Origin of the sequence: Streptomyces antioxidans, assembly GCF_000968685.2 — a bacterium.
Taxonomy (GTDB): Bacteria; Actinomycetota; Actinomycetes; order Streptomycetales; family Streptomycetaceae; genus Streptomyces; species Streptomyces antioxidans.
The window spans coordinates 57,148-114,818 of record NZ_LAKD02000032.1; the positions used below are offsets into that span (position 1 = coordinate 57,148).

A 57,671-nucleotide genomic window follows, 5' to 3' on the forward strand; every position below is an offset into this window, starting at 1 on the left:
CTGGCGGCCAAACCGCTGATCGAGGGCCCGCTCGCCTCCCTGTGGGTGGTGGCCGCCTCGCTGATCGTGGGCAGCGGGCTGATGTGGCTGGCCGACCGGATGGGCCGCCACAAGCGCGGGGAGGACGACACCAGCGCCAAGGACGCGATGCTGGTCGGCTCCTCCCAGATCCTCGCCCTGCTCTTCCCCGGCTTCTCCCGCTCGGGCGCCACGATGGCCACCGGCCTCATGCTGGGCCTGGACCGGGTGGCCGCCACCCGGCTCTCGTTCTTCCTGGGCATTCCCTCGCTGACCGGCGCGGGGCTCTACGAGCTCAAGGACGCCATGGGCGGTGGCGTGGGCACGATGCCGCTGGCGGTGGGCACGGTGGTGTCCTTCGCGGTGGCCTACGCCTCGATCGCCTGGCTGCTGAAGTTCGTCGCCAAGCACTCGTTCAACGCCTTCGTGATCTACCGGATCGTGATCGGCCTGGCGCTGTTCGGGCTGCTCGGCACGGACGTCCTCAACGCCTGACACCGTCACCCGGCGGCACGGGCCGTTTCCCCTCCCCGCCCCTTCCCGACACCGGGGCTCCGCCCCAGACCCCAAGCCCGGCAGCGAAGCCCTTGCCACCACGCGGTAAGCCGGTGCCAGGTGGCGGCGCCGCGTCGCGGCCCGGCTCGCCATCGGCCGAAGACCGCCTGCGGCTATGCCGTCCGCGAGCGGTTGAGCAGGGCCAGGGAGCAGATGAGGGACACGGCCACCAGCACCATCTGGTAGATCACGACCGGCACGATCGATCCGCCGGTCGAGTGCAGCAGCCACTCGCCGACCAGGGGCGCCGTACCGCCGATGAGCGCCGAGCACAGCTGGTAGGAGAGGGAGATGCCGGTGTAGCGCACGGAGATCGGGAAGGCGGCGGCGAGCAGCCCGGCCAGGATCGCGTAGTTCATCGCCCCGGTGATGCCCAGCAGACAGATGCCGAGCCCGACGACGACCGGCTGGGTCGTCGAGACGCAGGCGTACATCACCGGCACCAGCGCGAAGTTGAGGCTCAGCAGGGCCGCCACGGTGCGGCGCGGGCCGAAGCGGGCGGCCAGCACCACCCCGAAGGGCTGGGTGATGAACTGCAGAACGCTGTAGACGAGCAGCACGTTCAGCATGGTGGAGCGCTCCATGCCGAGGCTGTCGGTGGACCAGGACAGCACGAAGGTGGTGATGAAGTACGTGGCGGCGATGCCGATGGAGCTGGCGAGCACACCGAGCGCGAGGGATCCGGGGTGGCCGGTGACCAGCTCCCGCAGGGGCACCCTCGCGACCCGCTTCTCAGCGCGCAGCCGGACGAACTCCGGGGACTCCTCCACCTTGAGCCGCACCACCAGGCCGATGACCACCATCACGGCGGAGAAGAGGAACGGCACCCGCCAGCCCCAGGCGTCGAAGTCGTCGTCCGGCAACTGGGTGAGCAGTGCGAACATCCCGGTGGCCAGGATCGATCCGGCCGGGGACCCCTGCTGGGCGAAGGCGCCGAACGACAGCGCCTTCTCCTTGGGCGCGTGTTCGCTGGCGATGAGGACGGCGCCACCCCATTCGCCGCCCACCGCGATGCCCTGCACCATCCGCAGCAGCACCAGCGCGATCGGCGCGGCGAGGCCGACCTGGTCATAGCCGGGGAGCAGCCCGATCAGAGTGGTGGCGATGCCCATCATCAGCAACGTGGTGACCAGGGTCTTCTTCCGGCCGATCCGGTCGCCGAGGTGGCCGAAGACGATGCCGCCGATCGGCCGGGCGAGGAAGCCGAGCCACAGACTGCCGAACGCCTGCAGCGCGCCGGTGGTGTCGCCGCCTCCGCCGAAGAAGATCTTGCCGAGGACGAGCGCGGAGGCGGTGGAGTAGATGTAGAAGTCGTACCACTCGACGGTGGTGCCGATGAACGAGGCGAAACCGGCCTTGCGGGCCGTCCGCTCGCGGTCGGTGGCCGTGGCGCGGTCCGTCGCCGCGGCGGTGGCGGTGGGCTTGCTCATGGTCAGCGTCCAGATATGCGGTCGGCGAGACGGGCGATGGGGGATGTGGTGGTGCGGCCGGAGGACTCCGAGCGGTCGGCGGCGCGGTACGCGGCATACATGCCGTGCACCCCGGCCCACCGGAACGGCTCGGGCTCCCAGCGCCGGGTGCGGTGGCCGACCCAGGGCAGCGCGGTCAGCTCGGTGGAGTGGCCGAGCAGCAGATCGCGCAGGGTGCGCCCGGCGAGGTTGGTGGCGGCCACGCCGTGGCCGACGTATCCACCAGCGAAGCCGACGCCGGTGGCGGGGTCATAGCCGATCGAGGCGCACCAGTCGCGGGGCACGGCCAGCACCCCCGACCAGGCGTGGTCGACGGCGGCCTCGGCGGTGTCCGGGAAGAGGCCGGTGAGGATCCGCCGCAGGGCGCGCACGGTGTCCGCGCTGGTCTGCCCCGCCCGGTCGGTGCGGGAGCCGAACTTGTAGGGCACTCCGCGGCCACCGATGGCGATGCGGCCGTCCGCGGTGCGCTGTCCGTAGGTGTACGCGTGGGTGGCGTCGCTGAGGAGTTCCTGCCCCTGCCAGCCGAGCCGCTTCCACAGCTCGTCGGGTAGCGGCTCGGTGACGATCATCGAGGAGTTCATCGGCAGCCAGGTGCGCCGCTCGCCCTCGATACCGCTGGTGAAGCCCTCGGTGGCGCGGACGATCCGGCCCGCGCGGATGGTGCCGAACGGGGTGCTGACCCGGCCGGGGGCGATGGCGGTGACCGGGGTGGACTCCAGGATCCGCACCCCGCGCGCCGCCACCGCGTCGGCCAGCCCGCGCACCAGCTTGGCGGGGTGGACCCGGGCGCAGTGCGGATTGTGGTACGCGGCCAGCGCCCCGTCCAGGCGCAGCCGCTCCGCGAGCCGGGGCGCGCTCAGCCACTCCAGGTCCTGCCCGCCCCAGTGGCGCAGCTGGTCGTACGCGGCGCGCAGCCGGGGCAGTTGGGCGGCGCCGTGGGCGACGGTGAGATAGCCGCTCTTGACGATGTCGGCCTCGATGCCCTCGGTACGGGCCACCGAGATCACCTCGTCCACGGTGTGGACCATCTCCCGCTGGAGGGCGATCACGGCGTCGCGTCCGCGCTTCCTCGCATAGGTCCCGGCCGATCCGGCGATCTTGCAGCTGAGCCAGCCGGCGTTGCGCCCCGAGGCGCCGAATCCGGCGAACTCCCGCTCCACGACGGTGATGTCGAGATCGGGGGCGGCCTGTTTGAGGTAGTACGCGGTCCACAGCCCGGTGAAGCCCCCGCCCACGACGCACACATCGGTGGCGAGGTCCCCGTCGAGCGGTGGACGCCGTTCGGGGAAGCCGGTCTGGCGGTACCAGAAGGACACATTTCCGTTCAGCACTGCGGCACTCAGCCAATCGAGAGAGACGGCAGGTGGTGTGGGGTGGGGATGGGTCAGTAGCTGGGTGGGCTGATCACCCACAGCACCCGGGCGGCCGCCCCCGCCGTCTCGGCGAGCGGGTGGGGTACGGCGGAGGAGTAGCGGATGCTGTCACCGGCGCCGAGGGTGAAGGAGCGGTCGCCGAGCCGGAGGCCGACGGTGCCCTCGAGGACGTACAGGAACTCCTCCGAATCGCCGTGGCTGTAAAGGGTCTCCCCCGTGGAGCCATGGGCGTCGAACTCCCCCAGGAACACTTCGAGATGGTGCTGCGGCCCCGGGGTCAGCCGGAACTTGCGCCCGCCGAGCACCCCGAGGGCGAGCCGGGGCGCCTCCTCGGCGCGCAGCACGCTCGGGCCGCTGGTGAAGTCGTCGCCGAACAGATCGGCCACCTTCAGGCCGAGCGCGGCGGCGACCTGCTGGAGGGTGGCGATGCTGGGGTTGGCCTGCCCGCGCTCTATCTGGCTGAGATAGCCCTCACTGATCCCGGCGGCCTCGGCGACGGTCCGCAGCGTCAGCCGGCGCGCCCTGCGCAGCGCACGCAGCCGGTCTCCCACGGAGTCATCGGCGGTTTCCGCGGCCCGGTCCGTGGTGTCTTCGATCTCCATGGCCGCACACGCTAAGAGCGCTGAGCGGGTGGCACAAGGGTCTGAGCTGAAAACTCAGAAATCTTTACTGCCCCGCTCCGCCGCTCAGCCGGTCCAGAGTCGGGCCAACGAGGCCATCGGGCCGTCGGCCCGCTCCCGCTGTCCGGTCACGACCGCCTCTCGTTCGGTGCCGAGTGCAGACGGTTGAGCGCGTGCCGGGCGCTCACGGCACCGATACCGTCCAGATCCCGAAGCTGGCGCGCGGAGAAACCGGAGAGCAGTTCGAGATTATCGATTCCGGCCCTGAGTAATGCATTGGCCAAACGATGTCCAATTCTGTCGTGTCCGAGGGCATCGAAGAGTTCGCCTCCCTCGCAGGAACCGCAGCGCCGTCCGGGCGTACTCGGCGCCATTTCCCAAGGACCGCAGCCATCACACATATCGATCACCCGGCCATCCCATCGCGCCCTCGACCAGCTCATTTGGACGATGACTTCGCGGAGCGCACCGACACTGTCGGCCGCTGAGGAGGAATGCGTGGCGCCACAGATGTCACATCGAATAGTGATCGAATGGCTCATGCGAGCATGATGGCAGAGAGCCTTCCCACGGGCCGTCCCCGTCATCGCTTTGCGGCCGCTCGGCCGCCCATGGGGACATGCGTTTCTCACAGCCGCTTGATGACAAATGCGACTGTTACCCCGCCCGGAGTGGTGAAAGCGTGAGCTGGCAGTGGACAGCGAAGGGTCCGGGGGGAGACCGGGGGAGTCCGGGGGGAGTCCGCGCGAGCCGTTGTCAGCGGCTTGAGGCCCGTCTGCCCGACGGGGAACGCAACCACGACAATCCGGTATCCGGCCGAGTGCTGTCACCGCGAGCCCCACCGGGCTCACTTGACCGACGACGGAAACGGCTGGGTGATGACAGACAACGCGACGGACAAGGACGCGGCCGATACCAGGGGCGCCCGTGGGCGCCGTCACCGGAGGTGGCGCCTGGCCGCGGCGCTGGGTCTGACGGCGGTGCTGGCGGGCGGCGGGATCGCCGCCCTCCGGACGTCCGGACCGCCCGCGTCCGACGCCCCGGAGCCCGCGGCCGCCGTCGCCACCCACTCCGGCCGGCTGACGGCTGGGGAAGCGCGCGAGGCGTCCCGCATCGCCATCGACGCCGCCACCCGGCCCGGCCCCGCGAAGGACCGTCAGAGGGCACCGCAGAAGAGCGACGGGGAGCGGAACGCCGCGGGCGGCTCCGGCGCCGAACCGCTGGACACCCGCCGTCCGACCCGGGCCACGTCGGGATCATCCGCCAGCGACAGCCGGGCCGAGGTCCAGCTCTACGACTACGCCTCGGACACCCTCATCACCAGGGTGGTCGATCTGCGCTCCAAGAAGGTACTCGACTCCGCCCGACGCCACGGCGTCCAGCCGCCTCCCACCCTGGCCGAGGCCCGCGAGGCGGTGAAGGTCATCCTCACCGACCGCCGGCTCGGCCCGGGGATGCGCGAGTCCTATGCAGCGCAGACCGGGAAGCGGCTGGCCTCGCCCGCCCAACTGCGCCTCCAGAGCATGTCGTTCCTCGGCTCCCGGGCCAAGGGAGTGGACGGTGCCCGGAAGGTGTCCCGGTGCGGTGAGCACCGCTGTGTGCAGCTGTTCGTGCGCATTCCGGGTGGCAAGTGGATCGACACCAGCCGGATCGTCATCGATCTGTCGGCCAGGCGCGCCGCCGTCATCGGCCTGTGAGGGGAGCCTCGTCCGTGTCCAGTCTGTTTCGGCGTGCCCATGTGGTCCGGCGCGCCCGTCCGCTGTGCCGCGCCCATCCGCTGTGGCGGGCCCGTGTGCTGCTCCCCGTGGTGGGACTGCTGGCCCTGTGGCTGCCGGGTCCGGCCGCCGCCGCGCCCGCGAGCGCCGCGGCGGAGCCGTCCTGCCCCGCCGCGGATCGCATCGACACCACCCTCAAGAACGGCGCCAGGTGGCAGATGTGCTGGGACATCGACCGCAACACCGGTGCGGTGCTGAGCGATGTGACCTACACCCCGAACCGTTCCGCCCCCACCCGGGTACTCAAAAGTGCCTCGCTCGCCGAGGTGCATGTGCCCTATGACAGCGGTCAGCCGCGCTTCTACGACGTCTCGGCGATCGGCTTCGGCGATCTGGAGCAGGGCACGCTCACCCGGCTCAGCGCCGAGGACTGCCCCGACGGGCGGCTCCACGACTTCCGTGACACCCCGGTGCTGTGCGTAGCGGAGCAGCCCCGGCCGTTCGCCTACAAGAGCGCCGTGGAGAAGGGCGTGCTGCACGGCACCGATCTGGTCGTCTTCTCGGTCTCCGAGATCGGCTGGTACGACTACATCACCGAGTGGCGCTTCTCGGACGACGGCTCCATCACCCCCCGGTCGGGCGCCACCGGAAGCCTCTCGCCGTTCCAGTTCTCCGATGCGGGCAGCGGCTGGCCGACCGGGGTGGGCTCCACCCGGTTCAGCGAGAACCACTCCCACAACATCTTCTGGCGGCTGGACTTCGACGTCGACGGAGAGTCCAAGAACACCGTGGAGCAGTACGACTACCTGGGCGGCGGCACGGCCGCGCGCACCACCAAGCGCACCGTGTTCTCCCGTGAGAGCGCGGCGGACCTCGCGCCCACCCGCTTCTGGCGGGTGGTGAACCCCGCCGCCGAGAACTCCGACGGCCACGCCAAGTCCTGGGAGATCGACAACCACCACAGCGATCAGTACCGGGGACCGCACGAGACCGAGGAGTTCACCCACCACGACATGTACTTCACGCAGTACCGGGAGTGCGAGCGGCTGGCCTACGGCAACACCGCCCCGGACTGCGCCGCCTCGGTCGACAAGTACACCGGCGACGAGAAGCTCACCGACCCGGTGGCCTGGGTCAGCGTCGACTTCCACCATGTGCCCAGGGACGAGGACCAGGACCCCATGCCCACCCACTGGCAGGGCTTCACGATCGTGCCCCGGGACGTCACGGCCACGAGCCAGCTGCCATGACCGGGCCCCGTCGCCCCTCCCGTTCCGTCCCCGCCCCGTCCCCGGCAAGGAGTGCACCGTGTTACGTCCGACCCCGGCCCCGTCCGTCGAGGAACGGTCGAAGATCCGCCGCGTCCTCGGGGACCGGCTGACCGCCCTCGCCCGCGCCCATCAGGTGCCCGGAGCCCAACTCGCCGTGCACGGCGGCGGAATGACCCTCGCCGTGGAGACCGGCGTCCTGGACGCGGACACCGGCGAGCCGTGCACCGCCGACGCGGCCGTCCCCATCGGCTCCATCACCAAGGCGTACACCGCGACCGTGGTGCTGCTCCTGGTGGCGGACGGCGATGTGGAGCTGGACGACCGGCTCGGCGACCATGTGCCGGAGCTGCGGCGGGCCGGTCCGCCGTGCACGGTGCGCCAGGTGCTCAGCCACACCGCGGGGCTTCCGTCCGGGCCCGACTCGGACCAGGTGGCCTCGCTGACCGCCGCGCGCTATCTGCTGGACCACTGCACCGACCGCACCCTGGTGATGCCCCCGGGGACGGACTTCTCCTACTCCAACGCGGGCTATGTGGCCGCTGGGCGGCTGATCGAGGCGGTCACCGGGATGAGCTGGCAGGAGGCCGTGCGGTCCGTGCTGCTCGATCCGCTGGGCACCGTACCGTCCTTCCTCGGCACGGCGGGCGGCCCGCACCGGCCCACGGCGCGCGGCCACTCGGCCAACCAGGCCACGGGCAGAACGCGGCCGGTGCGGCAGAACCTCGCCCCCGCCGAGGCCGCGGCCGGTGCGCTGAGGGCCAGCGCCCTCGATCTGGTGGCGCTGGGCCGGGCCCATCTCGGCGGCGGGGCCACGGAGTTGCTGCCCCGCGAGCTCGCGGAGGAGATGCGCCGCCCGGTGCCCGGCGCCGACCCCGGGGTGCTGGCCGACGGCTGGGGCCCGGGCTGGGCGCTCTTCCGGCACGGCGACACCCTGTGGTTCGGGCACGACGGCAACGCCCAGGGCACCTCCTGCTTCCTGCGGGCCGACCCCGCCACCGGCGCGGTGGTCGGCTTCACCGCCAACGCGGGCACCGGCACCGGGCTGTGGCACGAACTGACCGATGTCCTCGGCGAGATCACCGGCGTCCGGGTGCCCCCCACACCCGCCCCGCGGCACCGGGCCACCCCCATGGCCGCGACCTCACAGTGCACCGGGATCTATCTCAACGGCGACATCGAGTACCAGGTGACCATCGGCGACGGCGGTGGCCTCGCCCTGTCCGTGGACGGCGACCTCCCCGCGCCGCTGCTCTGCCACGACGACCTGACCTGCGACCTGGTGGACCCCTCCTCCGGACGCCGGCTCCCCGGCGGGCGCTTCGTCCGCGATCCGCGGACCGGCGCCGTGGACCGGATCCAGCTCTCGGGCCGGATGGCCCGCAGGAGCGCCCTGGTCTGAGGTTCGCCACCGCGCCGCACACGGCCGTTCTCCCCACATCTCCCCCGGCCGGGCGCGGGCGCACCGGCCCGGCCGGCCCGGGCCGCCCCCACATCCGCCCGTTCAACCGCTCTGAAGGGCCACAACCCACCATGACGGACGACTGCGAAACCTCATCGGTGTCCGCACCCCAACCCGCCCCGGACCTCCCTCCGGAGGCGTGGAACGCCACGGACCGCGCCGTCTCCCGCGCCCCGCTCGGCGAGCTCTTCGCCCTCCGGGCGAAGCGCACCCCCGAGGCTCCGGCCCTGGTGGCGGACGGGCGCGAGTGGTCCTTCCGGGAGGTCGAGCGCTGGGCGAACCGGCTGGCCCACCGGCTCATCGGGCGGGGTGTGGGGCCGGAGCGGGTGGTGGCGCTGGTGCTGCCCCGCTCGGCCGAACTGGTGGTGGCCGAGCTGGCGGTGGCGAAGGCCGGTGGCGCCTACCTCCCGATCGATCCCGCGCACCCCGAGGAGCGCCGGGCCATGATGCTGGCCGACGCCCGGCCGGTGGCCGTGCTCGACGATCCGGCGGAGATCCTGGAGGCGGGGGCCGGAGAGGGCCCGGACCACCCACCGGGTCGGGGGGAGCTGCTCGGCCCGCTGTACCCCGAACACCCCGCCTATGTCATCTACACCTCCGGCTCCACGGGCGTGCCCAAGGGCGTGCTGGTGCCACACGCCGGTCTTGGCAACTTCTCCGCCGCGACGGCCGCCCACTACCGGGTCCGGCCCGGTGACCGGGTGCTGCAGTTCTCCTCGCCCAGCTTCGACGCCTCCGTACTGGAGCTGTGCTCCTCCCTGCTCGCCGGGGCGGCGCTGGTGGTGCCCCCGGAAGGGCCGCTGCTGGGCGCCGAGCTGGCGTCGGTCCTGCGGGAGAAGCGGGTGACCCATGCCCTGATCCCCCCGGCGGCGCTCGCCACCGTGCCCCCGGAGGAGCTGCACGACGGGCTGCCCGACTTCCGCACGCTGATCGTGGGCGCCGAGGCGTGCCCCGCCGATCTGGTGGACCTATGGGCACCGGGGCGGCGGATGGTCAACTCCTACGGCCCGACGGAGGCCACGGTCGTGGCCAGCTGGACGGACGCCCTGGCGGCGGGGACCGGCGCCCCGCCGATCGGCCGTCCGCTGCCCAACACCCGGGTGTTCGTGCTGGACGAGGCGGCGCGGCAGGTACCGGTGGGGGCCACCGGAGAGCTGTGCATCGGCGGCGCGGGCCTGGCCCGGGGCTATCTCGACCGGCCGGGGCTGACCGCCGAGCGGTTCACCGCCTGCCCGTTCGGCCCGCCCGGTTCGCGGATGTACCGCACCGGTGACCTGGTCCGCTGGAACGCCTACGGCGAGCTGGAATTCCTGGGCCGGGCCGACCACCAGGTCAAGGTACGCGGCTTCCGCATCGAACTGGGCGAGGTGGAGGCCGCGTTGGCCCGCCATCCCCAGGTGGGCTCCGCCGTGGTCACCGTACGGGAGGACGAGCCCGGCCAGAGGCGGCTGGTCGGCTATGTGGTGCCGCCGGGCGGCGGGGCCCCGCCGAAGGTGGCGGAGGTCCGCGCCGCGGTGGCCCGGGTGCTCCCGGCGCATATGGTGCCGTCCGCCTACGTCGTACTGGACGCGTTCCCCCTGACCCCGCACCGCAAGATCGACCGGCGGGCGCTGCCCGCCCCGCGCTCAGCGCCGGACGGCGACTCGCGCCACATCGCCCCGCGCACCCCCGCCGAGGAGGCCCTGGCCCGCATCTGGTCCGAGGTGCTGCCGGTGGACAGCGTGGGTGTGGAGGACGACTTCCTGGGCCTGGGCGGCGACTCCATCCTCGGGGTGCGGCTGCTGGCCCGCGTCCGGGCCGAGCTGGGCGTGGGGCTCTCGCTGCGGGCTCTGCTCGACGCCAGGACGGTGGCGCGGCTGGCGGCCACGTTGCCGTCCGAGGCGGCCGGGACGCCCGAAGCGCCGATCCCGCCCGCACCGCGCGACCGTCCGCTGCCGCTGTCCTCCGCCCAGCGGCGGCTGTGGTTCCTGGACGATCTGACCTCCGGCGGAACCGAGTACAACACCGGGGCCGGGCTGCGGCTCGACGGCCCGCTCGAGGTGGCCGCGCTGCGCCGGGCGCTGGACCGGCTCGCCGCCCGCCATGACGCGCTGCGCACCACCTTCGCCACCGTGGACGGGCACGGGGTGCAGCAGGTGGCGGCGCACGGGACCGTACCGCTCGAGCGGGTGGACCTCGGCGGGCATCCGGCGCGGCGGCGCGCCGAGGCGCTGGACGCCACGCTGACCGCCGAGCTGAACCGCCCCTATGACCTGAGACGGTCCCCGCTGACCAGGGCGCTGCTGATCCGGCTCGCCGACGGGGAACACATCCTGCTGCTGGCGCAGCACCACATCGTCACCGACGGCTGGTCGGTCGGGCTGCTGGTGCGCGAACTGACCGCGCTCTACGCAGCCGAGGTGTCCGGCACCGGGGTCGCGCTCCCCGAACCCGCCCTCCAGTACCCGGACTTCGCGGTGTGGGAGCGCAGCCGCCCCGCCACCGCCGGTGCGGACGCCGATCTGGCGTACTGGCGTGACCGGCTGGCCGGGATGCAGACGCTGGAGCTGCCCACCGACCGCCCGCGCCCGCCGGTGCGCACCACGGCGGGCGCGGTGCACCGCCGTGAGCTGCCCGCCGAGCTGGTGGCGGGGCTGGCCAGGCTCGGCAGGGAGCGGGACACCACGCAGTTCACCCTGCTCGCGGCGGCCGTCGCGGTGCTGTTCTCCCGCTACTCGGGCCAGCGGGACATCGCCTTGGGCACCGTGACCGCCGGGCGCCACCGCGAGGAGCTGGAGTCGGTCGCCGGGTTCTTCGTCAACACCCTGGTGCTGCGCGCCGATGTGGACGGGGACAGCACGGTCGAGCGGTTCCTGGACGCGATGCGCGAGACGGTGCTGGACGCCTTCAGCCATGACCGGCTGCCGTTCGAGCGGGTCGTCGAGGAGCTGGCGCCGCGCCGCGACCCCAGCCGCAACCCCCTGGTGCAGGCGCTGGTCGTCCAGCAGAGCGCCCTGGTGCCCGGCCGGGAGGCGGGCGGTGTGCGGTTCACCGAGCACGCCCTGCCCCGCCCGGCCGCGCGGTTCGACCTGGTGCTGGAGTTCCTGCCCCGCGACGACGGCTCGCTGGGGCTGACCGTGGAGTTCAACTCCGATCTGTTCGACGCCGCCACGATCGAGCGGATGGCCGGGCATCTCCACCGGCTGCTGACCGCCATGGTGGGCGATCCGGGCGCCACCCTGGTCGAGCTGCGGATGCTGGCCGACGCCGAGTGGCATGCGATGCTCGACGCCTGGAATGGCCCCGAGCGGCCCGCGGTCGAGGCCACCCTGCCCGGTCTCTTCGCCGTCCAAGTGGCGCGGCGGCCCGCCGCCACCGCCGTGACCCGCGGGGACGCCGGCCTCTCCTATGACGAGGTGAACCGGCGCGCCAACCGGCTGGCGCGGCTGCTCATCGCCGGGGGCGCCGGTCCCGAGCGGCTGGTGGCCCTCGCCCTGCCCCGCTCGGCCGAGCTCGTCGTCGTCCTGCTGGCGGTGCTCAAGGCGGGCGCCGGATATCTGCCGGTGGACCCCGAATACCCCGCCGAGCGCATCGCGTTCATGCTGGAGGACGCCGCGCCCTCGATCATCCTCACCACCACCGGGGCGGTGGGCTGTCTGCCCGTGGACACCGCACCGCTGCTGCTGGACGACCCGGAGGTACGCGCCCGGCTGGACGGGCTCGCGGACGGCGACATCACCGACGCCGAACGGCTGCGGCCGCTGCTCCCGGCCCATCCCGCCTATGTCATCTACACCTCGGGATCCACCGGCCGGCCCAAGGGCGTGGTGGTCACCCACAGCGCCGTGGCGGGGCTCGCGGCCTGGGCCGAGGCGGAGCTGGGGCGGGAGCGGCTGACCGATGTGGTCGCCTCCACCTCGCTCAACTTCGATGTGTCGGTCTTCGAGATCCTGTGCCCGCTGCTGGCGGGCGGCAGCGTCGAGGTGGTGGGTGACCTGCTCGCCCTCACCGATCCCGGGGGGCGGCCACGGGCGGCCGGGCTGCTCAGCGGGGTGCCCTCGGTGTTCTCCCGGCTGCTGGGCGGGGAGCGCCCGGCGGACGGGGCCCGGACCGTCGTCCTGGCGGGCGAGGCGCTGCCCGCCCAGACCGTACGGGACATCCGGGAGGCCATGCCGTCCTGCCGGATCGCCAATCTCTACGGGCCGACCGAGGCCACCGTGTACGCCACCGGCTGGTTCTGCGACGGTCAGGCGCCGCCGCAGGCCCCGCCGATCGGCCGCCCGGTCGCGGGCACCCGCGCGTATGTCCTGGACCCGACGCTGCGGCTGGTGCCGCCCGGGGTGACCGGTGAGCTGTATCTGGGCGGGCAGGGCCTGGCCCGGGGCTATCTGCGGCGGCCCGGGCTGACCGCCCACCGGTTTCTCGCCGACCCCTTCGGGCCGCCGGGCAGCCGGATGTACCGCACCGGTGACCTGGTCCGCTGGAACGGCGAGGGCCAGCTGGAGTACGTCGGCAGAGCCGATGACCAGGTGAAGATCCGCGGCTTCCGCATCGAGCTGGGCGAGGTGGAGACGGCGCTGCTGCGCCACCCCGACATCGCCGAGGCCGCGGCCGTGGCCCGGGAGACCGGCGGCCATCGGCGGCTGATCGCCCATGTGGTGGCCGCCGCGGGCGCCGAGCCCGACCCGGCGGGGCTGCGGCGCTTTCTGCGGCGTTCGCTGCCCGACTACATGGTGCCCGCCTCCGTCGTCGTGCTGGAGCGGATGCCGCTCAACCCCAACGGCAAGCTGGACCGCGGCCGGCTCCCCGAGCCGGACTGGGCCGAGGCCGCGGCACCGGGCTATGTGGCGCCCCGGACCGCCACCGAGCGCACCCTGGCGGCGGTCTGGGCCCGGATCCTGCGGGTGGAGCGCGTGGGGATGGAGGACAACTTCTTCTCCCTCGGCGGCGATTCGATCCTCAGCATCCAGCTGGTCTCCCAGGCGCGGCGGGCCGGGCTCGCCGTCACCTCGCGCGATGTCTACCGCCATCAGACGATCGCCGCGCTGGCCCTGCACCTGGACACCACCGCGGCCCCGGCCGGGCCCGCCGCCGAGGGGGACGCGACGGCCACCGGGGAACTGCCGCTGACCCCCATTCAGCACTGGCTGTTCACCACCGACCCCGAGCGGGCCGGGCACTTCAACCAGACCGTCTCCCTGGTGCTGCCCGAGGACGTGGACGAGGACGCGCTGCGGCACGCCCTGGACGCGCTGGTGGACCACCATGACGCCCTGCGCTCCCGCTTCCACCGGCGGGACGGGGGCTGGTACCAGCGGATCGAGGACCCGGCGGCCGTCCGGGTACCGCTCGAGACCACCGGCGCCGGGCACTTGGGCCGCTTCGACCTGGCCGAGGGGCCGCTGATGCGGGCGGTGCTCGACCGGGAGGCCGGGCCGCACCCGGTCCTCCACCTCACCATCCATCACGCGGTGGTGGACGGGGTGGCCTGGCGCGTCCTCCTGGAGGACCTTGACAGTGCCTACCGGCGGGCGGCCCATGACGAGGGGGCCGGGCTGCCCGCGAAGTCATCGCCGCTGCGCCGCTGGGCGCTGCGGCTCAACTCCCATGCGAGGGAAGGCGGGTTCGCCGACGAGGAGGCGTACTGGACCGGTCTGGCCGGGGCCTGTGACCCCGCGCTGCCGACCGACCTGCGCGGGGCGGCCGGGGCGAACACCTATGCCTCGGCCCGGTCGGTCACCGTACGGCTCGGCCCCGAGGAGACCGCCGCACTCCTCCACACGCTCCCCGAGGCCTACCGCACCCAGGTCAACGATGTGCTGCTGAGCGCGCTGGCCCGGGTGCTGCACCGCTGGACCGGGCGCGCCCGGGTGCCGGTGGACGTGGAGGGCCACGGCCGCGAGGAGCTCTTCGCGGACCTGGACCTGTCCCGTACGGTCGGCTGGTTCACCACCCGCTTCCCGGTGGCGCTCGACCTTCCGGACGGCGGCTGGGGCGAGGTGCTGAAATCCGTCAAGGAGCAGATGCGGGCCGTGCCGCGGCGCGGTCTCGGCTACGGGGTGCGGCGCCATCTGCTCGATGGCGCGGGCCTCCCCGACGGCCCCACGGCCGGGATCAGCTTCAACTACCTCGGCCGGTTCGAGGCGCCGGGCGGCGGCGACGGGCTCTTCCGCGGCCTCCACCGGGAGCTGGCCCTGGACGCCGACCCCGCCTCGCCGCGCCCGCATCCGCTGGAGGTGGTGGGCCGGGCCCGGGAGGACGGCCTGGAGTTCACCTGGTTCTACTCCGCCCGTCTGCACCGGGAGGAGACGGTCGCCCGGCTCGCCGGGGAGTTCCGCGAGGCGCTGTGCGAGATCGCCCGGCACGGCAGCGCGCCCGGGGCGGGCGGCCGCACCCCGTCCGACTTCCCGCTCGCCGCCCTCGACCAGACCGCCGTGGACCGGCTGGCCGGGAACGGCGGCACGGTGGAGGACATCTACCCGCTGACCCCCACCCAGACCGGCATGCTGTTCCACGCCCTGGCGCAGGGCGACCGGCGGGCCTACTTCCAGCAGCTCACCTTCGTACTCGACGGGGTGCCGGAGCCGGCGGCGCTGGCCGCGGCCTGGCAGCGGGTCGCCGACCGCACCCAGGTGTTGCGCGCCCGCGCGGTGTGGGAGGGGGTGTCGGAGCCGGTCCAGGTGGTGGAGCGCGGGGTCCGGATCCCGGTGGCCCTGCTCGACTGGCGTCATCTGTCCGGCCCGGACGAGCGCCGGGAGGAGCTGCGGAGGTTCCTCGCCGAGGACCGGGAGCGCGGTCTCGACCTGGCCGCCGCCCCGCTGACGCGGCTGGCGCTGGCCCGGCTGTCGGAGACCGAGGTCCAGGTGGTGTGGACGTTCCACCATCTGATCCTGGACGGCTGGAGCCTGTTCCAGGTGCTCTCCGATGTCTTCCACTGCCATGCACGGGCGCGGGCCGGGGCGTCCGGCGCGGCCATGGCCGACGGTCTGCCCGGCCGCCGCCCGTTCGGCGACTATGTGGCCTGGCTGCGGGAGCGCGACGGGGCCCTGGCCGAGGAGCACTGGCGGGCCAGGCTCGGCGATCTCACCGAGCCCACCCCGCTGCCGTACGACCGGGAGCCCACCGAGACCCATCACGCCGAGTCCACCGAGGACGTCCGCGTGACCCTGCCCGCCACCACCACCCGGCGGCTCCAGGCCCTGGCCCGGGGCGAGGGGCTGACCCTGAACACCGTGGTGCAGGGCGCCTGGGCGCTGCTGCTGGCCCGGCTGTCCGGCCGCGAGGACGTGGTCTTCGGGACCACGGTGTCCGGACGGCCGCCGGAACTGCCGGGCGTGGAGACGATGAACGGGCTGTTCATCACCACCGTGCCGACCCGTCTCACGGTGCCGTCCGGGTGCACGCTGCTGTCCTGGCTGAGCGCGGTGCAGTCCGGGCAGACCGAGGACCGGCGGTTCGACTTCGTGCCGCTCACCAGGCTGCGGTCCTGGACCGGTCTGCCCGAGCGGGCGAACCTCTTCGACTCCATCGTGGTCTTCGAGAACTATCCGGTCGGCGGGGACCTCGCCGCCGCGCACGGCCTCGCCCTGCGCGAGCTGACCGGCGTCGAGACCACCAACTACCCGCTGTCCCTGGTGGTCTACCCCGGCGAGGAACTGGCGCTGCGGCTCGGCCACGACCCAGCGCTGTTCGACGGGGCCACCGCCCGGCGGCTGGCGGAGCATCTGACGGTGCTGCTGACGGCCATGGCCGACACCCCGGACCTGGCCCCCGCACACCTGCCGATGCTCACCGCCGCCCGGCGCCACCAGGTGCTCCGGGAGTGGAACGACACCGCGGTGCCCCTTCCCGAGTCCACGGTGGCCGGGCTGTTCGCCGAGCAGGTGCGGTGTGCTCCGGAGGCGACGGCCCTGGACGGCGAGGCGGGCCCGGTGAGCTACCGGGAGCTGGACCTCCGCGCCAACCGGCTGGCCCACCGGCTGATCGGCCGGGGCGTCGGCCCGGAGCGCCCGGTGGCCGTCCTGATGGACCGGTCGGTCGAGCTGGTGGTGGCGCTGCTGGCGGTCGTCAAGGCGGGCGGGGTGTACGTACCGCTGGACAGCCGGGCGCCCGGGGACCGGCTGCGGAGCGTGCTGGCGGAGGCGGGCGCGGAGGTGCTGCTGGCCGACCGCGCCTGGGAGCGCACGGCGGCGGACATCTCGGGCGACCGCCGGACCCTGCTCGTGGAGTGTGCGTCAGGCGACGACGGCAACGGCCCGTCGCAGCCGCCGAACGTGGCGCTCTCCCCCGACAACGCCCTGTACCTGATGTTCACTTCGGGCTCCACGGGACGGCCCAAGGGCGTCGCGGTGCGCCACCGCGATGTGACCGCCCTCGTCGCGGACCGCGCCTTCGCGGACCACGACCGGGTGCTGGTGCACTCGCCCCAGGCGTTCGACGCCTCGACGTACGAGCTGTGGGTACCGCTGCTGCGCGGCGGCCGGGCCGTGCTGGCGCCCGCCGGGGACGTGGACGCGGACACCGTGCGCCGGGCGATCGCCGAGTACGGGGTGAGCTGCCTATGGCTGACCGCCGGGCTGTTCCGGCTGCTGGCGCAGGAGGCGCCGGAGTGTCTGCGCGGCGCCCGGGAGGTGTGGACCGGCGGTGAGGCGGTGCCCCCGGGCGCGGTGCGCCGGGTGCTCGCGGCCTGCCCCGAGCTGACGGTGGTGGACGGCTACGGGCCCACCGAGACCACGACCTTCGCCACCCGGCGCCCGTTCCGCGCCGGTGCGGAGCTGCCGCGCTCGCTGCCCATCGGACGGCCGCTTGACAACACCCGGACGTATGTCCTCGATGGCGCGCTCCAGCCGCAACCGCCGGGCGTTCCCGGGGAGTTGTACATCGCGGGGGCCGGGGTGGCGCGCGGCTACCACGGCCGCCCCGGCGCCACCGCCGAGCGGTACCTCGCCGATCCGTTCGGGCCGTCCGGCTCCCGGATGTACCGCACCGGGGACATCGCGGCCTGGACCGACGACGGTGAACTGCGCTTCGTGGGCCGCGCCGACGACCAGCTGAAGGTCCGGGGCTTCCGCATCGAGCCGGGCGAGATCGAGGCCGCGCTGACCCGCCACGAGGCCGTGGCGGAGGCGGTGGTCACGCTCGCCCGGGTGGCCGACCGCACGCTGCTGACCGGCTACGCGGTGCCGGTGGCGGGGGCCGGGGTGCCCGGTGCCGGGGAGCTGCGGTCCTTCCTGGGCGGCCTGCTGCCCGACTACATGGTGCCCTCGGCGTTCGTCGCCCTGGACGCGCTGCCGCTCACCCGCAACGGCAAGGTGGACCGCCGCAGGCTGCCCGCGCCCGACCCGGCGGCGGCCGGGACGGCGGGGTATGTGGCGCCCCGTACCGACACCGAGCGGACCCTCGCGGAGATCTGGGGCACCCTGCTGGACCGGGAGCGCATCGGCGCCGAGGACAACTTCTTCCATCTGGGCGGGGATTCGATCCTCAGCATCCAGGTGGCCTCCCGCGCCCGGCAGGCGGGGCTGGCCCTCACCCCCCGGGAGCTCTTCCGGCATCCCACCATCGCCGCGCTCGCCGCCGTCACCACGCCCACCGCCACGCCCGCCGCCGACACCGGGCCGGTGACCGGCGAGGTGCCGCTCACCCCGATCCAGCACTGGTTCTTCCGTCTGCGGGCCGACCGGCCCGGCCACTTCAACCAGTCCGTGGCCGTGGAGCTCCAGCGGGAGCCTGACCTCCGCGCGCTGCGCGCGGCGCTCGACGCGCTGCTGGTCCACCATGACGCGCTGCGCATGCGGTTCGGGCCAGGCACCGACGGGGGCCCGCGGCAGTACTGCCCGCCGCCGGACCCGGCCGCACCGGCGCCCCTGCGGGAGCACGACCTGTCGGGGCTCGACGCGGACCGCTGCCGGGCCGCCGAGGACGCGGCGATGGCGGAGGCGCGGGCCGGGTTCGACCTGGCGCGGGGGCCGCTGCTGGCCGCGCGGCTGTTCCACCGCGGCGCGGGGCAGCGGCCGACGCTCTTCCTGACCGCTCACCACCTCGTGGTGGACGGTGTCTCCTGGCGGGTGCTGCTGGAGGACCTGAACACCGCGTACCGGCAGTTGCTCTCCGGCGGGCGGGCCGGCCTCGGCCCGCGCACCACGTCCGTGCGGGACTGGTCCCGCAAGCTGACCGACCACACCACCGCCGGCGGCTTCGACGCCGAACTCCCCCACTGGCGGGCCGTGGCCGCGGAGTGCGCCACCGGGCTGCCCGTGGACGGCGCGGGGGACAACACGGTGGCGTCCATGGCATCGGTCACCGTCCGTCTCGACCGGGAGCGCACCGGGGCCCTGCTGCGACAGGTGCCCGAGGTCTACCGCACCCGCGTGGACGATGTGCTGCTCGCGGCGCTTGGCCGGGTGCTCGGTGACTGGACCGGGCGGCGCCGGATCGCCGTGGACCTGGAGGGCCACGGCCGGGAGGAGCACCTGCTGGACGGGGTGGACCTGTCCCGCACCGTCGGCTGGTTCACCAGCCTCTATCCGGTCGTCCTGGACGTTCCGGCGGGCGGCTGGGGCGAGACGCTGAAGTCCGTCAAGGAGCAGCTGCGGGCGGTGCCCGCACGCGGCATCGGCTACGGCGCGCTGCGCCACCTCTCCCCCGGCTCCGGGCTCCTGGACGCGGCCGGGCCCGGGATCAGCTTCAACTACCTCGGGCAGTTCGACTGGTCGGCGGCGGATGACGACACCGGTCTCGTCCGCACCGTACGGGGTGGTCTCGGCGGTGACGCCGCGCCCGGCACGGCCCGGGCGCATCTGCTGGACGTCGTGGGCCGGGTGGAGCGCCGGTGCCTGGAGGTCACCTGGTACTACGGCACGGGGACGCACACCGAGGAGACGGTGGCGGGGCTGGCGCGGGGGATGCTCCGCGCGCTGGAGGAGATCATCGGCCACTGCGCCGACCCGGCGGCGGGCGGCCGTACCCCGTCGGACTTCCCGCTGGCCCGGCTCGACCAGGCCGCGGTGGACCGGATCGCCGCCGGCGGCCGGGCGGTGGAGGACATCTATCCGCTGACCCCGACCCAGGCCGGGATGCTGTTCCACGGGCTGATGGACCCGGCGTCGGACGCGTATGTCAACCAGGTCCAGCTGACGCTGACCGGGGTGGGCGATCCGCGGTCGCTGGCCACCGCGTGGCAGCGGACGGTGGACGCCAATCCGATCCTGCGCACCCATCTGGTGTGGGCGGACACCCCGGAGCCGCTGCAGGTCGTGACGGACCGGGCGGCGCTGCGGATCGTCCACCACGACTGGGCGCGGCGGCCCGCGGAGTGGCGCGAGGCCGAACTGGACCGGATGCTCGCCGAGGACCGGGCCGAGGGGATCGACCTGGCCACGGCGCCGCTGATGCGGCTGGCGCTGATCCGGCTGTCCGCCGACGAGGTGCGGATCGTCTGGACCTTCCACCATGTGCTGCTCGACGGCTGGAGCGCGGCTCAGGTCTTCGACGAGGTCTGCGAGCGGTACGCGGCGCTGGTCTCGGAACGGGCGCCCGTGGTGCCCGCACGCCAGCCCTTCCGCGGGTACCTGGGCTGGCTGGGCGAGCAGGACACGGCGGAGGCCGAGCGGTATTGGCGTACGGCGCTTGCGGGGTTCACCTCGCCCACCGAACTGCCGCGGGACCGGCCCGCGGCGGAGGCGCACCGCAGCGCCTCCTCCGGCTCGCACCGGGTCACACTGGGCGCCGAGGAGTCCGCCCGGCTCCGTACCACCGCGCAGCGGTGCGGGCTGACGATGAACACGGTGGTACAGGGGGCCTGGGCACTGCTGCTGTCCCGGTACGGCGGGGCCGACGACGTGTGCTTCGGCACCACCGTCTCGGGGCGGCCGGCGGCGCTGCCGGGTGTCGAGTCCATGGTCGGGGTGTTCATCAACACCATCCCCACCCGGGTCCGGGTGGCCGGGGAGAGCGGACTGCTTGACTGGCTGCGGGAGCTGCAGTCGGCACAGTCGGAGTCCCGGCTCTACGAGTTCGTGTCCCTGGCGCAGCTGGGGAGCTGGAGCGAGGTGCCCGGCGGGGTGAGCCTCTTCGACTCGATCGTGGTCTTCGAGAACTACCCGTTCGACGGCGAGGCCATCGCGGCCCACGGCCTGGGCATCCGGCAGGAGCGGGATGTGGAGCCCACCAACTACGCGCTCAGCGTGGTGGTGGCGCCCGAGGAGCGGCTGTCGATCTGCCTGGACTACGACCCCGGCGCGTTCGACGCCCCGACGATCGAGCGGCTGGGCGGCTGTCTGCGGAACCTGTTGGTGGAGATGGCGGCCGATCCGGAGCGGCGGCTGGACGAACTGCCGCTGACCGGCGAAGCCGAGACGCGCGGGATCCTCGACCGCTTCAGCGGCCCGGTCTCCGCGGCGCCGGACGCGGTGCTGCCCGCGCTCTTCGAGGCGCGGGCGGCCCGTACCCCGGACGCGGTGGCGGTGATGGGCGACGGCGGGCCGCTGACCTACCGGGAGCTGAACGAGCGCGCCAACCGGCTGGCCCGGCTGCTGATCGCCGCGGGCGCCGGACCGGAGCGCTTCGTGGCCCTGGCGCTGCCGCGCACACCGGAGCTGGTGGTGGCGGTGGTGGCGGTGCTCAAGAGCGGGGCGGCCTATCTTCCGGTCGACCCGGCGTATCCGGCGGAGCGGATCGCCTTCATGCTCGGCGACATCGCCCCGGACACGGTGGTGACCACCGGGGAGGTGGCGGACCGGATCCCGGCCGGGGCGGGCGGCGGGCGGATCCTGCTGGACGACGCGGAGTTCCGGGAGCGGCTGGCGCGGCTGCCCGCCCAGGACATCGGCGGCGCCGAGCGGCGCGGCCCGCTGCTGCCCGGCCATCCGGCGTACGCCATCCACACCTCGGGGTCGACCGGTACGCCCAAGGGCGTCGTGGTCACCCATGAGAGCGTGGCGGCGCTGGCCGCGTGGGCGCGGGAGGAGTTCGGCACCCAGGGGCTCTCCCACGTGGTGGCCTCGACCTCCCTGAACTTCGACGTGTCGGTCTTCGAGATCCTGTGCCCGCTGCTGGCCGGCGGCGCCATCGAGATCGTCCGCGATCTGCTCACCCTGGCCGAGCGGACGGAGGCCTGGACGGCGAGCCTGATCAGCGCCGTGCCGTCGGCGCTCGGGCAGGTGCTCGGCAGGGGGTCGGTCTCGGTGACGGCGGACACCGTGGTGCTGGCGGGCGAGGGGCTGGCCGCCCGCACCGTCAAGGAGGTCCGCGCGGCCATCCCCGGCTGCCGGGTGGCGAACGTCTACGGGCCCACCGAGGCCACCGTCTACGCCACCGCCTGGACCTGCGACCCCGCCGACCCGGACCGCACCCCGCTCATCGGCGCCCCGGTGGCCGCCACCCGGGCCTACGCCCTGGACGCGCGGCTGCGGCCGGTGCCGGTCGGTGTGCCGGGCGAGCTGTACCTGGCGGGGCCGGGCCTCGCCCGGGGGTACTACGGCCGGGCGGGGCTGACCGCGCAGCGGTTCACGGCCGATCCGTACGGGCCCACGGGCGGCCGGATGTACCGCACCGGCGACCTGGTCCGCTGGGACGAGCGGGGACAGCTGGAGTACCTGGGCAGAACGGACGAGCAGGTCAAGGTGCGTGGCTTCCGCATCGAACTGGGCGAGGTCGAGGCGGCGCTGGCGCGCCATCCCGGTGTCGCCGAGGCGGCGGCGGCCGTCGTCGACACCGGCGGCCACAAGCGGCTGGCCGGTTATGTGGTGCCGCGTCCGGGCTCCGCGCCGGTGGACACCACCGCGATCCGGGCGTTCCTCACCACGAGCCTGCCGGACCATATGGTCCCCTCGGCCGTGGTGGTCCTGGACCGGCTGCCGCTGGGTTCCAGCGGCAAGCTGGACCGGCGTGCGCTGCCCGCACCGGTCTGGGCGGCCCGCGCCACCGGCCATGTGGAGCCGCGCACGGAGACCGAGAAGGCACTCGCCGCCATCTGGGCGGAGGTGCTGGGGGTCGAGCGGATCGGCGTGGAGGACAACTACTTCGCCCTCGGTGGCGATTCCATCCTCAGCATCCAGATCGTCTCCGCCGCCCGGCGCGCCGGTATCGAGCTGACCCCCCGCCATCTCTTCGTCCACCAGACCGTGGCGGACCTGGCGGCGGCCGCGCGGGAGGCCCCGGCCACGGCGCCCGGGGGCGAGCGCGGTCCGGTGGTCGGCGAGGTGCCGCTGACCCCGATCCAGCACTGGCTCTTCGACCAACTGGGCGCCACGGCGGGGCACTTCACCCAGTCGGTCGCGGCCGAGCTGACCGCGCCGGTGGACCAGGGCGCGCTGCGCGCCGCCCTGTCCACGGTGCTGACCCACCATGACGCCCTGCGGCTGCGCTTCGAGCGGACCGGGGACGGCGCCGTGCGCCAGCACAACGCCCCGCCGGACGCGGAACCGGCTTGGGACGTCCACGATCTGTCCGCCGTGGCGCCCGAGCGGCGGGAGGCGGTGATGCGCGGCACGGCGGAGCGGATCCGGGCCGGGTTCGACCTGGCCCGGGGGCCGCTGCTGCGCGCCGCGCTCTTCACCCGGGGCGCGACGGAGCGGCCCGTACTGCTGCTGACGGCCCACCACTTGGTGGTGGACGCCGTCTCCTGGCGCATCGTGCTGGAGGACCTGGACACCGCCTACCGGCAGATCGTCGCGGGACGTACGCCGGAGCCGGGCCGCAAGACCACGTCGTTCCGCACCTGGGCGCTGCGTCTGGCCGAGCACACCGCCGCCGGGGGCTTCGACGCCGAGCGCGGCCACTGGGCGGCCTTCGACGGCGCCGCCGACCTCCCCATGGACGGCGAAGGGCCCAACACCGCCGCCTCGGAGGAGGAGGTGACCGTACGGCTCGGCGCCGAGGAGACCCGGCTGCTGCTGCAGAAGGTGCCCGGCGCCTACCGGACCCGGGTCAACGATGTGCTGCTGTGTGCCCTGGGACGGGTGCTGGCCCGCTGGACCGGCCGGGACACGGTGGCGGTGGCCCTGGAGGGGCACGGCCGGGAGGAGATCTTCGACGGGGTCGATCTGTCCCGTACGGTCGGCTGGTTCACCAGCATGTTCCCCGTCGCGCTCGAGGCACCCGCCGACTGGGAGCTGGAGCGGACCCTGAAGGCCGTCAAGGAGCGGCTGCGGGCGGTCCCCGGGAACGGCCTCGGCTTCGGCGCGCTGCGCCAGCTGTCCGGCACGGCCGCCTCCGGGCTCCCCGCCACCCCGCAGATCAGCTTCAACTACCTCGGGCAGCAGGACTGGGCGCCCCCGGCGGGCGGTCTGCTGCACGCCCTGGCCGGTGGGCTGGAGGGCGATATGAGCCCGGAGGCGCCCCGGCCGCATCCGCTCGATGTGATCGGGCGGGTCGCGGACCGGCGGCTCGAGCTCAGCTGGTCCTATTCCCGGTCGCTGCACCGGCGCACCACGGTGCGCCGGCTCGCCGAGGAGATGGCCGAGGAGCTGCGGGCGATCGTCCGGCTGTGCACCAGCGGGCACGCGGGCGGGCGCACGCCGTCGGACTTCCCGCTGGCCGGTCTTGACCAGGAGACCGTCGACCGGCTGGCGGGCGACGGCCGGGATGTGGCCGATATCCATCCGCTGACCCCGACCCAGTCCGGACTGGTCTTCCATGCCCTGGCCCAGCGGGACCAGGGGCTCTATGTGGAGCAGGCGACCTTCGTCCTGGACGGGGTCCGCGACTCCGGGGGGCTGGCCGCCGCCTGGCAGCATGTCGTGGACCGCACCCCGGTGCTGCGCGGCGCGGTGGTGGTGCACGATGTGCCCGAGCCGCTGATGATCGTGCGCCGCACCGCGACCGTACCGGTCGAGGAGCTGGACTGGAGCGGCCTCACGGAGGACGAGCGCACGGCCGAGCTGGAGCGGCTGCTGGACCGGGACCGCGCCCGCGGGATCGAGCTCACCGCGGCCCCGCTGCTGCGCGTCACCCTGGCCCGGCTCTCCCCCGCTGAGGTGCGGGTGCTGTGGACCTTCCACCATGTGCTGCTGGACGGCTGGAGCGTCTTCCAGGTGCTGGGCGATGTCTTCGCCGCCCATGGCGCCCTGGCCGCCGGTGAGCAGCCGCGACTACCGGCCCGCAGGCCGTTCGCCGACTATGTGAGCTGGCTCGCCCGTCAGGACCGCACACGCGCCGAGGCGCACTGGCGGCAGGCCCTGCACGGATTCGCCTCGCCCACTCCCCTCCCCTATGACCGCAGGCCGACGCCGGAGATCGCCACCCGGTCCTCGCGCTGGCTGTCGCACCGGCTCGGTGAGCGGGACACGGCCGCCCTCCAGGACTTCGCACGTCGACACCGGCTGACTCTGAATACGATCGTGCAGGGAGCTTGGGCCTTGCTCATGTCCCGCTTGAGCGGTGAGCCGGACGTCTGCTTCGGGACGACGGTCTCCGGGCGGCCCGCTGAGCTGCCCGGCGCGGACGACATCACCGGCATCTTCATCAACACCCTCCCGGTGCGGTGCGCGGTGGACGGCGCCGCCGGTACCGCCGCCTGGCTGCGTGCGCTCCAGGCCGGGCAGGCGGACGCGCGCGGCTTCGGCCATGTGCCGCTGGCCCAGCTGCGGGAATGGAGCGAACTGCCCGCCGGGGCGGACCTCTTCGAAAGCCTGGTGGTGTTCGAGAGCTACCCCATCAACAGCTCCGCGGCGGCCGAACACGGGCTGCGGGTGCGCGATCTCAACGCCCTGGAGTCCACCAACTACGCGCTGACCGTGGTGGTTTCGCCCGGATCCGAACTGTGCGTGGAACTCGGCTACGACCCGCGGCTGTTCGAGGAGTCCACCGCCGGGGCGCTGGCCGACCGGCTCACCCATCTCCTCGGTGCGCTGGCCGCTGCCCCCGAGGAGCTGCCGCTGGACCGGATCGACGTCCTCCCGGCCGCCGAGCGCCACCGGCTCCTGGTCGAGTGGAACGCCACCGCACGGCAGGTGCCCGGGGCGACCTGGGCGGAGCTCGTCGAGGCGGCGGCGGACCGCCGGCCCGACGCCACGGCGGTGGACTCCCCCGGGCTCCGGCTGACCTACGCGGAGCTGGACTGCTGGGCCAACCGCCTGGCCCATCACCTCATCGGACGGGGCGTGGGCCCGGGCCGCATCGTCGCGCTGCTGCTGCCCCGCTCGGTGGAGTCCGTCGTCGCCCGGCTCGCGGTGGCCAAGGCAGGGGGCGCCTATCTGCCCATCGACCCCGGCTACCCGGCCGAGCGCGTCGAGCTGATGCTCAAGGACTCCGCCCCGCACCTGGTGATCGAGCGGGCCGCCGAGGTCCAGGCGCCGGACGCCCCGGCGCACCGCCCCACGGACGAGGACCGACGCGCCGCCGTCCACCCGGACGACCCCGCGTATGTGATCTACACCTCCGGGTCCACCGGGACCCCCAAGGGCGTGGTCGTCACCCACCGCGGGATCGCCGGGTTCGCCGCCGCCGAGGCCGAGCACTTCCGGGTCCGGCCGGGCGACCGGGTGCTGCGGTTCTCCTCGCCCGGTTTCGACGCCTCCGTACTGGAGCTGTGCATGGCGCTGCCGTCCGGGGCCACCCTGGTGGTGCCGGAGGAGGGACCGCTGCTGGGCGGCCATCTCGCGGAGGTGCTGCGGCGGCAGCGGATCACCCACACCCTCATCCCGCCCGCCGCCCTCGCCACACTGCCCCCGGGCACCGAGCGGGAGCTGCCCGAGCTGCGCACGCTGATCGTGGGAGGGGACGCCTGCGGGGCCGAGCTCGTCGCCCGCTGGGCGCCGCACCACCGCATGATCAACGCGTACGGGCCGACCGAAACCACCGTGGTGGCCACCTGGTCCGAACCGCTCCACCCCGACGGCGCCCCGCCGCCGATCGGGCGGCCCCTCCCCAACACCCGGGTGCATCTGCTCGACGCGCGGCTGCGCCCGGTGCCGGTGGGGGCGGTCGGCGAGCTGTGGGTCAGCGGCCCTTCGCTCGCCCGCGGCTATCTGGGCCGCGCCGGGCTGACCGCCGCCCGCTTCGTCGCCGACCCGTTCGGGCCGCCCGGCTCCCGGATGTACCGCACCGGCGACCTCGCCCGCTATGACGCGGAAGGGCGTCTGCACCACCTGGGCCGCGGCGACCACCAGCTCAAGCTGCACGGCCACCGCATCGAGGCCGGTGAGGTGGAGACCGCGCTGTGCGGCCACCCCGCCGTCGCGGAGGCCGTGGTGACGGTGCGGGAGGACGAGCCCGGAGCGCGCCGGCTGGTGGCCCATCTGGTCCTGGTGCCCGGGGCAGGTGCCCCGGCCGACACCGAGCTGCGCACCCGGCTGGGCCGGACGCTGCCGGGCCCGATGGTCCCCTCGGCGTTCGCCGTGCTGGACCGGCTGCCGCTCAACGAGAACGGCAAGACCGACCGTGCGGCGCTGCCCGCGCCGGGACCGGCCGCCACCACCGCCGCACCAGCCGCCCATATCGCCCCGCGCACCCCCACCGAGGAGGTCATCGCGGAGATCTGGTCGGAGGTGCTTGAGGTGTCGCCGGTCGGCGCGGGGGACGAGTTCTTCGCCCTGGGCGGTGACTCGGTCCGCAGTCTGCTGATCGCCTCCCGCGCCAAGGAGGCGTTCGCCGTCGACCTGACGCCGCGGGACATCCTGACCGCGCGCACCGTCTCCGCCCTCGCCGAGCTGGTCGAGGAGCACATCCTGCGCGAACTCGAAGACGCCGCTTCCGGCGGCAGCGACCACGACGACCGGTGAGGAAGGACGACATGACGTCTTCGAGGAAGGATCGCGCCGACGCCCTGCCCGAGGAGCTGCGGGAGGCGCTGCGCCGCCGCCTCGCGGGCAGGGCCGGGCGCGCCGACGCCATCCCCCGCGCGGACCGCGCGCGCCCGCTGCCGCTGTCCTTCGCCCAGGAGCGGCTGTGGTTCCTGCACGCCCTCCAGCCGGAGGAGGCCGGGTACAACAGCGCGCTGGCGCTGCGGCTGACCGGCGCCCTGGATGTGGTGGCGCTCTCCCGGGCGCTGGATGCCCTGGTGGAGCGGCATGAGGCGCTGCGGACCACGTTCGACGACGTCGACGGCGGGCCCGCCCAGGTGGTGTGCCCGGCCGCGCCCGTCCCGCTCCCGGTGGCCGACCTCACCGGCGAGGACGGAGACACCGGGGCGCTGGACCGGCTGCTGCTGGCCGAGTACGCCCGGCCGTTCGAGCTGCGCACCGGTCCGGCGCTGCGGGCACTGCTGATCCGCCTGGCCGCGGACGCGCACGTCCTGCTGCTCACGGCCCATCACATCGTCACCGACGGCTGGTCGATGGGGGTGCTGCAGGACGAGCTGTGCGCGCTCTACGGCGCCGGGCCCGGCGCGCACCCGCTGCCGCCGGTGCCGGTGCAGTACCCGGACTTCGCCGTGTGGCAGCGGGAGCGGCTTTCGGGAGCCGCGCTGGACCGCCAGCTCGACTACTGGAAGGAGCGGCTGGACGGCGTCGTCCCCCTGGAGCTGCCCACCGACCGGCCCCGGCCGGCCGCGCCCACCTCGGCGGGGGCGATCCATGAGTTCACCGTGGACCGGGCCACCGCGGACCGGCTGCGGGCACTCGCGGCCCACGAGCGGACCACGCTGTTCACGGCGCTGGTCGCCGCCTGCCAGGGGCTGTTCGCCCGCTGGTCGGGGCAGGACGACATCGCCATCGGTACCGTCACCTCCGGCCGTGGCCGCACCGAACTCGAGCGCGCCGTCGGCTTCTTCGTCAATACGGTGGTGCTGCGCTCCACGGTGGACACGGCCCGCTCCTACCGGGAGCTGCTGGCCGACACCGGGGCCACGGTGCTGGACGCCTTCGCCCATGACGAGGCGCCGTACCAGCGGCTGGTGGAGGCGGTGGGGGCGCGCCGGGAGGCGGGCCGCAATCCGCTGTTCGACGTGATGGTGCTGCTGCACGGCACCCCGAGGAGCGCGCCCCGGCCGTCCGGGCTGGCCGTGACGGACGTGGCCGTGCCCCGCCGGTCGGCCACCTTCGACCTCAGCGTCGAATTCGTCGAGGACGGGGAGGAGTTGCGGGGACTGCTGGAGTACCGCACCGAGCTGTTCGACCGGGCGACCGCCGAGCGGATGGCGGGACATCTGCTGGTGCTGCTCGACGGAGTGGCGGCCGGACCGGACCGGCCGCTGCGCGAGTTGCCCCTGCTGACCGAGGGCGAACGGCGGCGGATGGCGGCCGTCGGGCACGGCCCCGCGCTCGCGGTCGAACCGGCCACGTTCCCGGCGGTGTTCGAGGCGGCCGCGGCCCGTACCCCGGATGCGACGGCGCTGGTGGCCTCCGACGCCACGTACGACTTCGCGGGGCTGAACGCGGCCGCCAACCGGCTGGCCCACCATCTGATCGCCCGGGGCGTCGGCCCGGAGCGCGTCGTCGGGGTGAAGCTGCCCCGGACCTCCGACATGGTGGTGGCGATCCTGGGTGTGCTCAAGGCGGGCGGGGTCTATCTGCCCCTCGATCCCGAACTCCCCGCCGAGCGCGTCGCGTTCCTCGTCTCCGACGCCGGGCCCGCGCTGGTGCTCGACGAGGCCGCCCTGCGCGCCGTCCCGGCCACCCTGCCGGTGGCGAACCCCACGGACGCGGACCGGACCGCCGCACTGCGCCCCGGCAACGCCGCCTACGTCCTGTACACCTCGGGCTCGACCGGCCGCCCCAAGGGGGTGGCCGTGGAGCACGGGTCGCTGGTCAACCTGCTGGTCGGCCACCGCGGGGGCCTTGTGGCCGAGGCGGGCGGCGGGCCGCTGCGCGCGGCGCTGACCGCGTCGTTCTCCTTCGACACCTCGCTGGAGGGGCTGCTGCTGCTGGCCGACGGCCATGAGCTGCATCTCATCGACGAGGCCACCCGGCTCGACCCGGCAGCGCTGGTGGCGCGCGTCGCCGAGCACCGCATCGACTTCCTCGACCTCACCCCCTCGTATCTGCGCCAGCTCCTCCCGGCCGGGCTGCTTGACCACCCCGGGCACCGCCCGAGGGTGCTGATGCTGGGCGGCGAGGCCATCGGGCCGTCGCTGTGGCGGCGGCTGGCGGACACACCGGGGACGGCGGCGTACAACTTCTACGGTCCGACCGAGTGCACCATCGACGCGCTCGCGGCCCGGATCGGCGGTGCGGGGCGCCCGGTGGTGGGCCGCCCGCTGGGCAATCTCCGCGCCCAGGTGCTCGACCCGCGGCTGCGGCCGGTGCCGGTGGGGGTGGCGGGTGAGCTGTATCTGGCCGGTGAGCAGGTGGCCCGGGGGTACCGGGGCCGCCCCGGGCTGACCGCGGCCCGCTTCGTGGCCGATCCGTACGGGCCCGCCGGGAGCCGGATGTACCGCACCGGGGACCTGGCCCGCTGGACCGCGGACGGGGAGCTTGACTACCTCGGCCGGGCCGATGACCAGGTGAAGATCCGGGGCCACCGGATCGAACCGGGCGAGATCGAGGCGGCGTTGCTGGATCTGCCCACCGTCGCCGAGGCGGCCGTCGTCGCGGTGGCCGACGACCGCGGCCACGCCCGGCTGGCCGCCTACTACGTGCCAGCGCCCGGCGGTGAGCCGCCCGCCTCCGGGGCGTTGCGCGCGGCTCTCGGGCGGACCCTGCCGGGCCATATGGTCCCCGGTGCCTTCGTCGTCCTGGACGCCATGCCGCTCAGCACCAGCGGCAAGCTGGACCGCCGGGCGCTGCCCGCGCCGCGGCTGGACGCGGACCGGCCGGAGCGGGACACCACCGCGCCGCGGACCGGGGAGGAGCGGGAGCTGGCGCGGATCTGGGCCGAGGTGCTGGGCGCCCGGACGGTGGGGGTGAACGACAACTTCTTCGAGCTGGGCGGCGATTCGATCCTCAGCATCCAGATCGTCTCCCGGGCCCGCCAGGCCGGGCTCGCGCTCACCTCGCGGGATGTCTTCCTGCACCAGACCATCGCCGAGCTGGCCGCCGCCGCGGCGCCGCGCACAGCGCCTCAGGACGCCGACGGGTCGGCGGACGTGGCGGGCCCGGCGCCGCTGACCCCGATCCAGCACTGGTTCTTCGCCACCCACGGCCCGCTCCGCCACTTCACCATGTCGATGGTCCTCGATCTGCCGACCGGCCTGGACGAGGGTGCGCTGGAGGCGGCGCTGGACGCCGTGGTCGCACACCACCCGGCCCTGCGCACCCGGTTCTTCCGGGGCGACGACGGCGAGTGGCGGCAGCTCGCGGACGGCGCGGCGGGCGGGCCGGTGCTGCGCCGCCACGATCTGTCCGCGCTCGGCGGCGCCCGGGAGACGTCCGCGGCCGAGGCGGCCGCGGAGGCCGCCCGCGCCGAACTCGACCTGACCACAGGGGAGTTGCTGCGGGGCGCGCTGCTGTGGCGCGGGGCGGGGGTCCGGCCGCGGCTGTTCCTCACCGTGCACCACCTGGCCGTGGACAGCGTCTCATGGCGCATTCTGCTGGGCGATCTGGAGAGCGCCTACCGGCAGGCCGCCGCCGGGGGGCCGGTGCGCCTCGAACCCGCCTCCACCCCCTTCACCACCTGGGCCCATCGGCTGGGCGAGCGGGTGCTCCGGGGCGAGCTGGACGGCGATCTGCCGCACTGGGAGGGCGTACGGCGGGCGGGCGGTGCGGACCTTCCGGTGGACCGCCCCGGCACGGCCACCGCCGGGTCCACCCGCACCGTGCGCGTGACGCTCGACCGCGGGGCCACCGAGGGGCTGCTGCGCCGGGTGCCCGGGGCGTACCGGACGCAGATCAACGATGTGCTCCTCAGCGCGCTGGGACGGGTGCTCGCCGGGTGGACCGGCGAGGACCGGGTGCTGGTGGCCATGGAGGGCCACGGCCGCGAGGAGCTGGACGCGGCCGTCGACCTGTCCCGGACCGTGGGCTGGTTCACCACGCAGTACCCGGTGGCGCTGACGCTGCCGGGGGACGGCTGGGGCGCGGTGCTGAAGTCGGTGAAGGAGCAGCTGCGCGCGGTGCCGCACCGGGGGCTGAGCCATGAGGCGCTGGCGTATCTGAGCGCCCCGGACTCCCCCGCGCGGGCGCTCGCCGACGCACCGCTGCCGGGCATCTGCTTCAACTACCACGGCCAGTGGGACTCGGGCGGGGACGGCGGCGCGTTCACCCTCACCGGGGAGAGCCTGGGGCGGGAGCTGGCCGCCGACGAGCCATCGGTGTATCCGCTCGATGTGTCCGCCGTGGTGGCGGACGGTGAGCTGGAGCTGACGTGGCTGTACTCCGACCGGGTCCATGACGCGGCCACGGTGCGGGGGCTCGCGGACGGCGTGCTCACGGCGCTGCGGGAGATCGTGGCGCACTGCGACGGACCGGACGCGGGCGGCCGTACCCCCTCCGACTTCCCGCTGGCCGGGCTGGACCAGGCCGCGGTCGACCGGCTGGTGGGCGACGGGCGACGGATCGAGGACGTCTATCCGCTGACCCCGCTTCAGGAGGGCATGCTCTTCCACCGGCTGGTCGGCGGCGAGGAGGACGTCTACCTCGACCAGGCCACGCTGATCCTGGACGGGGTGGCCGACCCGGAGGCGTTCGCCCGCGCCTGGCAGGAGACGGTGGACCACACACCGGTGCTCCGCAGTGGCGTCGTCTGGGAGGGCGTCGGGCGGCCGCTGCAGCTCGTCCACCAGCGCGCCGAGGTGCCCGTGACCCAGCTGGACTGGCGCGGGCTGCCGGAGCAGCGGTACGAGGCCGAGCTGGAACGATTCCGGGCCGAGGACCTGGCCCTGGGCGTCGATCTGGCCGCGCCGCCGCTGATGCGGCTGGCCATCGCCCGGCTGACCGACGCCCGGGTGGCGCTGATCTGGACCTCACACCATCTGGTCCTGGACGGCTGGAGCCTGGCGCAGGTGTTCACCGAGGTGTGCGAGCGGTACACCGCGGCGGCCCGGGGCCGCGCTCCGGCACTTCCCGCCCGCCGCCCGTTCCGTGACTACCTGCAGTGGCTGGAGGGACGGGACGGGCAGGAGGCGGAGCGCCACTGGCGGGATGTGCTCGCCGGTTTCACCGCGCCGACCCCGCTGCCAGCCGACCGCGGGGCCGTGGAGTCCCACCGGGCCCGGTCCTCGGCGACCGTGGCGGTGTCGCTCACCCCCGAGGTGTCGGAGGAGCTGCGCCGTAGGGCCAGGAGCGGCGGTCTGACCGTCAACACGATCGTGCAGGGCGCCTGGGCGCTGCTGCTGTCCCGGTACGGCGGTGAGGACGACGTGGTCTTCGGCACCACCGTCTCGGGCCGTCCGGCGGAGCTGGCCGGGGTCGAGTCGATGGTCGGGATGTTCATCAACACCCTGCCGACCCGGGTGCGGGTGGACCCCGCCCGGAACACCGGGGAGTGGCTGCGGGACCTCCAGATGGCGCAGTCCGCGTCCCGGCGCCATGAATCGGTCTCGCTGGCGCAGGTGGCGGGCTGGAGCGAACTACCGGCCGGGACCCCGCTCTTCGCTTCGATGGTGGCCTTCGAGAACTACCCCTTTGACGACTCCTCGGCGCGCGAGGCGGGGCTGCGGATCATCGAGGTCCGCTCGATCGACGCCACCACCTTCGGTCTGAGTCTTCGGGCCCATCTCTCCGACCGGCTGGGCTTCGACCTCGGCTATGACCCGGGGCTGTTCGACGCCGGGACCGCGGGCGCGCTCGCCGACCGGCTGTGTGTGCTGCTCACCGCGATCGCGGCCGACGCCGACCGCCCGCTGCGGGCGCTTCCGTGGACCACCGCGGAGGAGCGGCGGCGGATCCTGGCGGAGTGGAGCGGCGTCGCGGCCCCGGGGGCGCCGGAACGGACCCTTGGCGCCAGGGCCCCCGGGGCATCGGAGCGGACGCTGGTGGACCTGTTCGAGGAGCGGGCCGCCCGCGCCCCCGGTGCCATCGCCGTCTCCTGCGCAGGAGAGTCGCTGTCGTACGCCGAACTCGACGCGCGGGCGGGCCGGTTGGCGCACCGGCTGATCGCCGAGGGCGCCGGGCGGGAGCGGTATGTGGCACTCGCGCTGCCCCGCTCTCCGGAGATGATCGTGGCGATGGTGGCGGTGCTGAAGACGGGGGCGGCCTATCTGCCCCTCGACCCGGACCAGCCGTCCGGCCGGATCGCCCGGATGCTAGCCGACGCCACACCGGTGGCCCTGCTGACCACCACCGACCTGGCTGCACGGCTCGCCGGGGACGGGGACACCGCCGTGGCCCCGCTGTGCCTGGACGACCCCGCCCTGATCGCCGATCTGGAGCGCCGCCCCACCGCCCTCCCGGCGGGTTCCGGGCCGTTGCCGGAGAGCCCCGCCTACGCCATCTACACCTCCGGGTCCACGGGCGCGCCCAAGGGCGTGGTGATCCCGCACTCCAATGTGGTCCGGCTGTTCTCTCGGACGCGAGAGTGGTTCTCGTACGAGGCCAGCGATGTGTGGACGCTGTTCCACAGCTATGCCTTCGACTTCTCCGTCTGGGAGATCTGGGGTGCGCTGCTGCACGGCGGCAGGCTCGTGGTCGTCCCGTACGCCGTCTCGCGGTCCCCCGTGGAGTTCCTGCGGCTGCTGGCGGAGGAGCGGGTGACGGTGCTCAGCCAGACGCCGTCCGCCTTCCAGGGGCTGATGCGCGCCGACGAGGAGCACCCCGGCGCTCAACTCGCGCTGCGCCGGGTGGTGTTCGGCGGTGAGGCGCTTGACGCGCGGCGGCTGGCGGGCTGGTACGCACGGCATCCGGACACCGCGCCGTCGCTGGTCAATATGTACGGGATCACCGAGACCACCGTGCATGTCACCTACGCCCCGCTCGACCGCGCGGCAACGTCCTCCGAGGCGAGCGCCATCGGCACCGGCATCCCCGATCTGCGGGTGTACGTGCTGGACGGGGGGCTGGAGCCGGTGCCGCCGGGGGCGGTCGGCGAGCTGTATGTGGCGGGGGCCGGGCTCGCCCGGGGCTATCTGCGCCGCCCGGGCCTGACCGCGTCCCGCTTCGTGGCCGATCCGCACGGGCCCGCCGGGAGCCGGATGTACCGCACCGGCGACCGGGCCCGGTGGAGCGCGGACGGCGAGCTGGAATATCTGGGCCGGGCCGACGACCAGGTGAAGATCCGTGGTTTCCGGATCGAGCCCGGCGAGATCGAGGCCGCGCTGCTGGACCATCCGGCGGTCCAGGAGGCGGTGGTGACGGTACGGGAGGACCAGCCCGGGGTGCGGCGGCTGGTGGCCCATGTGGTGGCCGCCGGTTCGGCCGTGCTGCCAGCGGCCGGTGAGTTGCGGGAGTTCCTTCAGCGGTCGCTGCCCGCGCAGCTGGTCCCTGCGGCGTTCGTGGCGCTGGACGCGCTGCCGCTGACCGCCAACGGCAAGCTGGACCGGCGGGCGCTGCCCGCGCCCGGCCTCGACGGCTTCGCGGCGAGCGCGGAGCGGATCGCCCCGCGCACCGAGGCCGAGCGCACGGTGGCGCGGGTGTGGGCCGAGGTGCTGCCGGTCGAGCAGGCCGGGGCGACGGATGACTTCTTCGCCCTGGGCGGCGATTCGATCCTGGCCATCCGGGTGGCCTCCCGGCTGCGAGCGGCCTTCGGCACCGAGGTCACCCCGCACGCGCTGTTCACCCACACCACCGTGGCCGAACTCGCCGCCGCGCTGGGCGCGCCGGAGACGGGCGGAGCGCCGGAGGACGGCGGTGTGGTGGACACCATCCCGGCCGTGCCACGGGACGGGGAGCTGCCGCTGTCGTATCCACAGGCGCGGCTGTGGTTCCTGGACTCCTTCGACGGTGGCGGCACGGAGTATGTGACGCCCTTCGCGCTGCGGCTGCGCGGCCGCCTGGACACCGCCGCGCTGCGCACCGCCCTGGACGCCCTGGTGGCCCGGCACGAGCCGCTGCGCACCACCTTCGCCGAGGTGGACGGCCGTGGGGTGCAGCGGGTGCACGCTCCGTACGAGGTGGCGCTACCCGTACACGACCTCGCGGACCGTCCCGTGGCGACGCGCGAGCGGGAGCTGGAGCGGCTGCTGGAGCGGGAGGGCGCCACCCCCTTCGATCTGCGCACCGGACCGCTGCTGCGGACGTCCCTGATCCGGCTGGACGACGAGGAGCACGTGCTCACCCTGACGATGCACCACATCGTCACGGACGGCTGGTCCACGGCCGTCATCGGCGCCGATCTGAGCGAGCTGTACGGCGCGGCGGTCACGGCACGGCGGCCCGCGCTCGCCCCGCTGCCACTGGGCTACGCCGACTACGCGGCGTGGCAGCGCGATCCGCTCGGCGGCGCGGCGCGGATGGAGCCGCAGCTGGAGTACTGGCGGGCGCGGCTGGCGGATGTGGCGCCGCTGGAGCTGCCGACCGACCGGCCACGGCCGGCCGTGCAGACCCGATGCGGGGCGCTGCTGGAATTCACCCTGCCCGCCGCGCTGGTGGAGCGGCTGCGCACGGCCGGACGGCGCCGCGACTCCACCCTCTTCATGACGCTCCTCGCCACCTGCCAGGTGCTGCTGGCCCGCTGGTCGGGGCAGGAGGACATCGCGGTGGGCACCGTGGCCTCGGGACGGGAGCGGCCCGAACTGGAGCATCTGGTCGGGATGTTCGTGAACACGCTGGTGCTGCGCACCCGGGTGGCGGCCGACGAGCCGTTCGAGGCGCTGCTCACCCGGGTGCGGGGCACCGTGCTGGATGCCTTCGCCCACCAGGACGTGCCGTTCGAGCGGATCGTGGACGCGCTCCAGCCGGAGCGTGACACCAGCCGCACCCCGCTCTTCCAGGTCATGGTGGCGCTGCACAACGTGGGCGCCGAGGTGCCCGAACTGCCCGGTCTCACCGTGGAGTCCGTACGGGTCCCGGGCCGGACCGCCGCCTTCGACCTGGGCTTCGACTTCGTGGCGGGCCCCGGCGGTCTGACCGGCTTCGTGGAGTACAACACCGATCTGTTCGACACGGCCACCGTGGAGCGGATGACCCGTCAGCTGCGGCTGCTACTCGAGGCGGTGGCCGAGGACCCCGGGCTCCGGGTGGGCGAACTGCCGCTGCTGACCGCCGGGGAGCGGCGGACGGTACTGGAGGAGTGGAACGGCACCGCGCTCGCCGTGCCGGACACCACCTTCCCCCGGCTCTTCGAGGAGCAGGCCGCCCGCACCCCGGGCGCCACCGCGCTGGTGGCCTCCGGCGCCAGCTATGACTTCGCGGGGCTGAACGCGGCGGCCAACCGGCTGGCCCACCAGCTGATCGCCCTCGGCGTGGGTCCGGAGAAGGTGGTCGCGGTCAGGCTTCCGCGCACCGCTGATCTGATGGTGGCCGTGCTGGCGGTCCTCAAGGCGGGCGGCACCCAGCTGTATGTGGACCCCGGACTGCCCGCCGAACGCGCCCGGTTCCTGCTGGAGGACGCGGCGCCCGAGGTCGTCCTCACCCCCCAAGTCCTGCGGGACGCGCCGCTCGACGGGCTGCCGGACACCGATCCCACCGACGCGGACCGGCCGGGCCCGCTGCTGCCCGGGCACACCGCGTACCTCACCTACACCTCGGGTTCCACCGGCCGCCCCAAGGGTGTCGCCGTCGAGCACCGCCAGCTGGTCAACCTCTGCCTCGACCACCGGGCCGGGCTCATCGCCCCGCACCAGGCCGGGGCGGGCCGTCCGCTGCGCTCGGCGCTGACCGCCGCGTTCTCCTTCGACACCTCCTGGGAGGGCGCGGTGTTCCTGGCCTCGGGCCAGGAGGTGCACCTGGTGGACGACGCGGTACGGCTCGACCCGGCCGCCCTGGTGGCCCTGGTCGGGGACCGTGGCCTGGACTTCCTCGACGTCACCCCGTCGTATCTGCATGAGCTCATGGCGGCCGGGCTGTTCGCCGGGGAGCGCCACCGCCCCCGGATCGTCATGGTGGGCGGCGAGGCCCTGGGGGCGGGGCTGTGGCGGGAGCTGCGCGCGGTGCCGGGCGTGGCGGCGTACAACTTCTACGGGCCCACCGAATGCGCCGTGGACGCGGTCTACGGCGAGCTGGCCGGTCTCGGCGACCGTCCGCTGATCGGGCGGCCCGGCCGCAATCTGCGGGCGTACGTCCTGGACGGTGCGCTGCGGCCGGTGCCACCCGGTGTCCCCGGTGAACTCCATCTGGCCGGGGCGCAGGTCGCCCGCGGCTATCTGCGCCGCCCGGGGCTCACCGCGGCGCATTTCGTGGCCGATCCGTACGGCCCTCCGGGCGGCCGGATGTACCGCACGGGCGACCGGGCGCGCTGGACGGCGGACGGGGCGCTGGAGTTCCTGGGCCGCGCCGACGACCAGCTCAAGATCCGTGGGTTCCGGATCGAGCCCGGCGAGATCGAGGCCGCGCTGCTGGGCCATCCGGCGGTCCAGGAGGCGGTGGTCGTGGCCCGCGAGGACACCGGCCACCGGCGGCTGGTGGCCTATCTGGTGACCTGCTCCGACGACTCGACCGGCGACCCCGGTCCGGTGGAGCTGCGCGCCCTGCTCAAGCGCACCCTGCCCGACTACATGGTCCCGGCCGCCTTCGTGACGCTGGACCGGATGCCCCGCACCGACAGCGGCAAGGTGGACCGGCGCGCGCTGCCCGCGCCCCCCGATCGCCCCGAGCGGGGCTCGCCGTACGTGGCGCCCCGGACCCCCGCCGAGACGGCGCTGGCGGGCGTGTGGGCCGAGGTGCTGGGCGTCCCGGAGGTGGGGGTGGAGGACAACTTCTTCGCCCTGGGCGGCGATTCGATCCTCAGCATCCAGATCGTCTCCCGGGCCCGCCGGGCCGGGCTGACGCTCACCTCCAAGGACGTCTTCCGCCACCAGACCGTGGCGGAGCTCGCGCTGAGCGTCGAGACGGCCCGTCGGCAGCCGCTCGCCGGGGCGGCCGGGGCGGTGGCCGGACCGGCGCCGCTGACGCCCATCCAGCACTGGTACCTGGACGGGCGGCTCCCCGGCGACCGGCACCACTTCACCATGAGCCACCGGCTCGAGCTCACCGGCGACCTCGACGAGGCCGCCCTGCGGCGGGCGGTGGACGCCCTGGTGGCGCACCACGCGGCGCTGCGCACCCGCTTCCTCGTGGTCGACGGGCAGTGGCGCCAGGAGGTCCTGCCCACCGCCCCCGGCGAAGTCCTGGAGCGGCACGACCTGTCCGGTCTGGACGGCGCGGCACGCGCCGAGGCCGTACGGGAGGCCACGGTCGCGGCCCAGACGGGCCTGGACATCGCCGAGGGGGCGGTGCTGCGGGCGCTGCTGTTCACCGCCGGCCCGGGGCAGCCGCCCGAGTTGCTGCTCACCGCCCACCACCTGGTGGTGGACGGCGTCTCCTGGCGCGTCCTGCTCGGCGATCTGGAGACCGCCTACCGCGGTGCCGCCGCCGGTGGCGCCCCCGCGCTGCCCCCGGCGAGCAGCGCCTTCACCCGGTGGGCCGCCCGGCTGGCGGACCATGTGCGCTCCGGCGGGCTCGACGGTGACCTGGCGTACTGGGCGGGCGTTGCGCGCTCCGCGCCCGCCCCGCTCCCCGTCGACCGCGAGGGTCCCAACACCCATGCGACGGCGGCCACGCTGACCACGGCCCTCGGCCGTGCCGAGACCGAGGCGCTGTTGCGCCGGGTCCCGGGCGTCTACCGGACGCGGATCAACGATGTGCTGCTCGCCGCGCTGGGCCGGAGCCTGGCGCGCTGGACGGGCGGGGACACGGTGCTGATCGGCGTGGAGGGACACGGCCGCGAGGATCTTTTCGAGGACCTGGATCTCTCCCGTACGGTCGGCTGGTTCACCGCCGAGTACCCCCTCGCCCTGGCCGTCGACGCCGGGGCGGGGTGGCGCGACACCCTCCGGTCCGTCAAGGAGCAGCTGCGCGCGGTCCCGCACCACGGGCTCGGCCACGGGGCGCTGCGCCATCTGGCCCCCGACGGGTCCCCGGCCGGGGAGCTGCGGGACGGTCCTTCGCCGCAGATCGTCTTCAACTACCACGGCCAGTGGGACGTGGCGGCGGACGGCGGGAGCGCCCCGGGCCTGTACCGCGCGGCCCTCCCGGTGACCGGCCAGGACGCCGCGCCCGGCGAGACCCGCCCGTATCTGCTGGAGGTCACCGGGGCGGTCCAGGACGGCCGGCTGGAGCTTGGCTGGAGCTATCCGGCCCGGATGTACGACGAGGCCACCGTGCGCCGGGTCGCGGACGGCTGTCTGGCCGCACTGGAGGAGATCGTGGCGCACTGCGCCGAGCCGGGCGCGGGCGGGCGCACCCCGTCCGACTTCCCGCTCGCCCGGCTCGACCAGCGGCAGGTGGATCTGATCGCCGGTGACGGCGGGGCGGTGGAGGACGTGTATCCGCTGACCCCGCTCCAGGCGGGCATGCTCTTCCACGGCCTCGTGGACAGCGCCGCCACCGGTGGCGCCTACTTCGACCAGATCGCCATCCGGATCGGCGGCATCGCCGACCCGGACACCTTCGCCGCCGCCTGGCAGCGGGTGGTGGACCGTACGCCGGGCCTGCGCAGCTCCGTCCGCTGGGAGGGGCTGGCCGAGCCGGTCCAGGTGGTCCACCGCCGGGCCGGGCTGCCCACCGTGCGGCTGGACTGGCGGGAGTTGACGCCGTCCGCGCGGGAGGAGGCGCTGCGGCGGCTGCTGGCCGAGGACCGTGCCGCCGGGATGGAGCTCACCTCGGCCCCGCTGAGCCGGATCGCGGTGGCCGAGCTGCCCGGTGACGAGGTCATGCTGGTGTGGACCTCACACCACCTGATGCTCGACGGCTGGAGCACCGGCCAGGTCTTCGCCGAGGTGTGCGAGACCTATGCGGCGCTCGTGGCCGGGCGCCCGCCCCGGCCGCCCGCCCGCCGGGCCTTCAGGGACTTCCTGCGCTGGCTGCGCGAGCAGGACCAGGAGCGCGCGGAGCGCCACTGGCGCGAGGTGCTTGCGGGGTTCGGCGCCCGTACGCCGCTGCCGTACGACCGGCGGCCCCGGGAGGCGCATCGCACCACCTCGGCCGCGCTGACCCGGCTGGAGCTGACCGAGGAGGTGTCCGCCCGGCTGCGGGAGACCGCACGCGGTGGCGGGCTGACGGTCAACACGGTGGTGCAGGGCGCGTGGGCGCTGCTGCTGTCGCGGTACGGCGGGGTGCCCGACGTGGTGTTCGGCACCACCGTCTCGGGCCGTCCCGAGGGGCTGCCGGGCGTGGAGACGATGGTCGGCATGTTCATCAACACGGTCCCCACCCGGGCCGTGGCCGAGGGCGGCCGTGAGGTGGTGGCATGGCTGCGGGAGCTCCAGGAGCAGCAGAGCGAGTCCCGCCGCTTCGACTTCGTCGCCCTCCCCCGGATCCAGGCCCTCAGCGCGGTCCCGGCCGGTGAGGCGCTGTTCGACAGCATGGTGGTGTTCGAGAACTACCCGTTCGACGAGACGTCGGCGGCCGGTGCCGGAATCCGGGTGCGGGAGGTGCGGGCCGAGGACTCCACCAGTTTCCCGCTGTGTCTGCGCGCCTATCTCGGCGACCGGCTGGGCTTCGACCTCGCCTACGATCCGGCGCTGTTCGACGCGGCCACGGCTCAGCGGGCGGCGGCCCAGCTGGGGACGCTGCTCACCGGGATCGCGGACGGCGCCGGGCGGTCGCTGGACGAGCTGCCGCTGCTGACGGAGGCGGAGTACGGGCGGGCGGCAGGTGAGTGGAACGCCACCGCCCGGCCGCTGCCGGAGGGCTCGCTCGCGCGGCTGTTCGCCGAGCGGGTCCGCGGCGGCCCGGACGCCGTCGCCGTCACCGATGGCGCCACCTCGCTCAGCTATGCCCAACTCGACGCGTGGGCGGGGCGGTTGGCCGGACGGCTGCTGCGGTCCGGGGTGCGTACGGAGGACCGGGTGGCGCTGCTCATGGACCGGTCGGTGGAGCTGGTCGTGGCCCAGCTCGCGGTGGTCAGGGCCGGTGGGGTGTACGTACCGGTGGACGCCCGCGCCCCGCGCGAGAGGCGGCGGACACTGCTGGACCAGGCGGGCGCCGCGGTGGTGCTGACGCCGGAGGAGGTGGCCGCCGCCCGGGAGGGCGAGCCGGTGGCGCCCGCGGTGCCGGTGCACCGGGACCAGCTGGCGTATGTGATGTTCACCTCCGGGTCGACCGGTGTGCCGAAGGCCGTGGGGGTGCGCCACCGCGATGTGGCGGCGCTCGCCCTCGACCGCGCCTTCGCCGGTGGCGGGCACGAGCGGGTGCCGCTGCACTCACCGGTGGCGTTCGACGCCGCCACCTACGAGATGTGGGTGCCGCTGCTGAACGGTGGCCGGGTGGTGGTGACATCGGGCGAGCTGGACGCCGCCGCGGTGCGCCGGCTGGTGGCCGAGCAGGGGGTGACGGGGCTCTGGCTGACCGCCGGGCTGTTCCGGCTGCTGGCTTCGGACGCGCCGGACTGCTTCACGGGGCTGCGCGAGGTGTGGACCGGTGGCGATGTGGTGCCCGCGGCCCCGGTGCGCCGGGTGCTGGAGCGCTGCCCCGGGCTGACCGTGGTGGACGGCTACGGGCCGACCGAGACCACCACCTTCGCCACCCGCTTCCCGATGTGCCGCGCCGACGAGGTGCCCGAGGCGGTGCCGATCGGCCGGCCGCTGGACAACACGCGGGTCCACGTCCTGGACTCCAGGATGCGGATCGTGCCGCCGGGCGTGGTCGGCGAGCTCTTCGTCGCCGGGGAGGGGGTGGCCCGTGGCTACCTCGGCCGTCCAGGGCCGACCGCCGCGGCGTTCCTCCCCGATCCGTACGGGCCCGCAGGGGAGCGGATGTACCGCACCGGCGATCTGGCGCGGCGGCGCCCGGACGGCACGGTGGAGTTCCTGGGCCGCGCCGATGACCAGGTCAAGATCCGTGGCTTCCGGATCGAGCCGGGCGAGGTGGAGGGTGCGCTGGCCGGTCATCCCGGGGTGGCGGACGTCGCGGTGGTGGCCCGCGAGGACGGTCCCGGCGGCAAGCGGCTGGTGGCCTATGTGGTGGCCGCCGGCGATACCCCGGTGGAGGGTGACCCGTTGCGGGCGTACGCGGCGGAGCGGCTGCCGGACTACATGGTGCCGTCCGCCGTCGTCCCGCTGGAGGCGCTGCCGCTCGGCCCCACCGGGAAGCTGGACCGGGCGGCGCTGCCCGCGCCCGGCCCGGACACCCGCCGCACGCCCCACCGGGCGCCGCGCGAGGGGGCCGAACGGGCCGTGGCGGCGGTCTGGGCCGAGGTGCTGGACGTGGCACGGGTCGGCGCCGGGGACAACTTCTTCGAGCTCGGCGGCGACTCGATCCTCTCCATCCGGCTCACCTCACGGCTGCGGGAGGTGCTGGGGGTGGAGCCGTCGCCCCGTCTGGTGTTCACCCATCCGACCGTCGCCGCCCTGGCCGAGGCGCTCGGTGGCGCGGACGGCCGGGGCGCGGACCGGCCCGCCCCGATCACACCGGTGGCCCGGGACGGCGAGCTGCCGCTGTCGTATCCGCAGCAGCGGCTGTGGTTCCTGGACTCCTTCGCCCCCGACAGCGCCGAGTACATCACCCCGCTGGCGCTGCGGGTACGGGGCGCCCTCGATGTGGCCGCGCTCGGTGCGGCGCTGACCGCGCTGGTGGCCCGGCACGAATCGCTGCGGACCACCTTCGACGCGGTGGACGGGCGCGGGACGCAGATCGTGCAGGCCCCCCGGGAGATCCGGCTCGATCCGCAGGACCTGTGTCATCTCCCCGCCGCCGAGCGGCAGGCGGAGGCGCGGGAGCTACTGGCGTACGAACGGACGCGCCCCTTCGATCTGCGGCGCGGCCCGCTGCTGCGCACCGGGCTGATCCGGCTCGGCGCACAGGAGCACATCCTGAGCCTGACGCTGCATCACATCATCACGGACGGCTGGTCCACCGGTGTGCTCACCGGCGATCTGTGGGAGCTGTACCGGGCGGCGCTGAGCGGTGAGCCCGCGGCGCTGCCCCCGCTCCCGGTGCAGTACGCGGACTTCGCCGCCTGGCAGCGCACCGAGCTCACCGCCCCCCGCGCTGATGAGGAACTTGCCTACTGGACACGCCAGTTGGCCGGGGTTCCGCCGTTGGAGGTGCCCACCGACCGGCCCCGTCCCGCGGTGCGGACGAAGAACGGCGCCACCGTGGAGTTCACGGTGTCCGCCGCGGTGAGCTCACGTCTGAAGGAGTTCGGACGGACGCGCGGCACCACGCTGTTCATGACGCTGGTGGCGGCGGCCCAGATCCTGCTGGCCCGGCTGTCCGGCGGGCGGGACATCGCGGTGGGCACCGTCACCTCGGGGCGGGAGCGACCCGAGGTGGAGCGGCTGATCGGCTTCTTCGTCAACACCCTGGTGCTGCGCTCCACCGTCGATCCGCACGCCCGCTTCGACGACTTCCTGGCCGAGGTGCGCGGCACCGTCCTGGACGCCTTCGCCCATCAGGCGGTGCCGTTCGAGCGGGTGGTGGACGAGGTGCGGCCGGTGCGGGACACCAGCAGGACACCGCTGTTCCAGGCGATGGTGGTGCTCCAGAACGCCCCCGCCCGGGACCCGGAGCCGCCCGGTCTTGAGCTGGCGGACGTGGAACTCGACACCCAGACCGCCGCCTTCGACCTCACCTTCGAGTTCGCCGAGGCCGAGGGGGGCGTGCTGCGCGGGCTCATCGGCTACAGCACCGATCTGTTCGACGCCCCGACCGCGGAGCGGATGGGCGCGGCCCTGCGGACGCTGCTCGCCGGGATCGCCGAGGATCCGGGGCGCCAGGTGGGCGCGCTGCCGCTGACCACCCCGGCCGAGCTGCGGCGCACCCTGGTCGAGTGGAACGACACCCGCCTGGAGGTGGAACGGGCCACGCTGCCCGAGCTGTTCGAGCGGCAGGTGGCCGTCTCCCCGGATGCCACGGCCGTGCGGTACGGGAAGGGCGATCTCACCTTCGCCGAGCTGGAGGTGGCCGCGAACCGGCTGGCCCACCGGCTGATCGGCCGGGGCGTGGGTCCTGAGCGGCTGGTGGCGCTGGTGCTGCCGCGTTCGGTGGAGATGCTGGTGGCGCAGCTGGCCGTGGCGAAGGCGGGCGGTGCGTTCCTGCCGGTCGACCCCGGCTATCCCAAGGAGCGGGTGGCGTTCATGCTGCGCGACGCCGCGCCCTCGGTGGTGCTCGACGACACGGCCTCGGTGTGGACCGGGGAGGGCCCCGCCACGCCACCGCCGCCCCGTGGGCTAACGCCGGACCATCCGGCGTATGTCATCTACACCTCCGGTTCCACCGGTGTGCCCAAGGCGGTCGTGGTCACCCATGCGGGGCTGGCCGGTTTCTCGGCCGCCGCGGCCGCGCACTACGACGTACGGGCCGGGGACCGGGTGCTGCAGTTCTCCTCACCCAGCTTCGACGCCTCCGTCCTGGAGCTGTGCGTCTCGCTGCCCCGGGGCGCCGCGCTGGTGATCGGTGACGAGGGCCCGCTGCTGGGCGAGCGGCTGGCCGAGGTGCTCGGCGGACAGCGGATCACCCATGCGCTGATCCCCCCGGCGGCGCTGGCCACCGTGCCGGAGGCGGCGTGGCGGACGGGGCCGCCGGATGGTCCGACAGGGCCGCCGGATGGGCGGACGGGGGCGCCGGACCGGCGGGCGGGGCTGCCGGATCTGCGGACCCTCATCGTCGGCGCAGACGCCTGCTCCGCGGAGCTGGTGGACCGCTGGGCGCCGGGCCGGCGGATGGTCAACTCCTACGGCCCGACGGAGGCCACGGTGGTGAGCACCTGGTCCGGGCCGCTGACCGCCGGATCGGGGGTACCGCCGATCGGCCGGCCCATCCCGAACACCCGGGTCTACGTCCTGGACGAGGCGCTGCGCCCGGTTCCGGTGGGCGTGGCCGGGGAGCTCTATGTCGCGGGCGCGGGTCTGGCGCGGGGCTACCTGGGCCGCCCGGGGCTGACCGCCGCACGTTTTGTGGCCGATCCGTTCGGCCCGGCGGGCGGGCGGATGTACCGCACCGGCGATGTGGTGCGCTGGACCGGCGGCGGTGAGCTCGCGTTCCTGGGCCGGGCCGACGACCAGGTCAAGGTGCGGGGGTTCCGGATCGAACCCGGTGAGGTGGAGAGCGCGCTGCGGCGCAGCCCGGAGGTGCGGGAAGCGGTGGTCGCCGTGCGGGAGACCGCCCCGACGCCGGAGCAGCCCTCCGGCGGCAAGCGCCTGGTGGGCTATGTCGTCCCGGCACCGGGCACCTCGCCGACCGCCGCCTCGCTGCGCGACGTCCTGGCCAGGACCCTTCCGTCCCACATGGTGCCGTCGGCGTTCGCCACCCTGGACGCCCTTCCGCTCACGGCCAACGGCAAGGTGGACCGCCGGGCGCTGCCAGAGCCGGATCCGGTGCCCCTCACCTCCGGTGCGGGCCATGTCGCCCCGCGCACCCCGATGGAGCGCCGGATCGCGGAGATCTGGGCCGATGTGCTCGGTCTGGAACGGGTGGGCGTGGAGGACAACTTCTTCGAGCTGGGCGGGGATTCCATCCTCAGCATCCAGGTGGTCTCCCGCGCCCGGCAGGCCGGGCTGCGCATGACCACCAAGGACCTGTTCGCCCATCAGTCGGTGGCGGCGCTGGCCACCGTGGCCACCGCCGAGCGGGACGAGGGCCGTGCGGAGCCGGTGACCGGGGCTCTTCCGCTCACCCCGATCCAGCGCTGGTTCTTCGCCACCCACACCGTGAACCCGCGCCACTTCAACCAGTCCACGCTGCTGGAGCTGCACCAGGAGCCGGACGAGAAGGCGCTTCGGGGGGCGCTGGCCGCGCTCCTGGTCCACCACGACGCGCTGCGCACCCGGTTCACCGAGGACGGCGGCGAATGGCACGGCCACGTCCCGGAACCGGATGGCGGCGGTGGCGTCCTGGACCGCCACGACCTGTCGGGTCTGCCGGACCGGGAGGCGGACGCGGCGGTGGAGAAGGCGGCGGACGCGCTGCACGCGGGCTTCGACCTGGGCCGGGGGCCGCTGCTGCGGGCCGCGCTGTTCCGGTTCGGCGCGGCCCGGCGGCCGTACCTCTTCCTGACCGCGCACCACCTGGTCATCGACGGGGTGTCCTGGCGGATCCTGCTGGACGACCTGGACATCGCCTATCAGCAGGGGGTGCGGGGCGAACCGGTGGACCTCGGCACCAAGACCACCGCCTTCCGGGACTGGGCGCGGCGGCTCGCGGAGCATGTCGCCGGGGGCGGCCTGGACCATGAGGCCGACCACTGGTGCGAAGCCCTTGCCGCCCGGCCGCTGCCGGTGGACCACCAGGTGGCCACGCCCGGGCCGGAGATCGCCACGGTGCCGGTCGAACTCGACGAGCGGGACACCGAGGCGCTGCTCCGCTCGGCCCCCACCGCCTACCGCACCCGCATCAACGATGTGCTGCTGGCCGCCCTCGCGCTGGCGCTGTCCCGCTGGACGGGCCAGCGGCGGGTGTCGGTGGAGCTGGAGGGCCATGGGCGCGAGGACGTCCTGGACGGTGTCGATCTCTCCCGTACGGTGGGGTGGTTCACCACCATGTATCCGGTCTCCTTCGAGCTGCCGGACCTGCCCGAGGACGGCCCTGCCGACTGGCGGGGGCTGGTCAAGTCGGTGCGGCGGCGGCTGCGGACCGTCCCCGGCAATGGCTTCGGCTTCGGGGCGCTGCGCGCCTTCGGCCCGCCCGGGCTGCGGGAGCGGCTGTCCCGGCACGGCACCGGGCCGCAGGTCGTGTTCAACTACCTCGGCCAGTGGGACGCCCGGTCGGCCGAGTCCCAGGGCGGTCTGGTCCACGCCGAGCACGGCTCGTTCGGCCAGGACCACGATCCGCGCGAGGGCGGCTCCCATCTGCTGGAGGTGGTGGGCGCGGTGCAGGAAGGGCGCCTCGGCTTCACCTGGCGCTACCGCCCCGATGTGCACGAGAGGGCGACCGTGGAGGCGGTGGCCGGGGACTTCGCGGAGGCGCTGCGCCGGATCGCCGGGGACTGCCGGGGCGCCGCATGACCGCGGCCCCGCCGGTGTCCCCGCCGGTTCCGCTGGCGCGCAACCGCGACTACCGGCTGCTGTGGGGCGGTCAGGCGCTCTCGGAGTTCGGCTTCCACACCGCGCTGATCGCGTTTCCGCTGCTGGTCCTGGCGCTCACCGGTTCTGGCGCCGCCTCCGGTCTGGTCATGGGCACCATCGCCGCCGCTCAGATGGTGGCAGGGCTCCCGGCGGGTGTCCTGGTGGACCGCTACGACCGCAAGGCCATCATGCTGGGCTGTGAGGCGGCCCAGGCGGTCTCCGCCGTCAGCCTGGTGGCCGCCGTGTGGGCGGGCGCGGCCACCGTCTGGCACATGGCCGTCGTGGCGGCGGTGTTCGGGGCGAGCGCGGCCCTCTTCGAACCGGCGGAGAACGCGTCGCTGCCCGGCCTGGTGGCGGACGAGCACCTGCCCACTGCGGTGGCGATGAACACGGCACGGGCCTCGATGGGGCAGCTGGCGGGCACCGCGACCGGCGGGTTCCTGTTCGCCGTGGGGCGGTTCGTGCCCTTTCTGGTGGACGCCGTGACCCATACGCTCTCCTTCGTCGCGCTGCTCTTCGTCCGGCTGCCGCCGCGCGAGCGGTCCACCGGCGGGGCGGGCCCGCTGGGCCGGGAGGCGCTGGCCGGGCTGCGGTGGGTGTGGCGGGAGCGCAGGATCCGGGTCACGGTGGTGTGCGCGGTGGTGCTCAACCTGTTCTTCAGCGCCTTCTACCTCGTCGTCATCGTGCTCGCCGAGTCCCGGGGGGTGCCCTCAGGTGAGGTCGGCGTGATGGCGGCCATGCTGGGGGTGGGCGGGGTGGCGGGCGCGCTGCTGGCGCCCGTACTGCACCGGCGGCTGGGCCCGTACGGCGGCATCATCGCGGTGTTCTGGTCGCTGGCCGTGCTCGCCCCGGTCACCGTGCTGATGGACAGCGGCTATCTCATCGGGGTGCTGTTCGCGCTGATGGCGCTGTTCCCGCCGACGGCGAACACCGCGATCATGACCGATCAACTGCTGCGCACCCCGGACGAGTTGCGCGGCAGGCTCACCAGCACACTCGTCCTGGCCTGCGGCGCGGCGGGCGCGGCGGGCCCCGCGCTGGGCGGATCGCTCGCCCAGGCCCTGCCGGGCGACCGGGCGATCCTGCTCTGCTCGGCGGGGATGGCCGCCGCGGCCGTCCTGGCCACCCTCAGCCCGACGCTGCGCACGCTGTCCCGCCGTCATGAGGCCGGGCGGCCGACCGACTGACCTCCATCCGACACTTCCCGGCCATTTCCGATCCGACCGACCTGACCGACTCAACCGACCTGACCGACCTGACCGACCTGACCGATCATCGACAGGAGAGACCGACCATGGACGACAACGCCCGCTACCAGGTGCTGCGCAACGACGAGGACCAGTACTCGCTGTGGCCCGCGGACCTTGAGGTGCCCGAGGGCTGGCGCCCCGTCGGCAAGGAGGGCACCAAGGACGAGTGCTCCGCGTACGTCGACGAGGTGTGGACCGATATGCGGCCGCGCAGCCTGCGCGAACGCATGGACAACGTGGCGTCCTGACCGGGGCCTCATGACGCGGTGCGGCCGGTGGGTACCGGCACCGGTCGCACCGGGCCCCTCAACTTCCCCGTGCGGTCACGCGGTTACCATCCTGAAGGACAGGTGCACAGTCGGCCGCGGCGTGAGGGATCGCGCCCGGATACGGAGGAGAACACCACGTGACCGCGCAAGGGGTAGCATCCCAGACCGGAAGCGGGCCGGAGCCCCCCAACACCCCCCTCAACCAGGGGCGACCGCACAGCGCCCGAATGTACGACTACTTCCTGGGCGGCAAGGACAACTACGTCGCCGACCGTGAGGCCGCGGCCAAGGTGCTCACCCTCTGGCCGGGTGTCATGATCGCCGCCAGGACCAACCGGGCCTGGATGCACCGGGCGATCCAGTTCCTCGCCGCCGAGCGTGGCATCCGCCAGTTCCTCGACATCGGCACCGGCATTCCCACCCGGCCGAATCTGCACGAGGTCGCCCAGGGGATCGCCCCGGAGTCCCGGGTCGTCTACGTGGACAACGACCCCATCGTCCTCGCCCATGCCCAGACCCTGCTCAAGAGCCACCCCGAGGGCCGCACCGCCTATGTGCACGGGGACATCACCGAGCCCGAGACCATCCTCGCCTCACCCGACCTCACCGAGGTGCTGGACCTGTCCCGGCCGGTCGCGCTGAGCCTGGTATCGCTCCTGCACTTCGTCCCCGACGACTGGGGCCCGTACGACCTCGTCCAGCGGCTGGTGGACGCGCTCGCCCCCGGCTCCTTCCTGGTGCTGAGCCACATCACCCCGGACTTCGACCCCGAGGCCACCCAGAAGACGGTGCAGGTCTACCACAGCCGCGGAATCCCGGGGCAGATCCGCACCAGGGACGAGGTGGAGCGCTTCTTCACCGGTCTGGAGCTGGTCGAGCCGGGCCTGGAGGTGCCGCACCGCTGGCGGACCGATCTGGCCGAAAGCGACTCCCATGTGGAGACCGGCGATGTGACCGACGAAGAGGTCTCCTTCTGGGCGGGCGTCGCGCGGAAGTCCTGACCCGGAGCCTCCCGGACGGGGTTCAGGGACGCGGTCCGACGGTCGTGGTGCCGTCGCGGATGGTGATCGCCAGCGCGGGACAGGAGTCCGCCGCGTCCAGCACCCGCTCCTCCTCCGGGACCTCCTCGTGCCGCGGCCGGGCGTGCTCCTCGTCGAGGGCGAACAGGTCGGGGGCGATCCCGGCGCACATCCCGGACGCCATGCACCGGCCGCCGTCGACCTCCGCCTTCCAGGTCATCAGGCTCACCACCCGATGGGCATGGCACGGGGCCCGCGGACCAGCATCTGGCCCTTCCACTCCACGTCCCCGGCCAGCCGCAGCTCCGGGAAGCGCTCGATCAGCGCGCCAAGCGCCTCCTGCAGCTCCAGCCGGGCCAGGGGCGCGCCCAGGCAGTGGTGCACACCGTGGCCGAAGCCGAGGTGCTGGGTGGCGGGGCGGGCGACGTTCAGGGTGCCCGGCGCGTCGAAACGCAGCGCGTCGCGGTTGGCCGAGCCGACGGCGACGAGCACGGGCTCCCCGGCACGCACCAGGGTGCCGCCCACCTCGATGTCCTCGGTGGCGTAGCGGGGGAAGGACGCGGCCATGCCCAGCGGGACGAACCGCAGCAGCTCCTCGACGGCGCCGTGCAGCAGTGCGGGCTCCTCGCGCAGTCGGCGCAGTTCGTCCGGGTGATCCAGCAGCGTCAGCACGAAGTTGGGGATCTGGGTGGCCGTGGTCTCGTGCCCGGCCACCAGGATGCCCACGCACAGATCGACGAGTTCGAGCTCGGACAGCCGGTCGCCCGCGTCCCTCGCCTCGATCAGCGAGGTCATGATGTCGTCCCGCGGGCTGCCGCGGTGCTCCTCGATCAGTCCGGCCATATAGGCGCGCAGCTCATCGGTGTTCCGGCTGAGCTCATCGGCGCTCAGGGAGCTGGTGGACAGCGCGGCGTCACTCCAGGCGCGGAACTTGGGCCGGTCCTCCTCCGGGACACCGAGCATGGCGCAGATGACCCCGACCGGAATGGGCAGCGCGTAGCGGTCCACGAGATCGGCCGGGGGCCCCGCGGCCTCGAGGTCGTCGAGCAGGTCATGGGTCAACTGCCGTACCCACGGGCGCAGTTTCTCCACCTGGTGGACGGTGAAGGCCTTGGCGACGAGGGTGCGCAGCCGGGTGTGGTCGGGCGGGTCCATGGTCAGGATGCCGCCGTCGCGGCGACCCTCGGACTGCCGTGGCTCGTCGTGGTGGAGCGCCGCGGCCCGGCTGAACCGCCGGTCCCCGAGCACCAGCCGGGCGTCGGCGTACCGCGTGGCCAGCCAGGCGGGCTCGCCGTAGGGCAGGCGCACCCGAAGTAATCCGGTGTGCTCCCTGGCCTGGTCGTACGCCTCGCTGAGCGCGAGCCCTTCGGCGGAGTTGAAGGGATAGGTGAGGGGCGTCGTCTCCGCTGTGGTCACCGTGACCTCCCTTGCGTAAGCACGTGCTTACAAACGTAGGAGGAGGCGGCTGATACGGTCAACGGCCCCTTTGCGCCGTTGATCTGACGGGCCGGAGGGAATCGCCGGAGGCAGACGAGAGGGGTGTCGTGATGGGGACGACCGTGTCCGAGGGGCAGCGCCGGGACGCGCGGAACACCCGGCGGCGACTGCTGGAGGCCGCGGCGGCGCTATTCGCCGAGCGGGGCTATGAACGGGCGACGGTCCGGGACATCGCGGATCGCGCGGGGGTCAACCAGGCGCTGTTGTTCCGCTACTTCGGCTCGAAGAGAGCGCTGTTCGGCGAGGTGATCGCGCACAACGGGGCGGAGCAGCTGCGCATCACCGCGCCCCATGAGCTGCTGGACGCCGCCCTGCGCGGACTGCTGGGCCACGGTGGCAAGGATCCGGGCAGCCGTGCGCTGGCCACGCTGCTGCGCTCGGTGGACAGCGGCGATGAGATCGGTACGGCGGTGCGCGCCATCAGCGACGACTACGCGCGGGTGCTGGCGTCCCTGTCCAGTGCCGACAACCACGGGCTGCGGGCGGATCTGGCGCTGTCCTGGCTGCTCGGCATAGGGATGATGCGGGTGCTGGTGGGCAAACAGCCGCTGGCGGACGCGGACCCGGACGAGGTGTGCGCGCTGGTCACGGCCGCGCTCGGCACCCTGCTCGACGGCCTTCCAGCGGCGGACGGCGGCCAGTAGCGGGTCGGGCCGAGGGAGGGTCGGGCCGTGCGGAGCCGGGCGCTACTCGCGGAACTCCCCGCGGGGCGTGGTGACCACGCGCCGGGCCCGGGCCGGGGTGACCACCTCGCGGAGGGCCGGATCGGTGAGCAGCACGACCGGGGCGATGCGGTGCGGGGAGTCGCAGTGCCAGTGCGGCAGGGCGGCCTCGATCACGGCCCAGGACTGATCGGTGGCGCCGCGGTCGGCCAGCGCCCTGGCCAGGTCCAGGGCCTGCTGGAAGGTGCGGGATTCGGGCAGGGCGGGCGGGACGAAGGCGGTGGCCCTGGCCATCCAGGCGGCGGTGTCGCCGCCCTCGGCGGCGGCACCGGCCGCGCCCGCGACACCGTCCAGGCCCACGCTCAGGCCGACGCCCACGACACCGTCCACACCCTCGGGGAGCCGCGGCAGGAGGTCGCCGAGGGCCGAGAGATAGCCGCCGGGGGCGCCGGTCCACTCCTCGGCCGCGCAGCGCAGATAGAGCGGGGCGGCCTCGGCCCGTAACTGCTCCGTGCCGATCGCATCGAGGACGCGCGGATCCCCGAGGATGCCGGTGCGTATCCAGTGGTGGGCGGCGCTGATGTCGAGGAACGCCCCCAGGATGACGCCCAGGTACGCACCGGCGCCCGAGCCCCTGACCGCGGCCCGCTCGAAGGTGGCCATCGCCTTGCGCACCTCGCCCCGCAGGGCCTGCGCCCTGCCCTCGGCCACCAGGTCCTCGGCGGTCCCGGGGCGCCCCGTGCGCACCTCATGGACCGCCTGGTCCTCGAAGCCGGTGCGCTCCTCGGCCACCAGCTCGGCGAACGAGGCGTGCCGGTCCCCCAGGGCCGGGTACCAGCTCGCCCAGATGTAGGCGGCCCACTCCCCGTCCTCGGACACATCGGCGGGGTCCAGCAGCCAGTGCTGGGCGTCGCCCTCCTCGGAGACCAGCAGCGCACGGTCCATGAACGCGGTGTCGTCCCAGTCCTCGCCCTCGCCGCCCCGGATGACGCTCCAGGTCTCGGGGTCGGCCTCGCGCAGCCAGCCGACGGTCTTGGCCGTGCGCAGCCGCCACATGAAGGGGCTGATGTTCAGCCAGCCGTCAGAGGCACCCAGGAAGGTGCGGTAGCTCGGCGGGAGCCGGGTGCCGAGCCGCTTCTCCAGGGCGAGGACGCTCTCCTCGTCGGCGCCCTCGAACCCGAGCCATCCGGCCGCCCGCTGCTCGTCGTTGACCTCGCTCAGCTCCTCCTCGTCGGCCACCCGCAGGATGGTCGCGCTGTACTCCGCCAGATAGGTCCGCCACTGCTCGACGGTCCTGGGCGGCGCCGTCGCGGACCCCGGCTCCGGGGCGGCCGACACCGATGTGCCGCGGTATCCGGTGGGTGTCTCGCCCGCCCGCTGGTAGTGGCCGATGAAGCCCTTCGGCTGGGGGGCGGAGGTGAAGAGGCGCACCTGGGAGAGCTGGACCTGGCCCTCCCCCGCGTTCCTGGTGATCTCCAGGCGGTAGTGGCGGTGGGCCGTGGTGGCGGCGAAGGTGAACCCCCGGGGCTGATGGCGGTGGGCGAAACTCTCCTCGACGCGGGAGTCCAGGTCCACCCAGTGTTCCCCGCCGTTCGAGCCCTTGAGGGTCCAGTCCTTCGGGTCGCGGCCCGGGACGTCGTTGGCCGAGGTCAGAACGTAGTGGCCGACGGAAACCGGCCGCCGCATGGTGAACTCCAGCCAGGCGCGGTCGCCATGGCCCAGCCACTTGCGCCAGGAGTCGTGCAGCAGGTTCTCCGCGACCTCGCCCACCTCGGCGAACTCGCTGTGCGCCCGCACCTTGGTGACCAGATCGGTCACCTCGGCCTCCGGACCGGGCTCGGCGGCCAGCAGCGACACCGTGCCCGAGTGTCCCGACGGGTCGCCCCAGATGACCCGCTCCACGGGCGGCCCCCCGTCCTCGATCAGCAGGCGCAGCTCCTGGCGGGGGCCCGGGCTGCCGTACCCATGGCCCTCCACCGTGTGGAAGCGGTGCATCACCTCTTCCAGCGCGCTGTCCCGCAGCGGTGAGCGGCCCTCCAGCACCCCCCGGTACTCGGCGAGCGTGCCGTCGGCGGCCCTGCGGTGTCCGTAGAACTCCGTCATCGCCGGGGGGAAGCCGACCGACGCCTCCGCGCCGTCCTGCCCGCGCCAGGCGAGCCGGACCGGCAACGTGCCCTCGCCCCGGTCGAGGTGGACCAGCAGCCGTGGCGCGGGCCGCCACTCGGCGGAGCCGGGGGTGCGCCGCTCGGTGCGGTAGGCGCACACCGTCGCCTCGGCGGGCCGCTCCTCCGCCATGAGGTGCATACGGGCGCAGATGCGCGAGGGCTCGACGGTGATCCGGTACAGCCAGAGCAGCCCACGGGCCTCGGCGCGGCCCCGGACGCACAGCGTGTTCCGGCCCGCCACCAGCGCCTCGCCGGGGACCGCGAAGGCCACCTCCCGTGGGCGGGCACCACCGGGCACGGTGAACTGCGAAATCACCACATGCCCGTTGACGGTGATGTCGATGGGCGCCCATCCTAAGGACTCCCCCAGTGGCGAGACCCGTGCGATCAGGGTCAGCGTCAGCTGCTCCGGCAGTTCGCCGCCGTCCAGCGAGAAGTCGAGCTCCACCCGTCCGCCCGCGCCGATCGCGAGACGGTCCCGATCGGGATGGCACCGTACGTACCGTGCCGCGCCATTGCCGAATCGCGGCGGATCAATGGTGAAATCCGCGAAAGTCGCTCGCACGCTGCGCTCCTGATGGGGCCGTCTGGTCCATTGACGTGTCGTCGGGGCAGGGGTGCGGATGGCCTCACGACACCCGGATGGAGCCGATGCTAGGGCGGCCGACCGGCACCGTCCGTGATCCGCGACGATCACTAGGGGGATGCGGGTCGGCCCCCGCGCCTCCCGCGCAGCACGGCCCCGAGGACGGCGGGCCGCATCGGCGCGCAGGGCGCGGCGACCATCGACATCACCCGGCCGCACCCGGCTCGGCCCGTCTTGGGACGGCGTCATCCTTGAGCAGGGCGTCGACCACTCGGCCGAAGAGCAGGCGGCCGGACCAGGCCGTCGGCGGGTCGAACAGCCGGGGCAGCCCCCGCAGTCGCGCCTCCTCGCGCCAGACCACCTCGGATCCGCCGCCCCGGGGGCGCACCTCGATCTCGGCCCATCCGAGGACCACCGAGCCGCGCTTCTCCAGCCTGCAGCCGCCGGGGGTGTCCCCGGTGGGCGGGTCCCAGCGCACGACCTCCATGGGGTCGTCGAATCCGGCGCGGCCGACGCCCGTGCGCACCACGACCACGGTGCCCACCCGGGTCGGCCCCGCCGGGCGCACGGTGACACCGCTCAGCGGCACATGGGCGCCGTGGCGCGGCCAGTCGGTGAGCCGTCGCCAGGTCTCGCCGATGGGCAGGGGCGAGCGCCGCTCGATGCGGAAGTGGGCCACAGCGGGATCGTAGGCCCGTCCGCTCACCCCCGCCACCAGCGGCGCGGCACCTGCCTCACCGACCGGGAACGCCCGTAACCGGCGGGGAGCGCCGGCGGCTACACCGAGGACGCCCGGGCGGAGTTCCGCGACAGCGCCGTCCCCGCGGAGCCGTCGGCCACCTGGTGACCGGCCGCGTCGGGCAGAGCGGCCGCGTGGCCCGGGTCAGCCGTGTCGGCCAGGTCGCGCAGGCCCTTCGGGAGCGGCCCGGTGTGCACCACGCCCAGCCGCTGGGTGGCCCGGGTGAGCGCCACGTAGAGGTCGCTGGTGCCGAACTCCGCGGGCTCGGCCACGATCACCGTGTCGAACTCAAGCCCCTTGGCCTGCCGGGGGTCGAGCAGCACCACCGCGCTGGTCAGGTCGGGGGACCTGCCGGTGGACGCCTGTGGGAGGGCGGCTGACAGCGCGCCATGGCGGTCCTTCGGGGCGATCACCGCGAGACGGCCCTCGGTGCGGGTCTCCCGCGCCACGGCCGCGGCCACCGCGCCGGGCAGCTCGCCGGTGTGCTCCGCCCAGGGCCGCACCCCGGTGGCGCGGACCGAGCGCGGCGGCTGGAAGGCGGGGTCGACGGTACGGGCCACTCGCGCCGCGACGTCCATGATCTCGCTCGGCGTACGGTAGTTGACGCCGAGCCGGGTGTGCTCCCAGCGGTCGCCGACGTACGGCTCCAGGATCGAGGACCAGGAGCCGCAGCCGCCCGGCTCCGCGGTCTGCGCGGGGTCGCCGACCAGGGTCATCGAACGGGTCGGGCTGCGCCGCATCAGCAGCCGCCACGCCATCGCGGACAGCTCCTGGGCCTCGTCCACGATGATGTGGCCGAAGGCCCAGGTGCGGTCGGCGGCGGCGCGTTCTGCGGCGCTGCGGTGGTCGCGCTCCTCGGCGCGGTCGGCCAGCCGCTCGGCGTCGATGAGGTCGTGGGCGGCCAGCACCTCCGACTCCTCGTCCTCGCGGTCCTCGAACTCCTGGGTGCGGGAGCCGTAGGAGAGGTCGAGGACACCCTGGGCGTACTCGATGCGCTCCTGGCGCTCGGCCTCCGCGGCGGCGCGGGCCGCCGCGTCGTCGTGGCCGAGGAGTTCGGCCGCCTCGTCCAGCAACGGCACATCGGCGGGGGTCCATTCGCCGCCGCTGCGGCGGATCGCGGCGGCGTCGGCGTCGGAGAGGTGGACGGGGTCGCCGAGGTAGTCGGCCACGAGCTGCTGCGGGGTGAGCACCGGCCACAGCTCCGCGATGGCCGCGTGCACCTCGGGGTTGACCGCGATCGCCTTGCCGAGCTGGGCGACGTCGTCCGCGCCGAGGAGGTTGGGCCCGCCGAAGGGGTCCGCGCCGATCCGGTCCACGAGCTGGTCGGTGAGGGAGTCGATGACCCGGAAGGCGAAGTGCGGACGGGCGAGGTTGTGCGGCAGCCCGGTCTCCCGGGCCTTGTGGCCCGCCTCGGACGCGATGTCCCGGTCCAGCACCAGATCGCCGTCGTCGTGCTCGATGACGATCGCGGGGTCGGGCAGCGTCTGCCGGTCCCGTACGAAGCGGGCCAGGGCGTCCGCCATCTCCGCGCGCCCCTTGACCTCGGCGGCCTCGGGGGTGTCGGTGCCGGTGGCCGTCACACCGGGGAAGAGCTCGCCGAGCGTGGCCAGCAGCACACCGGTCTCGCCGAGCGAGGGCAGCACCTCGCCGATGTAGCCGAGGAACGCCGGGTTGGGCCCGACGATCAGCACCGCGCGGCGGGCCAGCGACTCCCGGTGCGCGTAGAGCAGATACGCGGCGCGGTGCAGCGCCACGACGGTCTTGCCGGTGCCGGGACCGCCCTCCACGACGTGGACGCCGTGGTGAGGGGCGCGGATGATCTGGTCCTGTTCGGCCTGGATGGTCTGCACGATGTCATGCATCCGGCCGGTGCGGGCGGCGTCGAGCGCGGCCAGCAGCACGCCGTCCGCGTCGGAGCCCTCATACCCGGTCCGTATGGTGTCCGAGAGGTCAAGGATCTCATCGTGCACCCCGGTGACCTTGGCACCCTCGGTGGTGATGTGGCGCCTGCGGCGCAGCCCCATGGGGGTGTGCCCGGTGGCGAGGTAGAACGGACGGGCCACATCGGCCCGCCAGTCGATGACCAGCGGGGTGCGGTCCGCGTCATCACGCCGGATGCCGATGCGGCCGATGTG

Annotated in this window: 19 protein-coding genes (2 of these 19 only partly in view); 10 read left to right on the top strand and 9 right to left on the bottom strand. The window is 74.1% G+C overall.

Annotated features, from left to right (window positions below; genetic code table 11):
- Window positions 1-513, top strand: the 3' portion of a protein-coding gene (locus VT50_RS13630) for an undecaprenyl-diphosphate phosphatase (RefSeq protein WP_046089010.1). Its footprint begins 324 nt before the window's first position; the window shows 513 of its 837 coding nt (coding positions 325-837); the start codon falls outside the window, past its left edge; the stop codon is at window positions 511-513.
- Between the two features lie 173 nt (window positions 514-686).
- On the opposite strand, the gene VT50_RS13635 is transcribed toward VT50_RS13630, so the two are convergent.
- From VT50_RS13635 to VT50_RS39000, 4 genes are all read right to left on the bottom strand, one after another.
- Window positions 687-2,003 (bottom strand): MFS transporter, encoded by a 1,317-nt coding sequence (locus VT50_RS13635; protein ID WP_046089011.1) that lies wholly within the window; start codon window positions 2,001-2,003, stop codon window positions 687-689.
- 2 nt (window positions 2,004-2,005) lie between these two features.
- The gene (locus tag VT50_RS13640) at window positions 2,006-3,373 is read right to left on the bottom strand and encodes an NAD(P)/FAD-dependent oxidoreductase (protein ID WP_240529163.1); all 1,368 of its coding nucleotides are present in this window, start codon (window positions 3,371-3,373) and stop codon (window positions 2,006-2,008) included.
- A gap of 53 nt (window positions 3,374-3,426) precedes the next feature.
- A complete protein-coding gene (locus VT50_RS13645) occupies window positions 3,427-4,017 on the bottom strand; it encodes a helix-turn-helix domain-containing protein (protein WP_046089012.1) in 591 nt (196 codons plus the stop codon).
- Between the two features lie 146 nt (window positions 4,018-4,163).
- Entirely contained in the window at window positions 4,164-4,577 is a 414-nt protein-coding gene (locus VT50_RS39000) for a helix-hairpin-helix domain-containing protein (RefSeq protein ID WP_143645216.1), read from the bottom strand.
- 336 nt (window positions 4,578-4,913) lie between these two features.
- Here VT50_RS39000 and VT50_RS13650 point away from each other — a divergent pair, with 336 nt between their 5' ends.
- From VT50_RS13650 to VT50_RS13685, 8 genes are all read left to right on the top strand, one after another.
- Window positions 4,914-5,732 (top strand): hypothetical protein, encoded by an 819-nt coding sequence (locus VT50_RS13650; protein WP_053048730.1) that lies wholly within the window; start codon window positions 4,914-4,916, stop codon window positions 5,730-5,732.
- A 14-nt stretch (window positions 5,733-5,746) separates the two neighbouring features.
- Window positions 5,747-7,000: a copper amine oxidase gene (locus VT50_RS13655; RefSeq protein ID WP_240529164.1), complete on the top strand. Its 1,254-nt coding sequence runs from the start codon at window positions 5,747-5,749 to the stop codon at window positions 6,998-7,000.
- A gap of 58 nt (window positions 7,001-7,058) precedes the next feature.
- The gene (locus VT50_RS13660; protein WP_046089013.1) at window positions 7,059-8,420 is read left to right on the top strand and encodes a serine hydrolase domain-containing protein; all 1,362 of its coding nucleotides are present in this window, start codon (window positions 7,059-7,061) and stop codon (window positions 8,418-8,420) included.
- Between the two features lie 131 nt (window positions 8,421-8,551).
- Window positions 8,552-27,181 (top strand): non-ribosomal peptide synthetase, encoded by an 18,630-nt coding sequence (locus VT50_RS13665; RefSeq protein ID WP_079343830.1) that lies wholly within the window; start codon window positions 8,552-8,554, stop codon window positions 27,179-27,181.
- 11 nt (window positions 27,182-27,192) lie between these two features.
- Window positions 27,193-47,289, top strand: a complete 20,097-nt coding sequence (locus VT50_RS13670) for a non-ribosomal peptide synthase/polyketide synthase (protein ID WP_046086616.1) — start codon at window positions 27,193-27,195, stop codon at window positions 47,287-47,289.
- Window positions 47,286-48,536 carry an MFS transporter gene (locus VT50_RS13675; RefSeq protein WP_046086617.1) on the top strand — a complete coding sequence of 417 codons (1,251 nt, stop codon included), beginning with the start codon at window positions 47,286-47,288 and terminating at the stop codon, window positions 48,534-48,536. Before VT50_RS13670 ends, VT50_RS13675 begins: the two co-directional genes overlap by 4 nt.
- A 107-nt stretch (window positions 48,537-48,643) precedes the next feature.
- Window positions 48,644-48,847 carry an MbtH family protein gene (locus VT50_RS13680; RefSeq protein ID WP_046086618.1) on the top strand — a complete coding sequence of 68 codons (204 nt, stop codon included), beginning with the start codon at window positions 48,644-48,646 and terminating at the stop codon, window positions 48,845-48,847.
- Window positions 48,848-49,005: 158 nt separating this feature from the next.
- Window positions 49,006-49,869 (top strand): SAM-dependent methyltransferase, encoded by an 864-nt coding sequence (locus VT50_RS13685; RefSeq protein WP_046086619.1) that lies wholly within the window; start codon window positions 49,006-49,008, stop codon window positions 49,867-49,869.
- A gap of 22 nt (window positions 49,870-49,891) precedes the next feature.
- Here the strand turns inward: VT50_RS13685 and VT50_RS13690 are convergent, their stop codons facing one another.
- Window positions 49,892-50,107 (bottom strand): ferredoxin, encoded by a 216-nt coding sequence (locus VT50_RS13690; RefSeq protein ID WP_046086620.1) that lies wholly within the window; start codon window positions 50,105-50,107, stop codon window positions 49,892-49,894.
- A 5-nt stretch (window positions 50,108-50,112) separates the two neighbouring features.
- On the bottom strand, window positions 50,113-51,303 hold the full coding sequence (locus tag VT50_RS13695) for a cytochrome P450 (RefSeq protein WP_046086621.1): 1,191 nt from the start codon (window positions 51,301-51,303) through the stop codon (window positions 50,113-50,115).
- A gap of 131 nt (window positions 51,304-51,434) precedes the next feature.
- Between VT50_RS13695 and VT50_RS13700 the strand changes: the two genes are divergently transcribed.
- Window positions 51,435-52,028, top strand: coding sequence for a TetR/AcrR family transcriptional regulator (locus tag VT50_RS13700; protein WP_046086622.1), 594 nt, complete (start codon window positions 51,435-51,437; stop codon window positions 52,026-52,028).
- A 42-nt stretch (window positions 52,029-52,070) separates the two neighbouring features.
- On the opposite strand, the gene VT50_RS40980 is transcribed toward VT50_RS13700, so the two are convergent.
- The 3 genes from VT50_RS40980 to VT50_RS13715 form a co-directional block, all read right to left on the bottom strand.
- Window positions 52,071-54,776: an SMI1/KNR4 family protein gene (locus VT50_RS40980; RefSeq protein WP_046086623.1), complete on the bottom strand. Its 2,706-nt coding sequence runs from the start codon at window positions 54,774-54,776 to the stop codon at window positions 52,071-52,073.
- A gap of 226 nt (window positions 54,777-55,002) precedes the next feature.
- Window positions 55,003-55,476 (bottom strand): SRPBCC family protein, encoded by a 474-nt coding sequence (locus VT50_RS13710; RefSeq protein WP_046086654.1) that lies wholly within the window; start codon window positions 55,474-55,476, stop codon window positions 55,003-55,005.
- 98 nt (window positions 55,477-55,574) lie between these two features.
- Window positions 55,575-57,671, bottom strand: partial view of a HelD family protein gene (locus VT50_RS13715; protein WP_046086624.1) — the 3' portion only. It continues 246 nt past the right edge of the window; only the last 2,097 of its 2,343 coding nucleotides appear in the window; the start codon falls outside the window, past its right edge; the stop codon is at window positions 55,575-55,577.

Bases quoted from the DNA above. Each gene is read 5' to 3' on its own strand.
- VT50_RS13650 (WP_053048730.1), top strand. From the start codon at position 4,914: ATGACAGACAACGCGACGGACAAGGACGCGGCCGATACCAGGGGCGCC.
- VT50_RS13665 (WP_079343830.1), top strand. From the start codon at position 8,552: ATGACGGACGACTGCGAAACCTCATCGGTGTCCGCACCCCAACCCGCC.
- VT50_RS13675 (WP_046086617.1), top strand. From the start codon at position 47,286: ATGACCGCGGCCCCGCCGGTGTCCCCGCCGGTTCCGCTGGCGCGCAAC.
- VT50_RS13700 (WP_046086622.1), top strand. From the start codon at position 51,435: ATGGGGACGACCGTGTCCGAGGGGCAGCGCCGGGACGCGCGGAACACC.
- VT50_RS13680 (WP_046086618.1), top strand. From the start codon at position 48,644: ATGGACGACAACGCCCGCTACCAGGTGCTGCGCAACGACGAGGACCAG.
- VT50_RS13635 (WP_046089011.1), bottom strand. From the start codon at position 2,003: ATGAGCAAGCCCACCGCCACCGCCGCGGCGACGGACCGCGCCACGGCC.
- VT50_RS39000 (WP_143645216.1), bottom strand. From the start codon at position 4,577: ATGAGCCATTCGATCACTATTCGATGTGACATCTGTGGCGCCACGCAT.
- VT50_RS13645 (WP_046089012.1), bottom strand. From the start codon at position 4,017: ATGGAGATCGAAGACACCACGGACCGGGCCGCGGAAACCGCCGATGAC.
- VT50_RS13690 (WP_046086620.1), bottom strand. From the start codon at position 50,107: ATGACCTGGAAGGCGGAGGTCGACGGCGGCCGGTGCATGGCGTCCGGG.
- VT50_RS13670 (WP_046086616.1), top strand. From the start codon at position 27,193: ATGACGTCTTCGAGGAAGGATCGCGCCGACGCCCTGCCCGAGGAGCTG.